Raw genomic sequence first — 55,138 nt, forward strand, 5'->3', positions numbered from 1 at the left:
TGCCTAATTGGTGTGAGGCGGCATGGTCAACCGCTCAGTTCAGGATTCATCCCTTGTCTCGAAAGCTTTGGTCGTTTTTAACAAATTGCTCATGGACGAATGTGGGATCATTTTTTACACTTTCGTCGAAATACAAGAAAGGAAATTTGCGAGCGAAAGAGAAAACAGAAAACAAAGCAAACACGGAGGTGAACACAAGATGATCGTGACCCGCGAACAGGTGAAATCCATGTGGGAAAAGTTCGTATTTCATAACGAGCTCGATCCCGATTTGCCGCCCATGATTCGAGACTCTTGGCTTCGGTCGAAAAAAGCGATGGTTGATCCGTTTCGGCCGTACGGGTGGATTAAAGAAATCGACAATGAAAAGTACCGCTCCTTGATCGATTGGTCATTGCCGTTAATGGAAGGGTTGTATTCGATTGTCAAAGGATCTGGATTTTTGGTGATCCTGTGCAATGAAAACGGACAGTTGCTTTTGTCGATTGGCGATCGCGAGCCTTTAGCGAGGGCGGAAGAAATCGGGTTTATCGCGGGGGCGGACTGGAGCGAGCAAGTGATGGGGACCAACGCCATTGGCACATCGATCGCCATTGATCGTCCGATTCAAGTGTTTGCTGAGGAACATTACACGAAAATATGCCAGTCATGGACGTGTTCCGCTGCCCCCATCCATGATCCCGACGGTCGAATCATTGGTGTATTGAATATGTCAGGACCGTATGAAAAAGTGCACTCTCATACGCTAGGAATGGTTGTATCGGCCGTAAAAGCGATTGAATATCAACTAAAATTACATGAGAATGCGGAAAAAAACGTGATGATGCAACGGTTTTTGGAAGCGACAACGAACAATATGAAAGAAGGCATTTTAATCATCGATCGCGATGGGAAGATCGTAAAGGCGAACAACCAGTTAAAAAAGCTGTTCCGTATACCACAACTGCAACTAGAAGAGAAAAAGCTCGACGATCTTTTCAATGATTCCACTATCTGTTCGAACCACCCGCTTCATTTGCAAAATCAAGAGCTGCATCTAAGCGTCAAGCCTTCAAACGCGGTGCACCATGTGTTAGTTGACAAGATTCCAATTTACGAGAAAAAAGAACGAATCGGATCGATGATCATTGTAAAAGAAATTGAAAAGGTACGCCAGTTTGTCAACCACCTATCGGGAAACCAAGCGAAAATCACGTTTGCGGATATGATCGGGCAACACCCGTGTTTCATTGAGAAAATGAACGAAGCGAGGCTCGCCGCAGCGACAGATTCCAACGTGTTAATATTAGGGGAAAGCGGAACAGGAAAAGAGATGGTGGCTCAGGCGATTCATAATGAGAGCAAGCGGAGAAACAAACCGTTTATTGCCATTAACTGTGGAGGCATACCGCGTGATCTCCTTGGCAGTGAGTTGTTCGGATATGTGGACGGGGCATTCACAGGAGCGAAAAAAGGGGGAAGCGCCGGAAAGTTTGAGCTTGCCAATGGGGGAACGCTTTTTTTGGATGAGATTGGCGAAATGTCCTTGGAAATGCAAGTGTTGCTTTTGCGCGTTATTCAAGAAAAGGAAGTGATGAGAATTGGCGGGCACAAAGTGATCCCTGTTGATGTAAGAATCATCGCAGCGACCAACAAAGACCTTCGCCAGGAAGTGCAAAAAGGCAGCTTTCGCGAAGACTTGTTTTTCCGGTTGAATGTTATGCCGATTGTTCTCCCGCCGCTTCGGAAAAGAAAAGAAGATATTCCGCTTCTCGTCCGTCATTTTATTGAAAAACTGGCTCACAAACGAAATAAACCGTTTCCTGAGATACGGTCCGATTTCTTAGAGGCGCTTATGCAATACGATTGGCCAGGAAATATTCGCGAGTTGCAAAATATGATCGAGCGGGTGCTGAATCAGTGCACAAAACCGGTATTGACAGCGGCTGATTTGCCGGAAGAAATCTTTCAGCCGTCCTGCTCGTCTCAAGTTGAGGAGAACATAGCCATCTCCCGGAATGAGATGAAAAGGCAATCCATCATCGAGGCGTTAAAGCAGTGCAACGGCAACATTTCCAAAGCTGCCCGTTATTTAGGCATATCGAGAAGCACATTTTACCGGCAAATGGATAAATGGAATATTAGGTATTGACTGTCCCATTTTGTATCAAAGTGTAGCGACAAAGTGAAACAAAATGAAACACTTTGTCGCTGTTTTTGTTTAGGTTGGATCAAAAAGACGGCTTTGGATAAACAATTTGGCGGACGAAGAAAAGGAAACAAGCGTTGGAACGATTTTTGCTTTATAGAAATGATGAAAGCGGTACCAATCAAGTGAAGGAGGAGAGGAAGTTGGCCATTTCCAAGGATCATCTTCTTTGGATGTACGAAACGATGTACAAAATTCGCTGCTATGAAGACAAAATGGCGGAGGCGTATGCCGAAGGGAAATCTCCTGTGTTTAATATCGGCGCGGGGCCGGTGCCAGGGGAAATGCATTTGGCCACTGGACAAGAACCGGCTGCAGCTGGGATGTGTGTTCACTTGAAAAAGGAAGATACGGTGACTGCCCCTCACCGTCCGCATCACCATGCGATTGCCAAAGGGGTGGATTTGAACCGGATGACAGCAGAGATTTTCGGAAAAGCCACTGGACTAGGAAAAGGAAAGGGCGGCCATATGCATTTGTTTGATCCTGACGTCAAATTTTCCTGCGGAGGGATCGTTGGGGCTGGGATTCCTCATGCCCTTGGCGCGGCGCTGGCGGCCAAGAAAAGGGGGACGGATTGGGTGGCGGTTGCGTTTATCGGCGAAGGAGCCGCCAATCAAGGGGCATTTCATGAATCGTTAAATATGGCGGCATTATGGAAACTGCCATTAATTGTTGTCATTGAAAACAATCAATATGGAATTTCTGTGCCGAAAACGGCGTCTACAGCGGTTCCCTCGAATGATGTACGGGCAGCCGCCTATGGCATTAAAGGATACTATGTCAAAGACAACGACCCGATTGATATGTACAACGTATCGAAAGAAGCGGTTGAACGTGCACGAACTGGACAAGGGCCGTCGATTATTGAGATTGAAACATACCGTTATTTAGGACATTTCCAAGGCGATCCGGAAGTATACCGGGATAAAAATGAAGTGACGTTGCTTCGCCAAAAAGACCCCATTATTCGCCTTCGCAACTATTTGTTGAATGAATGTGGGGTAACAGAGGAGACGATTGCACAGTTGGAAAACAAAGCGACATTTGAGGTCGATCAGGCGTACGCGTTTGCGAGAGAAAGCGATTATCCCAAGCCGGAAGAGGCATTGGAAGATGTGTTTGTCTAATTTCATAGGAGAAAGGAGTTTTGCCATATGCAACAAACAAAACAGCGGCTGTTAACGGGAAATAAGGCGCTGGCTGAAGCGATTCGCCTTGAGATGGAGAGAGATCCGAACGTCTTTGTGATGGGAGAAGATGTCGGAGTATACGGTGGGATTTTTGGAGCGACAGAGGGATTGTTCCAAAAGTTTGGACCGGAACGGGTCATCGATACGCCGATTTCTGAGACCGCGTTCATCGGTGCTGCCATCGGCGCCGCTGCGGAAGGAATGCGGCCGATCGTGGAGCTGATGTTTGTCGACTTTTTTGGGGTTTGTATGGATCAAATTTACAACCATATGGCGAAAATTCCGTACATGTCCGGCGGCAGGGTGAAACTGCCAATGGTATTGATGACGGCGGTGGGAGGCGGTTACAGTGATGCCGCCCAGCACTCGCAAACGTTGTACGCCACCTTTGCCCATCTTCCCGGGATGAAAGTCGTCGCTCCGTCGACGCCATATGATTTAAAAGGGATGATGATTTCCGCTATTCGCGATGATAACCCTGTTGTCTTTATGTTCCATAAAACCTTGCAAGGGCTCGGTTGGATGGATCAGCTTGATGCTTCGATCGGGCATGTACCGGAAGAGGCGTATACTGTGCCGCTTGGGAAAGCAAATATTGTTCGCGAGGGAACGGATATCACCATTGTCGGTATTCAAATGACGGTGCATCAGGCGCTCGAAGCGGCCAAAAGACTTGAGCAACAAGGCATTCAAGCGGAAGTGATCGATTTGCGCTCTCTTGTCCCGTTGGACAAAGAGACGATCATTCAATCGGTTAAAAAGACACACCGCTTGCTTGTTGTTGATGAAGACTATCTGTCGTACGGGATGACGGCGGAAATTGCCGCGATTGCCGCTGAACATTGTTTGTATGATTTGGAGGCGCCGGTGAAACGGATTGCTGTTCCGGATGTGCCAATTCCTTATAGCCGTCCGCTTGAACAATTTGTATTGCCAAATGCCGATAAAATTTTCCGTGAGGCGATCCAACTCGTCAATGAATAAGGAAAAGTTCGTTCCAAGGGAGGCAGCTTATGGTTGTCGAAGTGACATTGCCCAAACTATCCGATTCCCACGATGAAAGTTTCATTACGTTTTGGCACGTTTCCGAAGGAGATGCGGTGGAAAAAGGAGCCACGCTAGTGGAAGTGCAAACAGAAAAGGCCGTTTCAGAAATTCATGCTCCCGAGTCGGGAACAGTAAAAGAGATCAAAAAGAAACGAGGGGATACGGCCAAGGTCGGCGAAGTACTGGCCGTCATTGCCGTCGAAACGTTTGCTCCGGACGGCGGAGATCCGCAGACAGAGATCAAGATCACCCCACGCGTAAAAAAACTGGCCAAGGAGCTTGGCGTCGATTGGAGTACGGTCACACCGACGGGGGCGAACGGCAAAATCACGGAAGAGGATATTCGTCGTGCGGCGAGCGCGGGAAAACAAAGGACTCCTCAAAAAACATTCGTGGCTGCCCCGTCAGTGCGAAAGTTTGCCCGCGAGCAGAACGTGTCTTTAGAGGAAATCACTCCAAGCGGAAAGAACGGAAGAATATTGAAAAGCGATATTGAAGCAGCATTGTCGGTTCGGCAGCAAAAAGCAACAGATGAGGCTGCTGCCAGTGTTGAGATTGTCAAGAAGCAGGAAAGCCGGGAAAAAGTGCGCCGAGTGCCGCTGACAGGCATCCGCAAGGCTATCGCCCAAGCGATGGTGCGGTCAATGCGGACCATTCCGCAAGTCACCCATTTTGGCGAGGCCGATGCGACCCGTCTTGTTCAACATCGCCGACGGATCCAACCGCTAGCCGAGCAACAAGGGGTGAAACTGACCTATTTAGCCTATGTGGTAAAAGCGCTGGCGGCGGTGTTGAAAAAGTATCCAATGCTCAACGCCTCGCTTGATGAGGAACGAGAAGAAATCGTCATTCACGAATTCATTCACATTGGGTTTGCGGTTGACACTGACCGTGGATTGCTCGTCCCGGTGATTCGTGATGCGGATCAAAAATCGTTGTTCCAAATTGCGAAAGAAATTGAAGAATTGACGGCGAAGGCGAGAGCGGGAACGATTCAAGCGGTGGAGATGAGCGGAGGGACATGCACGGTTTCGAACATCGGCTCGGCCAATGGTTCGTGGTTCACGCCGATTATTCATTATCCACAGTCTTGTCTTTTAGGAATCGGGAAAGTTGAGAAAAAACCGGTGGTCGTCGATGATTCGATTGAGATTGCTTCTGTGATGCCGCTGTCCCTTACTTACGATCACCGTCTTATTGATGGGGTGATGGCTCAACACGCCTTAAATGAATGTCAAACGTACTTGTCTGAACCGGATTGGCTGCTTGTTATGTGACAAAAAACCCCGCCCCATTTCGGGGGGGGGTGAGAGAAGAGGGGCACCTTGTAAAGAAGTAGAGGAACATCGTAGCTTTATCGTACTCGTTTTTTTACAATCACGCCATATTTTTGTGAGAAAAGGTAACGTGATTTTGTTAAAAAGGTTTGGCGCCAGCGGCTGCCGCGGTCAATCGCTGATGAACTTGCCGCCATTTACATGAAGCATTTGCCCGGTCATGTACGACGATTCGTCGCTCGCCAAAAAGACGTAGCACGGGGCGACTTCGCTCGGCTGGCCGGGCCGTTTCATCGGGGTGTTGGCGCCGAACGCGGCGACTTGCTCGCTTTGAAAGGTGGATGGGATGAGCGGCGTCCAAATCGGGCCCGGGGCGACGCCGTTGACACGGATGCCTTGGCCGACGAGCGCTTTGGCGAGCGAGCGGGTGAGGGCGACGATCGCGCCTTTTGTCGCCGAGTAGTCGATGAGTTGCTCGTTTCCTTCGTAGGCGGTGATCGAAGCGGTGTTGATAATGGCGCTTCCGTTTTTTAAGTGCGGGAGCGCCGCTTTCGTTAGGAAAAAGTAGCCGAATACGTTCGTGCGAAACGTTTTTTCCAGCTGCGCTGCGGTAATGTTGAGAAAGTTCGGCTGCGGATGCTGCTCGGCGGCGTTGTTGACGACGATATCGAGCTTGCCGAACGCTTCGATTGTCTGTTTCACCGCCTCTTTGCAAAACGCTTCGTCCCCAATGTCTCCCGCAATCGCCAGACACCGTTTTCCTTCCTGTTCGACAAGCCGTTTTGTTTCCTTTGCGTCCTCATGTTCGTTCAAATACAAAATGGCGACATCGGCCCCTTCTTTGGCGAAATGGACGGCGACCGCCCGGCCGATGCCGCTGTCGCCGCCGCTGATGATGGCGACTCTGTTTTCGAGCTTGCCGCTCCCTTTATAGGTGTCTTTGATGGTGACCGGCTGCGGGTTCATCTCCGTTTGCAGGCCCGGCTGGCGCGTCTGGTGTTGCGGCGGCAGCGTCGTTTGTTGCTTCGTGACCATATTTGCTCCTCCTTGGGCATGTATTGTCATCATTAGTATGGGACGGAGGAGGGGAAATATGTGTCAAGTGGACATCTATGATGAAAAATATGGTGAGCCAAGAGGAGGACTTAGTTTCCTTATTAATCCATTATCAATACAGTAAAAATCAACAAAAAGAGGATGTGCACATGAGTTAAAGGGATTTGAACTCACGATGGCGAATAAAGAGGCAGAAGATTTTACCGTCTATTTAGCTCAAGATCGCAAATTTCGTGGGAATGACGGGCTTCAGCACCTTGTCAGTGAACTGAAACATTATGTTTTCCCTAAGTATGAAGGAGGGGATGATGAATGATCAAAAAGGAAGATCAGTTGATTTCGTTATTTGGGAGTATGCCTCCCAAAGGAGACCATTCTCCGATGGATTGGAAGAGTATTCGTAGACAAGCGAAAGAAGAATGGCTGAAAAAATTGGAGAATCGTGAACAAATAAAAACAAAAAAGTGACTGTATATCGTTCGGGTGGAGCATTCAACGAAAAACGACAAACGAGCCGGCCTATTCGCCAGCTCGTTTCCTGCTTATAACACATTGAAATACCTCGCTTCCGGATGGGCGAAGACGATCGCCGAAACCGATGCTTCGGGCTCCATCATGTAGCCGTCGGTGAGGCGGATGCCGACATCTTCCGGATGAAGCAGGCGAAACAGCTTCTCTTGGTCTTCCAAGTTCGGACAGGCCGGGTAGCCGAACGAATAGCGCTGGCCTTGGTATTTGGCGGCGAAGCGCTCTTCCATCGTGAAATCCGGGTCGTCCGGGAAGCCCCAACGGTCGCGCATAATTTGGTGGATTCGTTCGGCGAATCCTTCGGCAATCTCGAGCGCCAACGCTTGGATGGCATGGCTTTTCAAAAATTCGCCTTCTTCCTTCCAGCGCTGGGCGAGTTCGCGGACGCCATGCCCGGCGGTGACGGCGAACAAGCCGACGTAATCCATTTCGCCGCTTTCTTTCGATTTCAAATAATCGGCGAGGCAAAGATACGGCGCCCGCGGTTGGCGCGGGAAGTCGAACGTCTCGAGCACTGTTTTGCCGTCAGTCGGATCGTAAATGTAAACCCGGTTGCCGTCGCTTTGCGCCGGGAAGAAGCGGTAGACGCCGGCGGGCTGAATCCAGCGGTGCTCTTTCGCTTCGGCGAGCAGTTCGTCGACGACCGCTTTTAACGCCAACGCTTTTTCGTCTTTCTCTTCAAGCAGCCGTTTCACTTTTCCTTTCAAGCCGAGGTGGTGGCCGAGCACCATTTGCCAGTTGACGTACGGCAAAATGTGGTCAAGCGGCACATTTCGCAGCACGTGGCGCTCGAGATCGGCCGGGATGTAGACCGGCACATCGGTCGAGACGGTCGATTTGACCGCTGTGACCACAGTCGTTTGCCGCGTTGGCTCGCTTTCGGCCGTTTCTTTTTTCTTGTAGTCAATCTCGCCCTGCTGGATTTGGTTGGCAAGGGCGAGCCCGTCCATGGCGTCTTTCGCGTACAGAACCACGCCGTCATATTCAGGCGCGATTTTGTTTTCAGTAAATTTGCGCGTCAAGGCGGCGCCGCCGACTAAAATCGGGGTCGAGATGCCGGCTTGGCGCAAGTCTTGGGCGGTGACGACCATCTGTTGGGCCGATTTCACAAGCAAGCCCGACAACCCGATGATGTCCGGCTGATGTTCGCGCACCGCTTCAATAAGTTGCTGCGGAGCGACTTTAATGCCAAGGTCGATTACCTCGTAGCCGTTGTTGCTTAAAATGATGTCGACCAAGTTTTTGCCGATGTCATGCACATCGCCTTTGACGGTGGCGAGAATGACTTTTCCTTTTGTGCTTCCTTCTTTCTTTTCCATATACGGCTCTAAAAAGGCGACCGCTGCTTTCATCACTTCCGCGCTTTGCAATACTTCAGCGACGATGAGCTGGTTGTTGTTGAACAGCCGCCCGACTTCATCCATGCCGGCCATGAGCGGGCCGTTGATGATGGACAGCGGATCGGAGTAGGTCTCAAGCGCCTTTTCCAAATCGGGAATGAGCCCGTCCTTCGACCCTTCAATGACGTAGCGGGCGAGCCGCTCTTCCAAGCTCAAGTTCGTCTGCGCCGGTTTGGCGGCGGTGATTTTGCTTCGGTAAAATTCGATAAAGGCGTTTAATGTTTCGTCGTTTGTGTCAAAAAGAAGCGCCTCAGCCATTCGCACTTCCTCTTCCGGAATCGAGGCGAACCGCTCCAATTTCTCGGTGTTGACGATGGCGTAATCGAGCCCGGCTTGCGTGCAATGGTACAAAAAGACGGAGTTGAGCACCTCGCGTCCGGCCGGCGGCAAGCCGAACGAGACGTTGCTGATTCCAAGCATCGTCAAGCAATGAGGCAGCCGCTCTTTAATGAGGCGGATGCCCTCAATGGTTTCTTTCGCCGCGCCGATGTATTGCTCATCGCCGGTGCCGACCGGGAAGACGAGCGGGTCGAAAATGATGTCGCGCTCGGGGACGCCGTAGCGGTTCACCAGCAAGTCATACGAACGCAAGGCGATCTCAAGTTTCCGCTCCGCGGTGACGGCCATCCCTTGTTCATCGATCGTGCCGACGACGACGGCGGCGCCGTATTTGTGCAAGAGAGGAACGACTTTCGCAAACCGCTCCTCGCCGTCTTCCAAGTTGATCGAGTTAATGATCGCTTTTCCTTGCGAATAGGTGAGGGCGCGTTCAATGACGCGCTCGTCGGTCGAGTCGATGACGAGCGGCACTTTCACTTTTTTCACGACTTCGCGGACGAACTGTTCCATGTCATAGAGTTCGTCGCGGTCCGGGTCGGCCAAGCAAATGTCGATGACATGGGCGCCGTTTTTCACTTGGGCGCGGGCGATTTCCGTCGCTTCTTCGTACTTGCCTTCGGCGATGAGGCGCTTGAATTTGCGCGAACCGATGACGTTTGTCCGCTCGCCGACAAAGAGCGGGCGCATCGTTTCATCATAAATGAGCGCATCGATGCCCGAGACGGCGTGCACATCAAACGAAGACGGGATTGCCCGCGGTGGAAGATCACGCACCGCTTCGGCAATGGCGCGAATATGGTCGGGCGTCGTGCCGCAGCACCCGCCGACGATGTTGATCCATCCCTTTTCGGCAAAGCGGCGGATTTTCTCCGCCAGCATATTCGGCGTTTCATGATAGTGACCTTCCTCATCCGGCAGCCCGGCGTTCGGGTAGCAGCTGACCGCCGTGTCAGCGAGCGAGGCGAGCGTGCGCAAATGGTCGGTCATAAACTCCGGGCCGGTTGCGCAGTTTAAGCCGACGGCGATCGGCTTCATATGGCGCACAGAGATGAAAAACGCATCGATCGCCTGCCCGGCAAGCGTCGTGCCCATCGGTTCGATCGTGCCGGAAATCATGAGCGGCACGCGGCGGCCGACCGCTTCAAACGCCTTAGAAATGCCGAGAAAACCGGCTTTGACATTCAACGTATCTTGGCACGTCTCGAGCAGGAGAAGGTCGACGCCTCCTAAGAGCAGTCCGCGCGCTTGTTCTTCGTAGGCGGCGACGAGTTCATCAAACGTTGCACCGCCTGTAACCGACAACGTTTTCGTCGTCGGGCCCATCGAACCGGCGACAAAGCGCGGCCAGTCCGGGGTGGAGAACGACTCAGCCGCTTGTTTGGCGAGCTTGGCCGCTTCGATGTTCAGTTCAAGCGCCAAATGACCGAGGCCATATTCGTCAAGCACGATGCGTGTCGCCCCGAACGTGTTCGTTTCAATGATATCAGCGCCGGCGTCCAAGTACGCTTCATGAATGCGGTGGATGACATGCGGGGCGGTCAATGTCAAATATTCGTTGCACCCTTCATACGCCTCGCCGCCAAAGTCGGCGGCCGATAAGTCGGCGCTTTGGATCATCGTGCCCATCGCGCCGTCGATGACAAGAATTTTTTTCTTCAGCTGCTGTTCTAAGGTGACCTTAGCCATGAACAACCTTCCTTTCTTTCGCGGCCGCTTCTTTTTCGTGAATGTAGCGGACAAGCTCGACCGTCATGTCATAGCGCAAAAACGGCGTGATCAAATAAATGCCGTTAAACAAATCGAACGCAGCGTCAATGAGCGATTTGGCGATGGCGATCCCTTCGCGCGCTGCTTGCACCGGGTCGTCGCCGCAGGCGGCCATGCGGGCGCGAATCTCATCGGAAAGGGTGATCCCCGGCACTTCATGATGCAAAAACTCGGCGTTGCGCGCGCTCACAAGCGGCATAATGCCGATGTAAATCGGCGTGTCAAGATGCTTTGTCGCTTCGTACACTTCAACGATTTTCTCTTCCGAGTAAATCGGCTGGGTCAAGAAATAATGGGCGCCGCATTGGATTTTTTTCTCCATCCGCTCGACCGCTTTATCCAAATGGCGGACGTTCGGGTTGAACGCTGCGCCGATCGAGAAGTTCGTTTTTTGCCCAAGCGGTTTGCCCGAGTACGACAGCCCTTCGTTAAACTGGCGGATCAAGCGGATCAAATCGAACGATGATAAATCATACACCGACGTCGCCCCTGGGAAGTCGCCGATTTTCGACGGGTCGCCGGTAATGGCGAGCACGTCGGTGATGCCGAGCGTATGCAAGCCCATCAAATGCGACTGCAAGCCGATCAAATTGCGATCGCGGCATGTAATATGCACAAGCGGGCGGATGCCGAGCCGCTCCTTGATGATCGTGGCGACAGCGGCGTTGCTGATGCGCGGCGTGGCGAGCGAGTTGTCGGCCAACGTCAGCGCATCGATGCCGGCGTCATGGAGCGCTTTCGCCCCGGCAAGAAACTTGTCAATCCCCAATTTTTTCGGCGGATCCAGCTCCACAATGACCGAGCGGCGCGTGCGGGCAAGCTCGGGAAGGGGAGATGGGGCGGGCCGCTCCGCTTGCACTGATACAGACACCGCGCGCCGTTTCACCGTTTTTTCCGTCACCGGCGTTCGGTCGGAGAGCGCTTTTGCCATCGCTTCGATATGTTTCGGCGTCGTGCCGCAGCACCCGCCGATCAAGCGCACCCCTTGGTCGCGGAACGCTTTGGCCGTTTCCTCGAAATATTCAGCGTTCGTCTCATAGACAAGCCGCCCATCGCGGTAATCCGGAAGGCTGGCGTTCGGATACGCCGACAAAAAGGCGCGTTCCGGCAATGGCACTTCCTCGAGCGACCGAAGCATATGATACGGACCGAGACGACAGTTCAGTCCGACGACATCGGCCCCGAGCGCCTCTAGGCGGGCAAGGGCGTCCGCGAGCGGCGTGCCATCTTGCAAGACGCCGACTTCATGGAGCGAGACGTGAGCGATAAGCGGCAAGTCGGTCTCTTTGCGGGCGATGGCAAGCACCGTCTCCAACTCTTCCAAATCGTAATACGTCTCCAGCAGCACGCCGTCGACCCCTTCAGCCAGCAGGACAAACAGCTGCTCGCGAAACGTCCGCTTCACTTCTTCGAGCGTGACGACGCTTTTGTTTAACGTGCGCAGCCCTCCGATCGTCCCGAGCACGTATGCCCGTCCGTTTGCCGCTTGCCTGGCGAGCCGCACCGCCGCGCGGTTGATGGCCGGCACCTCATCTTCAAGGCCGTAGCGGGCGAGTTTGACGTAGTTGGCGCCGTATGTATTCGTCTGAATGACGTCGGCGCCTGCGGCGATATACGCCTCGTGAATATGAACGATTTCATCTGGATTGGATAGATTCAATTCTTCAAAACAACGGTCAATGCCGTGCGAATATAGAAGCGTCCCCATCGCTCCGTCAGCGATGAGAATGCGTTCTTTCAACTCATCCAGCAATCCCACGTTCGATTCCCCCGTTTCTCCGTAGTAAAAGAAAAAAGCCTTCTAAGAAGAAGACTTTTCATTCGCTTCTTCTTATCTTCCAGGCTTCCGCCTGTCTGGATTTAGCACCTTGGCCGCGGGCCAGGTTGCTGAGGGTTCACCGGGCCAGTCCCTCCCCCTCTCTTGATAAGAATATCCGTATGCAATTGTGCGGTAGCGTTTTGATGATTACTATATAATTTAATGTATTTTTCGAAATTATTCAATACGGTGAAGCAAGGAAATTTCAAAAAAGAATTTCTCGGATCAAGGGAGAAGCGCTTTCCCACATCGGGGGCAAAATTGGAAATTGTGCTGCACATGCCCGCCGCAATGAGGGCAATGCTTGTTTGGCTGTTTATGGCTTCCAAATCGGACGTTCAGCGGGTCGGGCTCTTCCTCGCTGTCGACAATGTCCAATAAGGACATGCGTTGTTTTCCCGTCGCATTTTTGTAATGGTAAAACGCTTGAAATACGCCGATGGCGATGACGACAAGGCCGAAAAACGGAAAAAAGTGGGCGGCGGGAAACGGCGAGTCCGCGGTGATGGAGAATGCCATCACCATCCAAAAGATGCCGAACAACACAGCGGCGATGCTGCCGAAGAGTCCTTGCATCGACGGGCCGCGGCCGGGTTTAATGCTTTTCAATTTCATTCCTCCCTAACAGAATTCATAGATATATTATAATAGAAAAAATTGGTTTTTGCCATGTTCAATAGAAACGTTTGAGCAGATAGAGGCCAAAATATTAGACTTTTCATTGGATTCATTTTCCGCTCCCTTGATTATGTCTGACAGACAAGCTTCTGTAAGAGAGGAAAACGGGCGGTATGTTGCCTTATCAATTGCATCGTCGACCATTTTTCGCTTCTTAAGCATTGGCATGGGTGGGAAGACCGTTCAACGATCGTTTTGTCATTGCACTTTCATTGTCTCTATGTTCTAATTAGGAATGATGGAGATGAAGAAGACGGGGGGCTGGAAGTGAACGGGGAAGAGATCATCCGCTTCGAGCGAGTGACAAAGGAATACGACGGCATGGTGGTATTGGATGATGTGAGTTTTGCGATGGAGCGCGGGAAGTTTTATACGCTGCTTGGCCCGTCAGGGTGCGGGAAGACGACGATTTTGCGGCTGATTGCGGGGTTTATCGAACCGACGCAAGGAACGATTTATTTCCATGGAAAGCCGATTCATCACGTCCCGCCGAACAAGCGGCAAGTCAATACCGTTTTTCAAGATTACGCCTTGTTCCCGCATTTGGACGTATTTGAAAATGTCGCCTTTGGCTTGCGCATTAAAAAAATGAAAGAAGCGGACATCCGCCAAAAAGTGAGCGAAGCGCTCCGGTTTGTCAACTTGGAAGGCTATGAGCGCCGCCGCATTCAAGAGATGTCCGGCGGTCAGCGCCAGCGCGTCGCGATTGCGCGGGCGATTGTGAATGAGCCAGAAGTTTTGCTCTTGGATGAGCCGCTATCGGCCTTGGATTTGAAGCTGCGCACGGAAATGCAGTACGAATTGCGTGAGCTCCAACGCCGATTGGGCATTACGTTTATTTTTGTCACGCATGATCAAGAAGAAGCGCTGGCGATGTCCGATTACATTTTTGTTCTGAATAAAGGTAAAATTCAGCAATTTGGGACACCAAAAGAGATTTACGATGAACCAATCAACCGGTTTGTCGCCGATTTTATCGGTGAATCGAACATTTTATCGGGGCGCATGATCGAAGATTTTCTGGTCGAGTTCACGGGCAAGCGGTTTGAGTGTGTCGACCGCGGTTTTGCGCCTAACGAACCGGTCGACGTCGTCATCCGCCCGGAAGATTTGGAACTCGTGGCGCCGGGAGACGGCCAGATTGTCATTCGTGTTGATTCGCTCTTATTCCGAGGCGTCCATTACGAAATTTGCGGCTACGATGAAAACGGCAACGAATGGCTTGTCCATTCGACGAAAAAGGCGGAAGTCGGGGAAACGGTCGGCCTTCGTTTTGAACCGGAAGCGATTCACGTCATGCGAGTCGAAAGGGAGGATGAGGGCGCATGACGGAACGGGCGTGGCGGAACTGGTATTTAGTCCCTTATGGCATTTGGTTGGTGTTGTTTGTCATCGCTCCGATCGTCTTTTTATTATATGAATCGTTTTTGGATATAGACGGACATTGGACGGTGGCGAATTATGAAAAAGTGTTGACGCCCATTTATTTGAAAATGATGGCGTATTCGTTTTGGTACGCGTTTTTGATTACCCTTGTGTCGCTGTTGATTGGCTATCCAACCGCCTATTGGCTGACAAAGACGAGGCACAAGCAGTTATGGCTGTTGTTGCTTATTTTGCCGATGTGGGTGAATTTGCTGCTGAAGGTGTATGCGTTTTTAGGGCTGTTCGGCACGTACGGGTTGGCCAACGCTCTGTTGCAGACGCTCGGCGTCGGGCCGCGGCAGCTGTTGTTTACCGATTTCAGCTTTGTGTTTGTATCGGTGTACATTTTTATTCCGTTTATGGTGCTGCCGATTTTTAATGCTCTTGAAGAATTGCCGCCGTCACTCATTGATGCCGCCCGCGATTTGGGCGCTTCGGCTTGGACGACGTTCCGCCGCGTCGTCTTCCCGCTCACGCTTGGCGGGGTGAAGGCCGGCTGCCAAGCGGTGTTCATCCCGGCGCTGTCATTGTTTATGATTACGCGCCTTGTCGCAGGCAACCGCGTCATTACGCTTGGCACCGCTATTGAGCAGCACTTCCTTGTCACGCAAGATTGGGGGATGGGGGCGACGATCGCGGTTGTTTTAATGGCGGCGATGGCCGTCATTGTCGTCCTGACAGGAACCGGAAGGAAAGAGGGAAGCCGATGAAACGGACGCATTGGTGGGGGCGCGTGTATCTTTTGATTGTGTTTGCCGTGATGTATACGCCGATTGTGTATTTGATGTATTATTCGTTCAACAGCGGCGGAGCGATGCACGATTTTCAATCGTTCACCTTGGAATGGTACCGCGATGTATTGTCGGACGATCGATTGTTGATGATCGTGCTGAATACGCTTGTCATCGCCTTATTGTCCGCGGCGATCGCGACGATTTTAGGCGTCATTGGGGCATTGGCCATTTACTATGTCAAGCGGCAGCGGACGAAAAACGCCCTTCTTGCCCTCAACAACGTGCTGATCGTCAGCCCGGATGTCATCATCGGCGCTTCGTTTTTGCTGCTGTTTACGGTGGCCGGCATCAAGCTTGGGTTTACGTCCGTGCTGTTGTCTCATATTGCTTTTAGCGTGCCGATTGTCGTGTTGATGGTGCTGCCGAAACTCGAGGAAATGAGCCCGACGCTGATTGATGCGGCTAGAGATTTAGGAGCAGGGCCTTGGCAAGTGCTGTCAAGCGTCGTGCTGCCGTTTTTGGCGCCAAGCATATGGGCGGGCTTTTTCATGGCGCTTACGTATTCGCTCGATGACTTTGCCGTGACGTTTTTTGTCACGGGAAATGGTTTCTCGACTCTATCGGTGGAAATTTATTCGCGGGCGCGCCAGGGCATTTCCTTATCGATCAATGCGCTGTCGACGCTGCTATTTTTATTTACGATGCTGCTTGTCATCGGTTATTATGTGCTCAGCCAAAAAGGCGGCCGAATGTACGGGATAGGGGGGCGAAAGTAGGTGAAACGGCTTGTCCAAGGGTTTGCGGCCGTGTTCATCGCGGCGTTCGTCCTCATGTTCATCACCCACCGGTTGAACGAAGCGGAAGGGTACGGCGGAGGCAAAACGGTGACCGTTTACAACTGGGGCGATTACATCGACCCTGCGCTCATTCGAGAGTTTGAAAAAGAGACAGGGTGGAAAGTGATTTACCAAACGTTCGATTCCAACGAGGCGATGATGGCGAAAATCGCCCAAGGCGGGGCGACGTTTGATGTCGCCGTTCCATCGGACTACGCCATCAGCAAAATGATCGAGGAAAACCTGCTGTTGCCGCTCGATCACGACAAGCTGCCGAATTTACAATATATCGAACCGCGGTTCCTCAACTTGCCGTTTGACCCGCACAACCGGTATTCAGTGCCGTATTTTTGGGGAACGGTCGGCATCGTCTACAACCGCGAGATGCTTGGCGGCAAGACAATCACAAGCTGGAACGACTTATGGGATCCGGACTTGCGCAATCAAATTTTGCTTGTCGATGGGGCGCGGGAAGTGATGGGGATGGCGTTAAACAGCCTCGGCTATTCGCTTAACGATACGAACAAAGCCCATTTGCAAGAAGCAAAGCGGAAACTCGATCGACTCATGCCGAATGTGAAGGCGATTGTCGGCGATGAAATCAAGCTGCTTCTCGCTAATGAAGAGGCGGCCATTGGCGTCGTTTGGTCGGGTGATGCGGCGGAAATTATTTCCGAAAACGACAAGCTCGACTATGTCGTGCCGAAAGAAGGATCCAACCTATGGTTTGACAACATGGTCATTCCGAAAACAGCGAAAAACATCGAAGGAGCGCACGCGTTTATCAATTTTATGCTCGACCCGAAACACGCGGCGCAAAACGCCGAGTATGTCGGCTATTCGACGCCGAATAAAAAGGCGCTTGCCTATTTGCCAAAAGACATCGCGGGCGATCGGCGCTTTTACCCCGATTTGGATTCAGCAGGGCATCTCGAAGTGTACGAAAACTTAGGAAAGCGAATGCTCGCCTACTACAACGAGCTGTTTTTGGAGTTTAAGATGCAGCAAAAATAAACAAACGAAGCAGCGTTCTATCGGCGAAGCGAGCGTACGCCTTCATTCACGAGGGTTGGCGCTCGCTTTCTCATTTCTCCTTCTCCTGCAGAAAATCAGGAGGATTTCTCATCCGGGATGTCGAATGAGTGCTTAAAACATAAGGTTGTTGAGCAATAAAATGCAGATGGCCAATAAGGGGGCACGAGGATGAACATTCATAAGTTCGTGATGCCCGAAGTGATTTTTGGTAACGGTTCCATTCATCAAGTAGGGGAAAGTTGTCTAAGGCTTGGTGCGACAAATGTGTTGATTGTCAGCGATCCAGGTGTTACGGAAGCTGGTTGGCTCGATGTTGTCATTAAGAGTTGCAGGCAAGTAGGATTAAAATACACGACATTTTGTGATGTAACAATAAATCCAAAGGACGAAGAAGTAAAAAAAGGCTGTGAAGCATATCTTGAGAATGAATGCGATGCTATCATTGGAATCGGTGGAGGCAGTTCTATTGATGCCGCAAAGGCTGTCGCCATTCTTGCTACAAACGGGGGACAAATTCATGAATATGAGGGAGTGGATAAAATTCAATTGCCCCTTCCTCCTCAAGTGATGGTTCCAACAACAGCAGGGTCAGGATCAGAAGTATCCCAATTTTCTGTTATTGTTAATACAAAAGAGAAAAAAAAGATGACGATCATTTCCCGATCTCTTATTCCTGATATTGCAATTATTGATCCAGAAACATTGTCGACAAAAAGCGCTCATTTAACTGCCTCAACAGGATTAGATGTTTTAACGCATGGCATTGAGGCGTATGTAAGTCTAGCAGCTACACCGCTTACAGACGTTCAAGCTCAAAACGCTATTTCTTTAGTAGGAAAATATTTGCGCCCTTCTGTCGCCTCTAAAATCAACCAAGAGGCAAAAACCAATATGGCAATGGCGAGTTTGCAGGCAGGATTGGCTTTTTCTAACGCGATTTTAGGCGCTGTTCATGCAATGTCCCATGCTGTCGGGGGAAGGTATCCTCTTCTTCATGGGGATATAAACTCTATATTGCTTCCGCATGTGATGGAGTTCAATCTGTTGGCGAATCCGAAAAAATTTGCTGATATTGCTTGTTTTCTCGGAATGGATACTCGTGGCATGTCTTATATGGAAGCGGGAAGAAAAACAATTGAATATGTAAAACAATTGGCAGAGGATATTGGGGTGCCACAGCGATTATCTGATATAGGAGTGAAACAAGAAGAAATACGGAAAATGAGTTTGGTTGCCTTTCATGACGCATGTATGATCACCAACCCTCGTGATATCACTGTAGAAGAAATTGAAGGAATATTCAGAAAGGCGTGGTAAACAAAATGAATGACCGGCAACAGCTCATTAGCCTTTTAACAGGAGTTCAATCTTCGAAAAAAAGTTATTACACAGAATTAAAAAAGATGGTGATAGAGTTAAAAAAGAAAAATATGCAGTTGGAGATTATTAATGATATTACCAAAAGTTTTAATATTGATATGTCAATGGATGAAATGTTAAAAAATAGTATAGATAAATTGAAAACAATTTTTCCAGTGGAACGAATCAGCTTATCGTTATGTGAAAATCATAAATTAGTGTTAACAAATGTATATCCCGCTCACTCTTTGTATTTTCCTATTGGTTTTGTTTTGCCAAAAGAGCGATCGCTCTATTGGCAAGTCATACAATCGCTCGAAAAAATTTTTTATCAAATAGAAGAAGACGAAGATTTGTATGTCGAAGTAGCTGTATATAACGCCTTGGGAATTCGCAGCGTGTTATTGATCCCCCTTATTAGCAAAGGGAAGGTGATCGGGGTACTGAGTATAGGAAGCAAGGAAAAAGTGGTGTATGATGAAGATGATCTGTCCTTTTTTCAGCAATTTTGCGACCAACTGGCAGTTTGCATTGAAAATGCCCGTCTTTATAATGAAGTACTTACCAGTAAAAAAGAATGGGAAGAAACGTTCCGTGCTGTTTCAGAAATGATATTCCTCATCGACCTAGAAGGGAATGTTTTGCGATATAACGATGCAGCTAACGAATTTTTTCAAGGTGACTTGTATAAAAAGGATATATGTAAATTGTTATCAATCAATCCGAAGGAAAGCCCGATCGTGGAAATTTTAGAAACAAAAAAACCTGTTCATCGGCGTATTCACATCCAACAGCGGGTATGTGAATTGCGTTCTTATCCCGTCTTAAATGAAAAACAAAATATGTACGCTGTTATTATGTATCTCAATGACATTACTGAAAAATTGCAGATTGAAGCCCAACTTGTTCAATCAGGAAAGTTAGCTGCAATTGGGGAAATGGCTGCTGGAATTGCGCACGAATTGAATAACCCTCTCACCGCCATTCTTGGCAATGCCCAACTGTTGTTGAGGTCTTTTTCAAAAGATGATCGTATATATAAACTGCTATTTGATATTTATTCATGCGGGAAGCGTTGTAAAACTATTATTCAAAATTTATTAACATTTTCAAGGCAAGATGAATATAGATTCGAGGACTGTTCTATAAATGATGCCGTTGAACAAGTATTAGGGTTAATTGGTGATCAAATTTGTAAACAAAATATTATTATTCAAAAAAGATTAGACGTTTCCATTGAATTGATTGAGGGAAACGTACAACAGATAAGCCAAATAGTTTTAAATTTATTAATAAATGCTAAAGATGCGCTTGAAGAGATAGATATTCCAGAGAAAATCATTGTTATAGAAACAAAGTCGATCGTTGAAGCTGGAGAGCATTGGGTTGTTCTATCGGTTCGTGACAACGGAAAAGGAATAGAAGAACAATATTTACAGGAGATTTTTAATCCATTTTTTACAACGAAGAGGCCAGGGAAGGGAACCGGACTTGGGCTGTCTGTCAGTTTAGGGATTGCTGAGGCGCACGGTGGAACGATTGAGGTGGTCAGCGAACTTGGTAAAGGAAGTGAGTTTATATTAAAACTTCCAAAAAAGAAATAAGGGGGGAGATGAGTGGGGAATATTTTAGTTATTGATGATGAAAGGGAAGTTGGGACGTTTTTCCAACATTTATTAGAAGGAAGAGGGAACAAGGTTAAGCTTGGATTTAGTGGGGAAGATTTTTTTCAGTTGATTCAACAATACAAGTTTGATCTTGCTTTCATCGATGTGAAACTTCCAGATGCAAATGGTTTAAATTTATTAAAACAGTTAAAACGCTCATGTCCTTCTTGTAAAGCTGTTGTAATGACAGGCTATAGCACAGTAAAGACAGCGGTTGAAGCGATTAAACATGGAGCAAACGACTATATTGAAAAGCCGTTTGACGATATTGAACAGTTAGAGCGATTAATCGATGAATTATTAAGTGATGGTCCTCTTTCATCCCAAGATGATATGTATAAGCTGGCTGAGACGCTCGGTTTCATTGTTGGAACAAATAAAGAGATGAATGATTTGCTTAAATTGGCTTATAAAATTGCGAAAAAAAATGTGAACGTGTTGATTGAAGGAGAGACGGGGACTGGAAAAGAAGTGCTCGCTCATTTTATCCACAACGCGAGCATGCGCTATGACCAGCCTTTTATTGGGGTGAATTGTGGCGCTGTTTCGGAAACACTGTTAGAAAGCGAATTGTTTGGACATGAAAAAGGAGCGTTCACAGGAGCGGTAAAGGAGAAAAAGGGGATTTTTGAAATTGCTAACCGTGGCACGTTATTTTTAGATGAAATTGGAGAAGCGTCTCTCGCGACGCAAGTAAAACTGTTAAGAGTGCTAGAAACAGGGGAGTATATTCGCGTCGGGGGTGAAACGATCCGCAAAACGAATACACGCATTATTGCTGCTTCGCATGTCAATCTGGCAAAAGCGGTCGAGGAGAAGACGTTTAGAGAGGATTTATTATATAGATTAGATGTTGTGAAACTTACCATTCCTCCGCTTCGAGAGCGGCTCGAAGATCTTCCAATTTTGATTGATTATTTTTTAAAAAAACTAAATACACCTCTATCGTTTTCAGAGGACTGTATTTCCCGTATGAAACAGTATCATTGGCCGGGGAATGTGAGAGAATTGTATAATGTTGTTAAAAGGGCGGTAACTCTAGCGGAAGGAGAAACAGAGGTGATCACCGTTGATTATTTGCCGGAGAAGCTTAAGGTTCCGTTGCATTTAGGGCAAGTATCGAATAACAAGCGAAGTACAAAAGATGAAGTAGAAGACTTAGAAGCTTATTTGCAAAAATGGATGAATGGTGTGCTAGCACTATGGAAAAACAGTGATCGATTAGATCTTGAACAAGTAATATCTTCAGTGAAAGAACTAGAAACTAAAATCGGCCGATCTTTTGTAATGAAAATGTTAAAAGAAACGTTAGGAAATCGTAAAGAAGCAGCAGAGCGATTAAATATCAGCGTACGAACATTGAGATATTTATTAAAAGAAAAAGGAGCTGATCCAAAAGCGTAAACGACTTTCGGATCAGCTTTTTGTTGCTTGATTGATCAGAAAAATCCTAATGGTTTTGGATTGTAGCTAACGAGTAAATTTTTCGTTTGTTGATAGTGCGCTAACATCATATGATGGGTTTCACGGCCGATCCCAGATTGTTTGTATCCTCCAAAAGCAGCATGGGCCGGATAAGCATGGTAGCAATTTGTCCAAACTCTTCCTGCCTGAATGCCTCTTCCGAAACGGTAAGCCAAGTTGATGTTTCTCGTCCATACCCCGGCACCAAGGCCGTACAACGTATCATTAGCGATCTCCAAAGCTTCCTGTTCATCTTTAAATGTTGTCACTGAGACTACTGGACCGAAAATTTCTTCTTGGAAAATACGCATTTTATTATGTCCTTTAAATACGGTTGGCTTGATATAATACCCGTTTTCGAATCCAGGGATTATGTTTTTTTCGCCGCCAATTAGGCATTCGGCGCCCTCTTGTTTTCCAATATCAATGTATGCAAGAATTTTTTCCATTTGTTCTGCTGAAGCTTGTGCTCCCATCATTGTGCTTGTATCAAGTGGATTTCCTGTTCGAATCTTTTTCACGCGTTCAAGAGCGCGCTCCATAAATTCGTCATAAATGGACTCATGGATGAGAGCACGAGAAGGGCACGTACAAACCTCGCCCTGGTTTAAAGCGAACATGACAAATCCTTCAATCGCTTTATCTAAAAAGTCATCGTCTTTTTCCATTACATCGGGAAAGAAGATGTTTGGGGATTTGCCGCCCAATTCCAGTGTAACAGGAATAATATTTTGTGAAGCGTACTGCATAATCAGCCGCCCTGTCGTTGTTTCACCGGTAAATGCGATTTTGGCGATACGTGGACTAGAAGCTAATGGTTTGCCAGCTTCTAATCCGAACCCGTTGACAACATTGAGCACTCCAGGCGGCAACAGATCACCAATCAACTCCATAAGCACCATAATCGATGTTGGAGTTTGTTCAGCTGGTTTTAGCACAATGCAGTTTCCGGCAGCAAGCGCAGGAGCAATTTTCCATGCTGCCATCAATAATGGAAAATTCCATGGGATAATTTGCCCGACAACGCCGAGTGGTTCATAAAAATGGTACGCGATCGTATCGTCGTCAATTTGGCTGATTGTTCCTTCTTGAGCGCGTATGGCTCCAGCGAAATAACGAAAATGATCGATGGCTAAAGGAAGGTCAGCGTTTAATGTTTCACGGATTGGTTTGCCGTTATCCCATGTTTCGGCAACCGCTAACATTTCTAAGTTTTCTTCCATTCGATCAGCGATTTTATTTAAAATCAACGCTCTGTCAGCCGGTGATGTTTTTCCCCAAGCTTCTTTTGCCGCGTGTGCTGCATCTAACGCCAATTCAATATCCTCAGCCTGCGAGCGTGCTACTTCACAAAATACTTCTCCTGTTATGGGTGTAATATTTTGGAAATATCGACCCGAAATAGGCGGTATCCATTCTCCGTTAATATAGTTATCGTATCTTGTTTTGAACTGAACTTTTGCATCTTTTTCGCCTGGTTTGCTGTAAATCATTTGCATCCTCCTTGTGTCATAAAGTTTCAGAAAGATGTTTAAATTAAGCTATTTTCCATTCAGATATACTCTTATGGCCATTGCGTCTTATAAAGTAGCTGCTCTTAGGGGAGGGGGAATCGTCCCCTAAGAGCTTGATATAATAGGCACCGTAATGTTTTCTAGAAAGCAGATGATAGGCGTTGTGGTGGAACAGGTCGATTTCTCAAAATGGGAAACCTTATGATATCAATCCACTCCTAAACCAAAAACAGACAATGCCGAAAAAATCGCTATTTTCCATCGTTCCTCTAGGAAATTTAGGGTTGTTCTTCTGCTGCTTTGTGTTACATTGTTAAAACAACGCGGCCATTGATTTGACCTTTTTCCATCCGTTCAAATACTTCGTTAATTTTTTCTAATGGTACCGCTTCCACAATAGGGCGAACTTTTCCGCGTGCGGCGAAATCTAGAGCTTCTTGCATATCTTTTCGTGTACCGACGATCGAACCTTTTATCGTAACGCCATTTAATACAGTGTCAAAAATAGGAATCGGCAGTTCATCGTGAGGCAGTCCAACTATGACAAGGCAGCCGCCGCGTCGCACGGATTGATAAGCTTGTTCGAACGCTTTTTTCGTTACAGCAACGCTAATAGCCGCTTGTACTCCGCCTACTTTTTCACGAATGGCTGCTACAGGGTCTTCTTGCAATCCATTGATCGTAATATCAGCACCCAACTTTGCCGCAAGTTCTGCCTTTTCATCACTGATATCAACAGCAACAACATTTAATCCCATTGCCTTGGCATATTGAAGAGCAATATGGCCCAATCCCCCGATTCCATAAATAGCGACCCATTCGCCAGGCTTGGCATTTGAAACTTTTAATGCTTTATACGTTGTGACCCCAGCACAAAGAATAGGAGCAACTTGTACGGGATCGAGGTTTTTAGGAATTCGTGCGACATAATTGGCCGGGGCTTTGCAATATTCTGCATAACTGCCATCGACAGAGTATCCACCGTTTAATTGATGTGGACAAAGTGTTTCTTGACCGCTTAAACAATATTCACATTCACCGCATGCTGAGTATAACCATGGAATGCCAACACGGTCGCCAATTTGGATTGATTTCACTCCCTCACCGATCTCAACAACAATTCCTACCCCTTCATGACCAGGAATAAGTGGAAGTTTCGGTTTTACCGGCCAATCCCCATGAGCCGCATGCAAATCGGTATGGCAGACGCCACAAGCTTCAATTTTCACAAGCACTTCGCCATATCCTAGTTTTGGTTTCTCCACTTCTTCAATTTGAAGTTTTTGCTTGAATTTGTGAACAACGGCGGCTTTCATTTCTCACCATCTCCTTATAAAGTTTTTTGGTTTCGCCTACTATGAAACGCAAAAATCGTGCCAAGTAATAATGGTGAAGAAGAGGGGGTGGTGATAAAGTGAAAGAACATTTAAAACAAGCAAGTTCTCAATTTGAAAAGTCGACTTCCTCAGAATTTGCGAATAAACGGTTGGAAGAAATAAACATGCTTCAACAGCTCCTAAAGAAATTTGATAGGGGAAGCGTGCCAAGATTTCGTCCATTTTCTCCAAATGTTCGGCAATTTTGTTCGAAAATTCGAACTTATCAAATGAGTGTCCCAAAAGAGATAGGACACCTTTTCTTATTGCCGAATAACGCATGAACTCTCTGCTCGAAGATGATTGTGATGAATGTTTGAATATTTGGAAAAAGGAAGAGGGGGAATGGAAAGAGAAGTATAAAATATTACCTCACCTTGATGAAAGGGGTCGGAAACATGCATAAACACTTGCCCATGGAAGAAGATGTGATGGATTTGCTCATCGGTGGTTTTTCCGGAGTGATGTTGGTCGCCATCATAACGGTTGTTTTTCTTTGGCGGAAGGACCGGCTGCATCGTTCCGCATGGCATTGGATGTTTGCTCATTTTCTGCTGTTCTCTATTGCTGCCTACTTTGCATTGAGAGCAATCAAGTTTGACCTTACCCATGTGCAGGCATCCGAAGAAATCTCCCTCCTTCTTGGCAAGGCGGGGCTGGCGTGGGGAGCAGGGATGGTTTGTTTGTTGGTCGGTATTGTGAAACTTTCAAGGCGCTGACTGTGATCCCGATAAGCGATATGATTGGGAAGGAACAACAAGCAACAAAAAGAAGCCATCCACCTTTATCGGTTGACGGTTCCAATAGGTGGATGACGTTTGCATGATGATTCGAATAAGGAGTTGCCTATGTTGTTTTTCGATTTCTTGGTATGGTCAGTGTTTTCCAGTTGTTTGCGTTCAGCTGTTTCGCGATATAGACGATTTGCCCGATATGATACGAATAATGGTACATTTGCCGCTCAATGGCTTCGATGACGGAATGGGGTTCGCCGCGGATCGTGACCGTCCGCAACAAATCCGTTTCTTGCAGTTCGTTCAGCGTCTGAAAGAAAGCAGACCACCCCTTTTCCCAGCAAGCCATGACTTCTTTGCGCGTATGGAAGTCGTTGATAAACTCATCATCGCGGTTTCGGTCCGGTTTTTCCCCATCCGACGACAAAAAGTCTGTCCAGCGCGACACCATATTTCCGCTCATATGTTTGACAATGATGGCGATGCTGTTTGCCTCCTCATGAAAGCAATGGAACAGCTGTTCCTCCGAACATTGGTCCATAGCCCGTTCGGCGGTCTTTTTCATGTCAAGAAAGCGTGCGCGCACCACTCGCAAATATTCTTGGCCGATGTTCATTCACATCCCCCCGTCAAAGAAAGGTCATCTCTTTATATTCGCCATCGATGTCGTGATTTCTTGCCATGTGATGGCAAAAATCAAAAAAGGCAACGCTTTGGGCGGACATGACTCCGAGTCATGTTTTCGAAGCGGGCGAGTGAATAATCAGATAATAGCGGCACTCTTCTTTGCCCGTGTTGATAAATTGATGTTCGCAGGCGGCGTTGTAAATAAAGAGAGTCCCCTTCGCGCAAGACGTCCGTGTTATGAAAACTCCTTTGCTTTCCCTGAGTGCGGAGGATTCATTCGGCATGGTCGCGAAAACATCCTCTCGATTTTCGCCGAAAGGGTGCGAAATGTGAGGGATAACGTCCGCTCTTTTATACGTAGCTTCCGATTTTTCCGTTTTTTCTCGCCCAATGCCATTGTTGCTTCAAGACCAATGAGCCCATGGCCAGCCATAATAGCGAGATGCCGAGAGCAGGAAAGAATACGGGCCATCCTTCATTCACTCCTTGCACGGCCCAAGAAAGGGGAGAAAAGTAGTTGAGAATATGAAAAGCTGTCGGCAATAAATTCGAAGATAGAAAAAATCCTGAGAAGATCAATAAATAATAAAGCAGCACCTCGGTAACGGCCCCAACTTGCTTTAAGCGAAGGGACAGTCCTAAAATGAACACACCGATTCCCGTCATCCCGATTAGGCTTACGCCGCCAAATACGACGATCTCCGTTATCATGGATAATATTCCCGAGAGAATTTCGGAAAATCCAATCATCAAAGCCGCACAAACGAAAAAGAGCGCCACCCACATGGACGATAACGCGACTTCAGCGATCACCACGCCGATCAAAATTTTCCATGGAGCAGTCTTGGTGGAAAGCACTTGCTCGGCGGTGCCGAGATACGCTTCTTCGATCACCGTGTTGCCGAGCTTCGAGATCAAATGAGCGCTTAAGTACCAAAGGCTGAAACCGAACAGTTTGACCGTCGCTTCTTTTCCGGTCTGTATCGGGCTTGCGTACAGCGTGCCGAGAAAAAAGACAAATTTAATGATAAGCCCAACGGTAAAATCGAACCAATACCGACGATACTCTGCTCTTTTTTTCAAAAAGGACGCCAATACTACATTCAAAATTTGCGGGGACAACCGACTCACCTCCTTAGGCGGATAGATTGGAACGAATAGCGGCCAAAAAATGAGTTTCAAGGTCGTCTGGAGTTGAAAAATGTTCTTTTGTGCCGCTCCAAACGATTTTTCCGTCTTGGATAAAGACAAACCTATTTCCAACGGCGTGGGCAAAAGGAATGTCGTGGGTGGTGATGAGAACGGCTTTCCACCATTGGTTTTCTTCCGTTAACATTGTTCGGATATGATGCTGCGACTCAACATCAAGGCCAAGAGTTGGCTCATCAAGGAACAAAAACGGCGCTCCTTTCATTAAGGCGATCGCAAATGCCAGTTTTTGTTTCATCCCACGTGAAAGGGTTTGGGTAAGACGCTCAGCGTATGGGGTTAGATTCAACACGGCCATCATTCGTTCGGCTCTTCGTTTTGCTTCAGCACGACTCCATTTGTTCAGCAAGCCGAAGTATAAGAGATTTTCCAAAACAGTTAAATAGGAATAGGAGTTGTCAGCTTCTTCAAATACGACCGCAATCGACTCGCGCGCTTCATCTGGATGGCGGACAACATCCACTCCATTTACATAGATGCTACCGCTGTCTGGTGCAGTAAGCCCGATGATGCACCTTATTAAAGTAGTCTTTCCGGCTCCATTCGGCCCTAAAAGAATAAGTCGATCCCCTTCAACCAGTTCGAGGGAAACATTATGTAATACTTGGCGGTTTGGCGGATAGATTTTGTTTACGTCTTGCACGGCAATCATTTTTTTCTACCCTTTCCATTTAATAAGCTAGGGTGGTCTTGAAAAATCTTGAGGACCACCCCAAAGGTGTTTTTTGCAAAGAAAAAGTGCAGAGTTTTGCAAGGAAAAGTGCAGAGAATTACAACTTGATATGGAGCCTATGGGGGCGTGATGAAAAAGCCAAGAAGCCAGCAATATCAAGGGCTGGCTATGCCTAAAAAGGCTATCACGCCCCCCACTCCATGTCAAGTTGGCCTAAGCCAAATTCTCTGCAGATCTGTGTATTTTTATTTTGCACTAAACACCCAAAGGATTATTACCAACTCGAAGGGACTTGAGACGGAGCATGTTTTACATATTCTCTTTCTTTATTAAAACTTAAGTATATTATACAAAAAATGTAGATATTTAAAATTATCGTGACATTAGAAACCGATAAAAAATACATGCCAAGACAGGGATTCCGTGAGCTTGTGTAAAAAGAGGGTCGTTTTCCGTGAAGTCGTCGTCAACACCATGCTTTTTTGAGCAGTTTTACTCCAAGCTCAATATCCTCGAGCGACAAGCCACTAAAACCGATCTTGATCATGGGTTGGTCTGGCCGTTGGTTCACAAAATAGCGCGAAGTGGGATACACTTTTACCCCACACGATAGGGCGCGTTGAAGTAGCTGTTCTTCTGAACAATCGGAATGAACTTTGATTAACACGTATAAACCGGACTGTTCGCCAATAATGGAGATCATATCCCCAAATGCTTTTCGCAGTAATGATGTTAAATGCTCCATTTTTCGTTTGTACACGAGGCGCATGCGTTTAATATGGCGGCCCCATTCCCCCTCCTCCATAAATTTGGCCATCGCCAATTGGCTGAGGATGGACGCAGTGCTTTCGAAAAGGCGAAACTGCTGCTGATAACGGTACAAAAGCGACGGCGGCAACACCATGTAGCTTAAGCGAATCCCAGGCAGAAACGATTTTGAGAAATTGCCCAGATAAATGACTTTTGCAGAATCAATGGAGGCAAGAGCAGGAAACGGTTTTTGCGTGTAACGGAATTCGCTGTCGTAATCGTCCTCGATAATATAGCCATCGACGTTGTTCACCCATTGAATGAGCCTGTGCCGTTGCTGGATCGGCATGCTTACTCCCATGGGGCTTTGATGTGAAGGGGTGACATAGATGAGCCGCGATCGCCTGTTCTCGAGCGGTGAAAGATCGATGCCGGTTTCGGAAACAGGCACCGTTTCCAGCTGAAAGCGGTGAAACAAAAACGCTTCTCTGGCGCCGTCATAACCAGGGTCTTCGACGATCACGCTGTTGAACTCATCTTTTAGAATATGGCCAAGGGAGAGAAGTATTTGCTGCGTGCTGCTTCCGATGATGATGGCGTTTGGCTCTGTGATCACCCCGCGGGATTCGAGAAGGTAGATGGCGATTTGCTTGCGCAAGCATAATTCCCCAAACGGATCCCCATAGCGGAAACATCCTTTGGCCGTCAATACTTGATTGGAAATTCTTCTCCATGCTTTAACGGGAAAATGATCGGCATCGACGGTATCGGCGCGAAAATCGACAACAACGGACGTTGCTGCTTCCCTTGCCGATTGGCGTGCAGAAATGCGGGCTTTTGGAATGAAAAGAGGTTCCACTTCATTGGCAAAATACCCTTTTCGTTTTTCCGCGCGAATATATCCTTCCGCTACCAGCTGTTCGTAAGCCATTAAAGTTGTGTTCCGGCTGACATTCAATGATTCGGCGAGTTGGCGAATGGAAGGTAGCGGCTCATTGGCTTGAATGTCGCCTTGTTCAATCAATGATTTCAATTTTTCGTAGATTTGCTTGTATTTAGGCGAGCCGTCCTTCAAGTCAAAAATGATCGTCTTCATGTTCATCCTCCTGACATGTTTATTTTTTTGTTATTGTCACTTTTTTTATGTCAGTTTTGATTATATTATACATTGTGAAGAATGGAATGCTGTAATTGAAAAGATGGGGGAGAGGACTGATGTATATTCCGAAGCATTTTGCCATCAACGATATGTCTGTCGTCTATGAGGTGATCGAGGAGAACAGTTTTGCCACCTTGGTGTCGATGCATCAAGGGGAGCTGTTTGCTACCCATTTGCCGCTGTTGCTCGATCGGGAGAAAACGTGTTTGTACGGCCATTTTGCCCGTTCTAATCCGCAATGGAACGACATTCAACGTCAGACGGTCTTGGCGATTTTCCACGGTCCGCATTGTTATATTTCTCCTTCCTGGTATGAAACGAACCAGGCGGTGCCAACATGGAATTATGTGGCTGTCCATGTGTACGGGAACGTGGAGTTGATCGACGATGAAGAAGAAATCATGCAGTCGCTGCACGATATGGTAGAAAAATACGAAGCGCCGGGCAGCCGTTACCAGCTGTCAGAGGTCGATGCCGGGATGCTGTCCGGCATGAACAAAGGAATTCAAGCCTTCAAAATCATCATCAAGCGAATCGAGGGAAAAGCCAAGTTAAGCCAAAATCATCCTGCATACCGACAAGAACGGATCATCAAGCAACTCGAGCAAATGCCATTTGAAAACGAAAAGCGAATCGCTTCCCTGATGAAAAAGCAACAGCAGTGAAATAGAAAATGAAGGAGTGAGATGTGAGGATGGGGCTTTCGACGATCGGTGTGTTTATAGTGGCAGCCGCGGCACTGCTCATCGTCCCCGGACCGGCGGTATTGTACATTGTGGCTAGAAGCATCGGTCAAGGAACGAAAGCAGGAGTTGTAGCGGTGTTTGGCGTGGCATTGGGTGGCGCTGTCCATGTTGTCCTTGGAGCCGTGGGCGTTTCCGCGATTTTGATGACATCGGCGGCTGCCTTTACGATGATCAAATATTTAGGAGCCGTTTATCTTATCTATTTGGGAGGCAAAACGTTATTTTTTGCTTCCACCAAGGATGAGGAAATCCCGAACACGAAGGCCAAGGAGAAAACATTGGCGCAAGTGTTTTACGAATCTCTATTTGTCGAAGTGACCAATCCAAAAACAGCGCTCTTTTTTCTTGCCTTTTTTCCGCAATTTATTTCGCCTTCTGCTGGATTGGTGGCTGGTCAATTTTTGCTTTTAGGGGCGATATTTGTTGTTCTCGCCTTGCTAAATGACAGCTTGTACGCCATGTTGGCCGCGGGCATCCGCAAACGGCTGGCTGCCAAGAAAGGAAGCATGAAGGTGATGAACCGGGTGGCGGGCTGTTGTTATATCTTGTTAGGACTATTCTCCGCATTGGCGAGCCCTTCGAAACCGTAAGAGAATGGAGGAGTGAATGATGACACGTTTTGTTGTTGAAGACGATGTTTGGGCCATATTTCCCCATGCCAAAATCGGTGTGGTCGTTGCCCAAGGGATTGACAACAGCATCAAGAATGCCAGCGTTTACGAACAAATGCTGCAGGAGGCGGAGAAAGAGGCGCGGAAATTCCTAGAGTTTGAAGAGTTGAGCCGCAACCCCGTCATCGGTGTTTGGCGAGAGGCGTTTCGACGATTCAGAACGAAAAAAGGGGCGCGTTGTTCGGTTGAAGCGCTGTTGAAAAGAGTGAAAAACGGTCAGCACATCCGAACGATCAATCCGCTTGTGGATATTTATAATTCTGTTTCATTGCGTTACGGGCTTCCATGCGGAGGAGAGGATATCGACAAGTTTGTCGGCGACATCCGGCTGGCGCTGGCGGATGGTCATGAACCGTTCATCCCGTTGGGAGGAGAGGAAAACGACCCGCCATATGAAGGAGAAATCGTGTATAAAGATGACGTGGGCGCCATATGCCGCTGCTGGAATTGGCGGGAAGCCCAACGAACAATGCTCACCGAACAGACGAAGCATGCCTTTCTTTGCATCGAATCGATTGATGATACGAGGCATGAGGCGCTTCATCAAGCATTAGAGGAACTGGCTTATTCGGTACGACACTATCTTGGTGGCACGGTGAAGATGCACATATTGGATGCCCGCCATTCGGAAATATCGATAACAGATTAAGAATCACTTCTTCAGTCTTGCTTTGGGTGCTGCAGTGATCGGCCGCCCCAGCGGGGAAGGAGAGGCGATGCGCCTTGTCGAACCGATTGTCGGGGCGGCGTTGGTGATCATTGTTGCCGGTGTTCTGATCGGAAGGGTGGTTGGCGTCTGATGATGGTTACCTGTGTGAACTACTCACCACTTAGCTAAAGCTTGAAGTGGGAGCTTCTCAGTTCCACGACGAAAGCCGCCTTTCGTCTCCCTGAGCGTGACTTCGGGTCGTTCCAACCCTAGATGTCCGACAATTCGGAGTTCTTTTGTACCTTGGATATTTTACGCATGGAAGGATCCGCTTGGTTTTCGCATTTTATTTTCTCCATGCAACCTCCTATATCCAGTTATGAAAGAACGGCATAGGTTTATTTTACCACAGGGTCGGACAATTGAACAGGCAAAAGCCTGTCCTTGTCCGAAGTCGATTCATCTCCCACTTTCATCAAGCTTCGCAAGATTTAGAAGTGGGAGACTTCTCGACTGAAGAATGTTAAAACGTCCCGCTTTTTGACATGGACGGCTTCGTGGGCGATGACCCCTGCCAACGCATCGCGCGGAAGTTTCAACGTTTCCGATGTCAAGGCGATCAGCGATCGACCGATGTAAGGGCCTGCCGCAAAGCCGTTGTAGTCGCTTGACTCTGTTGTATAAACTGCAAGACGGGGGAGGCCGGCCCGTGCGCAAATGGTCCGAATGATGTGCTGGATAGGTGGATTCGTGACCGGTTTCATATCGAGAGCGATTTTCAAAACTCGATCAGAAATGAATAGGTTGATTGCCCAAAAAAAGAGAATGGCGGCGATAATGGTGATGGAATCGACTTTCCAATACGCCAGCAAGGCAAGAAGGGCGGCGTAAGCTCCGACCCCTTTGACAATAGCAGAAAAATACGCTTTTCCAAGCATCCGCTTCCAATTGCTTGGATGATAAAACGGCTGGATGCGAATCTCTTTCTGCGAAGACAACGGTTTTGGAAAGATGTTCATTGATGCCAGCGATCCAGGATTGAGATACACTCGTTCCCCGTCAAACGACAGCTTCCACGTTTTTCCCATGTTGACCGTATAGTCGGCATGAGGGGAGAACAAGTGAAACAGATGGAATAGCTGCAAAATATCCGGGGCTGTATACACTTGGATGTCAACGCACTGATCCAATGGATATCGTTTCGCCTCAACGGAAGAGATGAGATAGAGCGCATGGTCGTTTTGGTCATAAAACAGGCGGAGCGAACGAAAAAGCGCCATCCGTTTGAAAAGCCGTGTCGCCATCGATAAAAAGCCGTATAGGAGAAACAGCTCTACAACGGGAGATGGAGAGCCGATCCAAAAGTAAGGAATGGCGATGCCGATGAATAAGGAGGAGAAGCCGATGTCAAGCAACGCTCGCTTTTTTTCGCGTGGAACAAGAATTTCTTTTGCTCCTTTCGATTGCAGTTCGGTAATGATGTCATATGTTGGCACGCGGTTTTGTTTCGGCAGCGGGATGACTTCGTAACTGAGCCAAAACGCGCCGAGCATCGCAACAGACTGCAGCAATCCGCCTTGAACAAAACCGCACCATGCCCAAACAGCTCCAATCAATGCAGCGAATAGGCGGGCGTATAAGGCTGCGTTCCATTTTTCTAACTTTTTGGCTACCCATTGAAAGGAAAAACCGAGAAGAAACGAAACGATCATCCCCCAATCAGACACGCTTGCTTCCTCCCCCATAACGAAAGGTTTCTATTTATGAAAAAACAGGCAGCAGCGCGCTTCTGCCTGTTTCAGCGGTAGTTTACAAACTGCACGTCAATCGGCAAATCGGCTTCGCGAATGGCGGCGATCACCTTTTGCAAGTCGTCTTTGCTTTTGCCGCTGACGCGGATTTGGTCGTCTTGCACTTGGCTTTTCACTTTCAAGCCGGTGTTTTTGATGATCGTGTTGATCTTTTTCGCATTCTCTTTGTCGATCCCTTGGACGAGCTTGGCGCGCTGGCGCACCGTGCCGCCTGCGGCCGGCTCGATTTTGCCGTATTGGATGTTTTTCGTCGCCACCCCGCGCTTAATGAGCTTGCCGATGAGCACATCTTTCAGCTGCTCAAGCTTAAACTCGTCGTCGGAGATGAGAACGAGCTCGTCTTTCTCGAGCGAAATGTCGCTTTTGCTTCCTTTGAAGTCATAGCGCGTCTTGATTTCTTTCATGGCGATGTTGATGGCGTTCGCCACTTCCGCCAAATCGACTTTCGATACGATATCGAACGAACTTTCTTTCGACATATGCGACCTCCCGGGCGTGTGATGTACTTTCATTATAGAAAATGGTGGGGAGGAAGGCAACCATAAGCAAAGGACTAGAAGGTCCATGTCGCCTTTTGGTTGGGAATAGGGAATGGTGTGGAAATGAAGGAAGACAAAACAAAAAAGCGGCGATTGAGCCGCCTTTCGTTTTATGCCCATCATAAATGATCCGTCTTCTTCGAATACGCGAACTTCCCGGCTTCGCGGTTTTTCTCGCGCATCATGTTTTTCTCATGGCGCTTCGCTTGGTTGTCGCGCGCTTTTTTGTCGTTGTCGCTTGTGTTTGGCATCGGTAGCCCTCCTTTTGCTTCGGTCGTTCGCCATTAGTATGGGCAAATGGAAAGGAACGATATTGAAATGCGGTGAGGTAGTTTATGGAAATTACCGCTATTTGAATGATACCCGTTACAAAGGCGACTGGACGCCATGGATTCAGTTTTTCTTGCAATGCGTCCATTTACAAGCAAAACAAAATGTTCGATTGATTCAAAAAGTAAACGATTTGTATGAAGAGGATTTGGAAAAGGCGAGCGCGCTTGTGAACAGCCAGAATATTCGAACCGTTGTCAATGTCATGTTCCAGCATCCGATTTTTACCGCTAAGCAGATGGCGGAGTTGACCGGTTTGCCGGAAGCGACGGTTCGGCGCTATTTGAATCGGTTTGAGGAGCAGAAGCTCATTTTTTCGGATGGGCGGATGCGGTCCAAAACATACTACTACTACAATCTTCTCGATCAACTCCGATGATGAACAAAGGCGCCTAGGCTGTCAGAGGCGCCTTTGTCACGGCGAACCGTGTTATATTTCCATATACTTGTTCAAAAAGAACAACGCAATCGTCCCCGGCCCGGCGTGGGCGCCGATGGCGCTGCCGATGTCGGAGAGGAAAAAGCGCGTGCAGCCGTGTGTTTCTTCGATCATCCGCTTCAGCTCAAGCGCCGTTTCTTCGTCATCCGCGTGGCTGATGCCGATCGTTTGCTTTTGCAGATCGTCGCCGCGTTCACCCATCAACTCGACCATTCGTTTCAACACTTTTTTCCGCCCGCGCAGTTTTTCAAGCGGGACAAGCGCTCCGTCTTCGACATGGAGAAGCGGCTTGATGTTGAGCAGCCCGCCGAACGCCGCGGCGGCTTTGCTGATGCGGCCGCCGCGCGCGAGGTAGTCCAAGTTGTCGACGGTGAAAATGTGCTCCATATGGCGGCAGTACGATTCGATCGTTTCACAAAGCAAGTTGTACGGTGTGTTTCGCTCCGCCAGCTCGACCGCTTTCATGACGGCGAGCCCTTGGCCAAGAGAGGCGCATTTCGAGTCGATGATCGTCAGGCGAAATTCCGGATATTCATCAAGCAGCTCGCTGCGCACGGCCATCGCCGTTTGGTATGTACCGGATAATTTCGATGAAAAGGCGATGTACAAACATGGCCGATTTTCTTTGGCGTATGGCAAAAACAGTTCCTTCATCGCCAGCGGGCTCGGCTGTGCCGTTTTCACCGTATGCCCTTGGCGCATGGCGTCATATACTTGCTTCGGTTCGATCGTAATGCCGTCTTCGTAATCTTGACCGTTCCAATAAACGACAAGCGGCAAAAACGCGATGCGGTGCTCGCGAATGTACGACTGCGGTAAATCCGCTCCGCTGTCGGTGATGATTTGAATGGACATATCCGTTCCCTCCTTGGGCGGGATGAATGACGGTTCATAGGTTTAGTGTATCGGTTTTGGCGTGGAAACACAATATGGAAAGTAAAAGACGATGAATCAGAAAGAAGGCTGCGGATGGCCCGCAGCCTTTCATTGGGTGATTTGATCAAGCTCAGCTTGAAATTGACGCAACTGCGCTTTTTCCGCCGTGTTGGAATGCGCGTACGCGGATGACAAGGCGTTTTTGGCGATGGCAATGGCGCGGTCCACGCTCATGTCAATCTTGCCGCTGGCGGCTTGTTTCGCCTGCGCGACTGCTTTGCGCGCTTCCTGAAATAGACGATTGCCCATCGTTACGCGCCTCCAAGCGACGTTTCGACCGCTTTTTCCGCCTTGCGCGCTTCCGCCTCGGCGTACGTCAAGTGATAAGGGATTCGCTTGTCATGCCGTTCAACCGCATCGACGCTTTGCTGGACGAAACGCTTCGATTTGTTTCGTTTGCCCATGACCGATTCCCCCTTTAAAAAATGAAGACGCACGTTGCGTCACGTATAGTGTAACCGCATGGGGGGAACAGTAGTAAGGAAATTCGTTACAAACAACCGCTCATTCACTCGTTTCGCTCGATGGAGAATCTCATGGGCCGATGGCATCGGAAGGGCGGCAAGACGGCATTCGCGGCGGAGCTTTTTGAATAGGAGGAAAGCTACAGGCCTAGAACGTCTTGCAAGTACAAACCGATACCGTCTTCTTCATTGCTCGCTGTCATGTCATCGGCTACGGTTTTTAGCGGCTCAATGGCATTGCCCATGGCGACGCCAAGACCAGCCCAATCGATCATTTCGAGATCGTTGTCTTCATCGCCAAAAGCGATAACGCGCTCCCGCGGGATGCCGAAGTAGTCCGCCACTTGTTTCAATCCAGCCGCTTTATGGACGCCATGGCGGATGATTTCAATGACATGCCACGGTTCGCTCCAGCGCCGGTGATGCACGACGTTGGCGTAGACGTGCGACAAATGCGATTGGATTTGCTCGATATGGTCGCCATCCGTATACACGAGCACGCTCGTCGGGTCTTTGCCAAGCGAAAGGCGCAAGTCGCCGATTTCCACGGTCGGGTTGCCGAGGCGGACGATGTCGAGCAGGACGTCGTCATGTTCGTGGAAATAGACGTCGTCCATCACTTCCGCCAAAATGTTTTTGATTCGATACGTTTCCCCAAGTTCGACAATGTCTTTCACGATCGCCAACGGTAACGGAAAATGGCGCATCTCCCACGACGGCTGGCGTGGATGGTGGACAAACGCGCCGTTGAAATTGATGATCGGCGTCGTAAGCCCGAGTTCCTCGTAATACATGCGGCTCGCCCGGTACGGCCGGCCTGTGGCGATGACGACGAGATGGCCAGCGTCGATGGCGCGGCCGATGATGTCTTTCGTGAACGGAGAAATCGTTTTGTCCTCTTTCAGCAGCGTTCCGTCTAAATCCAGCGCGATCAAATATCGTTTCATGCTCGACTCCTTTGCTTTGTAATTCTTTCCGCTTTCTAGTGTAACTCTTTTCCAAAATCGCTGTCTATATGATACACTATACAGCGATGGAAAAAGACAGAAGGGGTTTGGACTGCCATGGTCATCGTTGAAAAAGAACGGCTGGCTGATGTGCCGGTGCTTCATGTTGTCAAGCCGGAAAAGCGGGACGAACGGCTGCCGCTTATTTTCTTTATCCACGGCTTTACAAGCGCGAAAGAGCATAATTTGCATTTCGGCTACTTGCTTGCCGAGGCAGGCTATCGCGCTGTGCTTCCCGACGCGCTGTTTCACGGCGAGCGGGACGAAGGCTTGAGCGAACGGAAATTGCAGCTGTCGTTTTGGGACATTGTGGTGCGCACGATCACCGAAATCGAGGAGATGAAAAACGACCTTGTCAGCCGCGGGCTGGCGGATTCCGAACGGATCGGGCTTGCTGGGACATCGATGGGCGGCATCGTTACATTCGGCGCGCTCGCCGTCTATCCGTGGGTGAGGGCGGCGGTGGCGCTCATGGGCTGCCCGAACTACAGCGCCTTTTTTGACGCGATGATGGAAGAAGCGAAGCGGCGCCAAATCGACATCCCGATGCCGCCGACGCTGCTTGCGCTCGAAAAAGAAAAGCTCGCCCGCTACGATTTATCCAAGCAGCCGGAAACACTCGCCGGGCGGCCGCTGTTCATCTGGCACGGGAAAGCCGACCAAGTCGTCCCGTATAGTTATACATATGAATTTTACAAGCAAATTAAGCCATTTTATAAAGGAAACGAAGACCGGCTGCAGTTCATCGCCGACCCGCACGCCGGCCATAAAGTGACGCGTGAAGCGTTTTTGGAGACGGTGCGCTGGTTTCGCGAGCATGTGTAAGCGACGGCGATGACAGTGGACACATGGACAGGGCAAATGGAAGTCAGCTTTCCAAAACGAAATCCGCCTTTCGAAAGATGGCGGATTTTTCGTTTGCGCACATTTCTCATTCAAATGAATATTTGAATATAGGAAGGAAATATGCTATTCTATATTCAAACAAACATTTGAATGTTGGCGAGGAGCGGGAAGAAATGCATCGCGATGATGTTTGCGACATTTACTGTTATGACGAAGAGAAAGTCGAGCGGGTTCAGCGGCGGCTTCGCGATGAAAACATTGCCGCGATTGTCCCTTTTTTTAAGGCGCTTGCCGATGAAAACCGGGCGAAAATCGTGTATGCGCTTTGCGGTGAAGAGGAGCTGTGCGTCTGTGACCTCGCAAACGTGATCGGTGCGACGGTGGCGACGGCATCCCATCATTTGCGCATCTTGTACAAACAAGGAATTGTGAAATATCGAAAAGAGGGGAAACTTGCCTTTTACTCGCTGGATGATGATCATATCCGCGAGCTGCTGCTTGTCGCGCTCGCCCATCAGAAAGAGGGGGACGGCCGTGGGGAATGAACAAACATTGAATCGGCTCGAGGCAAAAACATACCGCGTGCAAGGACTGACGTGCACAAACTGCGCGGCCCAATTTGAGCGGAACGTGAAGTCCCTGCCCGGCGTGAAAGAGGCGAAAGTGAACTTTGGCGCCGCCAAGCTCACCGTTTGGGGCGAAGCAACGATTGATGAACTTGAGCAAGCGGGGGCGTTTGAACAATTGACCATTCGTGAAGAACGTGAACGCCCGGCCAGGCAGGAGCCGTTTTGGAAGAAGAAAGAGAATCGGAACGTCTGCATTGCCGCCGCGTTGCTGGCCATTGGCTGGGCAACGTCGACAACGGACAGCGGCTGGTTGGCGGTGGCTGCCTATGTCGCCGCGATCGTGATCGGCGGCTACTCGCTGTTTCGGACCGGGCTTCGCAATCTGCTCCGCTGGCAGTTTGACATGAAAACGTTAATGACGATCGCCATTCTTGGCGCGGCGGCCATTGGCGAATGGCAAGAAGGGGCGGTTGTTGTCATTTTGTTCGCCATCAGTGAAGCGCTCGAGCGCTATTCGATGGACCGGGCGCGCCGATCGATTGAGTCGCTGATGGAAATGGCGCCGGCGGAGGCGACCATTCGGCGCGGTGCGGAGGAAATGACGGTTCGGGTTGAGGACGTTCGCATCGGGGATGTGATGATCGTCAAACCAGGGGAGAAAATCGCCTTGGACGGCGTTGTGGTGAATGGTGCGTCAACGGTCAATGAGGCGGCGATTACCGGCGAAAGTTTGCCGGCAGAAAAAGCACCCGGCGCTGCGGTGTTTGCCGGGACGCTTAACGGGGAAGGGTTCCTCGAAGTCGAGGTGACGAAGAGGGCGGATGAGACGACATTGGCGAAAATGATTGACCTCGTCGAAGAGGCGCAAGCGGAGCGGGCTCCGTCGCAGGCCTTCATCGACCGGTTCGCTCGCTATTATACGCCGTTTATGATCGTGATCGCGCTTCTGATCGCCATTGTGCCGCCGCTTGTGATGGGCGGTGACTGGCTTGATTGGGTGTACCGCGGTCTTGCCATTCTTGTCATCGGCTGCCCGTGCGCGCTCGTCATCTCGACGCCGGTGGCGATTGTGACGGCCATCGGAAACGCGGCCCGGCGCGGCGTGCTCATCAAAAGCGGCGTGCATCTCGAACAAATCGGCCGGCTGCGAGCCATTGCTTTCGATAAAACCGGGACGTTGACGAAAGGGAAACCGGCCGTGACCGATGTCATCGTATATGAAGGAACACGCGAGCAGCTGTTGGCCATCGCCGCCGCCATCGAAAAACGGTCGCAGCACCCTTTGGCTTCTGCCATCGTCCGCAAAGCGGAAGAGGAGGGAGCGCCGTTTCTTGACGCGCCGGTTGATGCGTTTCAGTCGTTGACCGGAAAGGGAGTCAAGGCCGCCGTCGGAAACGAAACGTATTATATCGGCAGCCCGGCCTTGTTCACCAGCTTGATCGGTGAGCTGCCGGATGAAGCGGAAGAGCGAATCACCGCCTTCCGCAAAGAAGGAAAAACCGTGATGGCCGTCGGCACGGCCGATCGGCTGTTGGGGCTTGTCGCCGCGGCCGATCCACTGCGGCCGTCCGCGCCGGACACCGTCACGGCATTGCGGCGCCTTGGCGTGGCGGAAGTGGCAATGGTGACGGGCGATCACGAGCAAACGGCACAGGCCATTGGCCGCCAAGCGGGCGTATCCGATATTCGCGCCGGGCTGCTTCCGGAACAGAAGCTTTCGGCGATCCGCGAGCTGAAACAGCGCTGCGGCATCACCGCCATGGTCGGCGACGGGGTGAACGACGCCCCTGCCTTAGCCGCTGCTGATATTGGTGTGGCGATGGGCGGGGCGGGGACGGATGCTGCCTTGGAGACAGCGGATGTCGTGCTCATGGCCGATGATTTGCGCCAGCTGCCGTACACCGTCCGCCTCAGCCGCCGAACGCTTGCCGTCATCCGGCAAAACATCGCCGTCGCCTTAGGACTCAAAGCGTTGGCGCTCGCCGCCGCCGTCCCGGGCTGGCTCACCCTTTGGCTCGTAGTGTTCGCCGACATGGGCGCGACGCTGCTCGTGACATTCAACAGCATGCGCCTGCTGCGGGTGAAGGAATGAGCGGAGGCTCCGGGCAGCGAGGAAAGGACCGCTTCGGCGCCTCTCCCAACTTCGAAGGAGTGCATTGGTCTTCCCTCATGAAAGGCGTGGAAAATATGGGTGCTTTCTGACGATGAGAAACGGTATAATGAAGAGGAAAACATCAACCGCTGATTAGGTCGAACGTTTGAGGATGCTGGATGTTAGATGGAAACATCGTTTTGGTCTGTTCATGAAAATCATGGGGAAGAGGGGGCGTCATGAAGGGATCTCGAGAAGAAGAGAGGCATGAAACGCAACGGACAGAAGAGATTCAACGGATGGACGACCGGGTGTTTTCGCCGACCGAACAGTTGGATCGGATCGCCGCGGGAGGGCCGATGAAGCGGGAATCCCTCGATTGGCGGGGATTTCCCCGGTGGATTCGGTGCTTCGGGTACATCGCCTTGGCCTTTTTTGTCATCGTTCCTTTGATGGCATGGTTGTGGAACGTGTTGCTTGAATAGCCGATCAAACGCCAACCGGAGGCGGGCGTCATGGAGGAGAAAAGCAAACGACACGGAAATGCCCGTTGTTCCGTGTCGTTTTGTGTTTGCGCTGTGTTGTCCAGTCCTCCATCCCTAAAGCGTGCAAATGTGGACCGTTTCAGGAAAAATGCCCAAGCTGCCGGAGCGCTTCTTCGCTCATCCGCTCGGGCGTCCATGGCGGGTTCCATGTCACTTGGACGCGCACGTCACGGATGCCGTCAATGTGCTCAAGCGCCCGTTTGACGCTGCCGCCAGGCTTACGGCAAATGCGACAATGCCGGCCGCTGTCACCGCAAATTTTCCGCTTGCAGACCTGCGAGCGAGAAAGCCCACTCCTTTAGGGGAGGGATGAAAGCGAGCCGTTTTCTTATATTGAATGATTATGAAAAAAATGGTATCCTGTCATCGTCGCAAGGAGGTGAATTCATGCCGACGATCACACTAAGGCTGGAATTGCACAAACCAACGAAAGTCAAACAAGACATGTACGAACGGATGACAGAAGTGAATACAGCGTTTGCGAATTGGCTGTTGAATCATCCCGAGCTGAATCAAGCGACGAGCAAACTATTTAAAGAGTTTTCGTCGCAGCAGTTTCCTTCTGCCGTCGCGAATCAGACGATTCGAGAAGTGAAGTCCCAAAAGAAAAACCAGAAAACAAAGAAGTTTCGAACATTATGGTGTTGCTTTAACAATCAAAACGTAAAGGTTGAAAAGAAAGGAGAGTTCTACACCGTTTCATTCCCCACACTGGAGAAGCGAATTGGCGTGCCAGTGGTCACGCGCCCCTATCAAGAAGCATGGCTGAATCGGCTGCTCGATGGAACCGTCAAACAAGGGGCAGCCAAGCTCTACAAAAAGAGAAAGAAATGGTGCTTGGCTGTTGCGATCACAGTTGAAGTCCAACAACGGGAAGAAACCAAGGCAATGGGCGTTGATTTGGGACTTCGYTATATYGCCGTTGCCAGCGTTGGAACGAAATCGTTGTTTTTCAAGGGCAGCCAATGCGCTTTCATTCGCCGACGATATGCGGCTTTGCGKCGAAAGTTRGGCAAAGCCAAGAAGCTCCATATGATTCGCAAAATCGGCCGTAAAGAGTCCCGCTGGATGAAGGATATAAACCATAAAATCAGCCGTCAAATCGTCCGTTTTGCCCTCGCCAACGGTGTTGGCGTGATTCGGATGGAAGAGTTGACAGGGATTCGAAAGCGGGCAACATCGGCCAAAGAAGCAGGACGAAGCCTTCATTCTTGGGCGTTCCATCAATTGCAAACGATGATTGCCTACAAAGCCGAAATGGCAGGCATTCGGGTCGAGTGGGTGAATCCGACCTACACAAGCCAGACCTGTCGATGCGGCTATCGAGATAAAGGAAACCGAAACGGCATCCGCTTCCAATGCCAAGCGTGCGGATACGCCATCCACGCCGACTTAAATGGGGCGATCAACATCGCCAAAGCGATTTCGGGTTTGAGCGCCGAACCTAGCGCACTGGTCACAGGTGCGCCGCCCATTGGGGTACATCTTAACCCGATGGGACGGGGTGATGACACACCCCCGAACTTGGGCGTTGTCCAAACCAGAAATGGATGAGGACGCGAACGACCCAAGAATCCTACGCCTTTAGGCGTGTGGAGTGTCAAAAACAATATCATTTGCAAGATGTGTAGCCGTGTTGAACAAGACTAGCGTCTTTTGCATCGAAACAGAGAACGGTCCTGTCTGAACGCTATTCAAGGACGGCCTTTCTTTGAGAACATCCCACGTCTTCCACCAAAAACTGGCCGCAAAGACCCATGCGGCAGCGGGAAAAAGTATAAAAAGTGCTGTGGCAAATGAGAACGCTGCTTTGTCTCAAAGAAACGGCCCGTCCCCACGCGGTGGCGTCGGAGGCGGGCCTTTTAAAAAGACACAGCCATGAGGCTTAAGCTTCCATACTGATATTCTCGGAACAACACGCGCGGCGCTTGGTCACGACTGCCCGCGCCGTAAGCGATCCAATATGGTGCGAGGTGCTCCGGTGTGGGCACGGCTTGCTTGGCGTAGGGCGCTTTGTTCTCATAATCGAACACCTCTTCACTATGGGCGGCTGATCGGCTGAGGAGCCAATCATCAAACGCAACGGCCCATGCGTCCGCTTCAGCGTGACCTTCCCAACGGAGCGCCATCAAATTGTGCACCGTCCCGCCGCTGCCGATGATCATCACGCCCTCATCCCGCAGCGGGCGCAGCGCTTCCCCGAGCTGGAACAATTGTTTTGGCGTCCACCACGGCACGACCGACGCTTGCACGACCGGGATGTCAGCGTTGGGAAATAGGCGGTGCAACAACACCCAAGAACCGTGATCCAACCCGCGCGTGGGATCAACGGCCACTTCCGCTGCGCCGCCTAGGCGCTCCCGCACGCGTTCCGCCCACTCGACCGACCCGCGCGCCGGATAAACCACTTCATACAACTCGCGCGGAAAACCGGAAAAATCGTAAATCATGTCATACGTTCCCTCAACCGCCGAAACCGTCGGTTGGCGGGTCATCCAGTGCGCTGTAAAGATGACCACCGCCTGCGGACGAATCCCTTCCCCAAGCTTTTTCAAAAACGTCGTATACGTATTGTCCTCGATCGCCAACATCGGCGAACCGTGTGCAAGAAACAGGGCAGGGGCTTTCATTAATGCATTCCTCCTCGTGAGTACGGAAACTTGTCAGCGGCCCGCCGCGCATTTTTGCGTCGATAGCCTTATCCCAATTGTAGCATACTCACTCCTAGTTATACATAGGTGAACGTCTACAATCCATCGTGGCCATTGCCTATGAACGTCTTCGCAAGTGGGCGGCGGGCGCCTGTCAGAAAAGACCCGCCAAAAACGCCAGTCAAATTCCTCGCCGTTTTGCATAAGATTAAGATGATCAATCGAGGAAGAGGTGAAACGATGTACACCATTTCTTTTATGCCCTCCCATCCTTATGTCTACCCGTATGCTTATCCATATCCGCCCTATGTCTATCCGCCCGTGCACTACTACTACTATGGAGGGCCGCCTGTTTACGGGCCGGTTCCTTACAGAGAGAACATAAAGCTGAAAGATTACGGGCCGGAGCCGTTTGTCATTTCGATCAACGAGGCCGCGAAACAAAACGATACGTACCGCACCGCTTTATGGACCGGGCCGCATTTGCAAGTGACGTTGATGAGCCTGAATGTCGGGGAAGATATTGGATTGGAAATTCACCATCACGTCGATCAATTTTTGCGCATTGAACAAGGTGAAGGAATTGTCCGAATGGGCAAGAGGAAAGACGAGTTGACGTTGGAAAGAAACGTGCGCGTCGGTTCCGCGATTATGGTTCCAGCTGGAACATGGCACAATGTCATCAACACCGGAAATGTCCCGCTGAAGCTCTATTCCATCTATGCACCTCCGCAGCATCCGCGCGGCACTGTGCACCGAACAAAGGCCGACGCCCTGGCGGCTGAATAACGAACAAGCGGCTTGAGGGATCGATGCGGCGCCTCAAGCCGTTTTCTTTATAGAAGGTCGGTGAAAAACAGCCGTTTTTCTTGGATCGATATTCTCTGAATAAAGAGAAGCACAGCTTTTACAAAGTTTCTCAATTTGAGAAATTTGGTGATTGAACGACATTCCTTGTTAAATCATTACCTTCACTGGTCATACATAAGTAAACTTTTGCAATGAATCGTGGTTATTAACAATTTTTGTAAAAAAAGTTGTCTGTTTTCAAACGGATGCAATATTATACATGGTTTGGAAGCAACGAAAAGTTAATCGTTGATGCGCGCGGTATGTCTGACGGGACGCTTCGCTTCATCGCGATTTTAGTGGCTTTATTGACGCGTCCGTCTAAAAGTTTGATATCGTTATTGAAGAAATTGATAACGGTTTGCATCCTTCCCGAGCAGGTCTCCTTATCGATATGTTAAATGAGATCGGCACAGATCGTCAGATTGATATTCTGATGATGACCCATAATCCCGCTTTACTTGACGAGTTAGGGCCAGAGATGATTCCACTTATCATCTCTAACCGAGAAGTTCCCCACTTCAACGCGACTAGCGTAAGTGGGGATGAATCGGCGCCTTGAATCTCCCACCTCTAAGCATTTGCGTAGGTGGGAGAGCGTTCAATATTGTTGCTCACCGTTCCAGAAAAGATGGAACAAGTGAACTGATTCCTCTTGAAGATATTCAAGCACTGCCTAAGCTTTTAGCTGGCGGATCGATTGGAAAACTAACGGCAGAAGGAGAGATCGAAGCGATGGGAGGTTGAGATTTTTACCGGAGATGAAGGGCTCAAAGCACATGAACCAGCAAAGCTATCAAGGGTTCCTAGAAGGTGAAAAAAGTAAGATAACGATAAAATGGACGGTAAAGCATGACAAAAGATGCTAACTTCTGACGGAACAAGCGGCTTTCCCACTGGTGGGGACGGCCGCTTTTTTAGTAGAATAGAAGAAAAATAGAAACGAAGAATAAAATTTCTACACGAAGGAGCCGTTCTCAATGTCATTGCATCATCTTTTCCGTGAAGTGATGACGATTTACGAGCAAGAAAAACGCGAAAAATTTTCAAAAGAGCGGCGGTCGTTTCAGTTGGTGACGCGAGCAATTCCAGAGGCGTTGAAAGCGTTGCCTTTCCTGCTGCCTGACCGGTATGTGGTGAAAGGCTCCGTCGGTCAAGGGGTATGGACCGACGTGCCGTGGGTGGCGGTGATGGACCAAGAAGTGACGGATTCCACGCAGCGGGGGTATTATATCGCCTACTTGTTCAGTGAGGATATGCGCCGGCTCTATTTGACGCTCGCCCAAGGAGTGACGGAGACGCCGAGAGACGAAATGGAGCGAGTGAAGCGGGACATCCGCCAACTCATTCCCGCTGAAGAACGCGTGCGGACGGATGATGACATCCGTCTTGGCGAAAGCAAACGGGCGAAAGACTACGAACGGTCGGTGGCGGCGTATATCGCCTATTCGTTTGACGATATGCCATCCGATGAACAACTCGCGCGCGACCTCGAAACGATGATCGGTTATTACCAACAATATGTGGAGCGAACAGAAACGATGGCGCCGCCTGGGGCTCGGCTTTCCTATCAAACGGTTGTGGAGCATATTCATTCGTACATAGCGTCCAAAGGGTTCTATTATACGAAAGAGGAAGTGACAAATCTCTTTCTATCGTTAAAAACAAAACCGTTTGTCATCCTATCCGGCATTTCTGGAACCGGGAAAACGAAAATCGTTCAATGGCTCGCCGAGAGCGTCGGCGCGACGGAAGACAACGGCCGCTTCACCTTAATTCCCGTCCGCCCGGACTGGAACGACAGCTCTGATTTGCTTGGCTATGTCGATATTAAAGGCGATTTCAAGCCCGGGCCGCTCACCAACGTCATCATCGAAGCGAAGAAGCATCCGGACAAACCGTATTTCGTCGTGTTGGATGAGATGAACCTCGCCCGTGTGGAACATTACTTCAGCGATGTCTTAAGCGTCATGGAAAGCCGCCGCTGGGAAAACGGGCTCATCACCTCGTCGCGGTTGCTGCCGAGAGAAACAGCAGGGTGCGATCTCGTTCTCCCGCCGAACGTCTACATCATCGGCACGGTCAACATGGACGAGACGACCTACCCCTTCAGCAAAAAAGTGCTCGACCGGGCGAACACGATCGAGTTCAACCGCGTCCAGCTCGACCATCTCGACTTTTTGCGCGATTTGCCAACCGTCGCGCCCCTGCCCGTCGGACAGGAGCTGTTCGCGCCGCGGTATTTGCATTTGAAAGATGTGTATGCACACTGCCCAGAGCTTGTTGAAACCGTGACGAAAAAGCTCGTGGAGATCAACCGCATCCTCGAGCCGCTCGGCGCTCATATCGGCTACCGCGTCCGCGATGAAATTTGCTTCTACCTTGCTTATAACGAAGAAGGAAAGCTGATGGAATTTGCCAAGGCGTTCGACTATTGCCTGATGCAAAAAATATTGCCGCGCCTCTCAGGAAGCGACGCGCGGTTGGAAACAGCGCTCAAGCGACTGTTTGTCCTGTGCGCCGGCTTTGAACCGGACGGCGAATACGGCGGCGTGCTTGATGTTTCGTATGCCAACTATCCAAAAAGTGCGGAGAAAATTTGGCAGATGCTGCGGAGGTTAGAGGACGATGGCTTCACTTCGTTCTGGCTCGGGGCGTGACGACCGCGAGCTTGTCCATATCGAAACGAAACAGCTCACGCTCGTGATCAAAGGAAAGCCGTACCACGAACAATACGAAGGGCTTCAGCAGTACCGCCGCCTCGATTTCCACGAGACGATGGAATTTTTCGTCAGCGGCGAAGACATCTTGGACGTCAAACTGTTTGACGTTGACGCCGGGGAGCTTGTCGACTGGTCGGGCGGCCACCGTCCGATTTTCTTTGAAAACGGCGTCTATCAGCTGCTCGTCGTTCCGAAAACCGAGCGGGTGCTTACCTTTTATCATGAATCGCCAGCCATTCGGAACGTTGTCAGCCGCGTTGACATCGGCGGACAGGCGGTGTTGATGGGCAACCTCTATTTCCCGAATGAAGTCGGGCTGTCGACGTTGGAAATCCGCGACGGCAGCCGTTCCATTTTGGACGTGACGATCGAAATTTTTCCGACGAAGCTGACATATAAACAAGACTACCAAATCCTTCTTGACGAAGTAAGCGAAGAAATCTACAACTTGGCGTTTCACTTCATCAAGCGCACGTACCAGCGGACAAAAGCGAGACGCGACGGCGCTCCGTCAAGAAGTGAATTTTTCCGGCTCATGGAAGCGCATATTGGCGACTTTTTGCATGCCATTCGGCATATTGAGCGGCAGCCGCACCATCAACTGTCGACCGTCCATGTGAGGGTGCGCGGCGACCAGCTCGGCCGTTTGGATGCGGCAGGAAGAAACGATTTGCGCAAGCGGCCGCAAGTGTTCCGTGACGTCAAGCGCGGCATCGACATCGGAGAGCGCTCCGTCATGCCGCGATCGGGGCTCAAAGCGAAAAAAGAACTGACGTACGACACGCTCGAAAACCGGTTCGTCAAATGGATGATGACGCGCCTTGTCGAGAAGCTGCTCGATTTGTTCGAACACGTGCAGATGAAACAACATCGGTATGAAACAGAACCGGATCCGGATTTGCTTAAGCGCATCCAATCGATGATCCGCGCGCTCGAAACTCGGCTTCGTCACTCTTTTTGGCGGCCGATCGGGCGGCTTGACCGCTCCGTCATGAGCCTCGTCCTGCAAATGGCGCCCGGGTACCGCGACGCCTATCAGCTGTTTCTCATCATCACCCGCGGCCTCGCCTTGCAAGGGAAGCTGTACCGAATGTCCGTAAAAGACGTCGCCACGTTGTACGAGTATTGGACGTTTTTGAAGCTCGGGCAGCTCCTCGGGAAAAAATACAAACTCATCAGCCAAAATGTCATCCAAGTGAACCGCTTAGGGCTGTTCGTCAATCTCGAAAAAAACCGCTCCGCCAAGCGGGTGTACGAACATCCGTACACCGGCGAGCGAATCACGCTGACCTATCAGCCGTACGAAGGAAGGCTGCCAACCGTCCCGCAAATGCCTGACACGGTTTTGGCGATCGAAAAGAAGGGAAAAGACTATACATTCAACTACATTTTTGACGCCAAATACCGCCTGGACTTCGCCGTTTCGGGCAGCTCATACGAAAAACGGTACGGAATGCCGGGACCGATGGAAGACGACATCAACACGATGCACCGCTACCGCGATTCGCTTGTCGCCCGCCGCGGCGGCCCATACGAGCGCACCGCCTTTGGCGCCTACGTGCTGTTCCCGTGGCATGACGAGGACAGCTACCAAGAGCACCCGCTGTACAAAAGCATCAACGACGTCAACATCGGCGGCCTGCCGTTTTTGCCGAACGCCACCCGCCTGGTCGAGCAGTTCATCGAGCGGCTGATCGAAAAAAATCCCGAAGAACTGCAACACGAAGGCATCCTGCCGCAAGGGATCATCGAAGAATGGCGGTCGGCGTTCGATGAGCATGTGCTCGTCGGCATGGTGCCAAGCGCGCGGCATTACGAAGCCTACTTGAAGCATCGCTTCTACCATATCCCGGTCAAGCAGCTGAAAAAAGGTTGGCAAACGGCGCGCTACATCGCCCTTTACCCGAAACAAGGAGCCGCCCCGCAAAACGGGGTCACGTGCTTTGGCAAAATCACCGCCGTGAACATCGTCAAACGCTCGGCCATCGCCGAACTGCCAAAACGAAGCGATGACGAATACGTTCGCTTCGAAGTCGAAAGCTGGAACTTTCTCCAAAACGTCATCCGTCCCGTCGGCTACGGCATCGCCGTCTATGCGATGACGACGCTCAACACGCTCAAACAAGCGAAAGAACTGCCCGAGCTGTTCATGAAATCGAAGGACGAAATCGCCCTTTGGCGCATACTGCGGCGGCTGTCCGACCGCATTCGCTTCGACCTTGACGCCCGCTACTTGGATCAGGCGTCCAAAATCACCGCATACCGCGTCAAAAACGTGTCCATCCGCCTGGAAAGCGGCCGTCTCATCATCACAAACGGCGCAAAGCACAAAACAATCCCCGCCGAACTGCTCCGCAGGCAGCCGTCGGCCGTGTTTCGCGAAGTGGTGGGGATGATGGGGGAGTGAATGATGCATGACCATGCGCTTATGACCGAGAAACGAGGCCGCGCCTCCATGAACAAGTCGTGTGTATGATGATCAATTTTTGTTTCGACAAATTTCGATATTGTTTTCCGGAATGTTTTAGTAAAATAGATCTGAGCCCATGGTCAAACATGCTTGGATTATTTCAACTGCGTTGAAAGAACGGTTCTTTCTATATTTTGAAACTAACAGGGGTGAACATAATATGACTGTAAAAGCAGACATCGATTTTCAGAAGGAGTTGTTTGAGGCAGCAAATAAAATGCGCGGGAGTGTGGCTCCTGCTGATTATAAGCACTATGTACTTCCATTAATCTTTTTGCGCTACCTTTCTAACAAGTACGAAAAGCGCCGAAAAGAATTAGAGCAAATCGTAAAAGATCCAAGCAGCGATTGGTATACGGAAGATGATGAAATGCGGCAAATCATCATCACCGACCCGGACCAATATAAGGCAGAAAACGTCTTTGTAGTGCCTGAAGAAGCAAGTTGGTCTTATATTATGAAAAACGCCAAGCAGCCGAATATTAAAGAGATTCTTGATAATGCGATGAAGCGTCTTGAAGAGGAAAACCCAGAACTGGAAGGCATATTGCCGCGAATTTACCAAGGTTCGAACTTGCCACCTGAAAACGTGGCAGGATTAATCGAAATTTTTTCTCGTGATGTATTTAGCGCCAATACGGATGACAGTGTAGATATATTGGGCCGTACATATGAGTATTTTATTAGTTCTTTTGCCGCTTCTGAAGGCAACAGAGGTGGAGAATTCTTTACGCCATCCAGTATCGTTAAGTTGCTTGTTGCTATGCTGGAGCCGAAAAGCGGGATTGTGTTTGATCCTGCGTGCGGTAGCGGCGGGATGTTTATACAAAGTGAAGAATATGCGCCAAACAAACACGCCCTTTCGTTTTACGGACAAGAAAATGTGGTAACGACCGTACGTCTTGGAAAAATGAACGTTTTATTGCATGGCATCAATGCGGAAATTCGTTTAGGAGACTCGCTATTAAACGATCAGTTCCCTGATTTAAAGGCCGATTACGTGATTGCCAATCCGCCGTTTAACCAAAAAGACTGGGGAGCAGACCGTTTATCAAAAAATGACCCGCGCTTAATCGGGCCAGTTACAAACAGCAATGCAAACTATATGTGGATGCAGCACTTTCTATACCATTTAAACGATGCAGGCACCGCAGGATTTGTCATGGCAAACGGAGCGATGACGACGAATGTGAAAGAGGAGAAAGAGGTTCGTCAAAAATTAGTGGACGAAGGATATATTGACTGCATTGTTCAATTGCCTGAAAAACTGTTCTTTACCACAGGCATTCCATGCTGCTTATTCTTTTTAAGCAAAAACCGTGACGGCAAAAACGGTTACCGAGCTAGAAAAAATGAAATTTTGTTTATCGATGCTCGTAAAATGGGAACTCTCGTCAGCCGTAAGCAAAAAGCGCTATCTAAAGAAGAAATTGATAAAATCGCAGCTGTTTATCGTGCCTACAAATACGAAGGTGCTGAAGGATACGAAGATATTGTCGGGTTCTGTAAAGTTGCAACAATTGATGAAGTACGAGCCAATGACTACAAATTAACACCGGGGATTTATGTTGGAACGGAAGTATCTAATGAAGACGATGTACCGTTTGAAGAAAAAATGGCTGAGTTAACTCAGCGTCTTTTAGAACAGTTTGAAGAGTCTAATCGCCTTCAAGAGAAGATTAAGAAAGACTTGGAGGAATTGATGTGAGTAAATGGATTGAAGGAAAATTAAAGGACTTAGTCGAGGTAAACCCTACCGTAAAACTTATAAAGGGTGAAATATATCCGTTTGTAAGTATGGATGTTATTCAATCTTCTTATAAACCAGTAGAAGCAAAGGAAGAAAGAGAATTTAAGTCTGGCGGAGCAAAATTTGAGAATGGTGATACACTTTTTGCGCGAATAACCCCCTGCCTTGAGAATGGCAAGATTGCACAGGTGAAAAACCTCAAAAATGGGAAAGGTTTTGGTTCAACCGAGTTTATCGTATTACGTGGTAAAGAGGGTATCACAGATACAGATTTTGTGTATTATCTTGTGACTAACAAGGCATTTCGTGAAAATGCTGAAAGGTTGATGGTAGGTACATCGGGGCGACAGAGGGTAGATAAACAACAATTTGAGGACCAAATAATTTCGATACCTGACCTTGAAACGCAAAAAAGAATTTCATCTATTCTAGGTAGTATTGATAGGAAAATTGAACTCAATGTAGAGATGAACAAAACCCTCGAAGAAATGGCAATGACGCTTTACAAACATTGGTTTGTTGATTTTGGACCGTTTCAAGATGGAGAGTTTAGGGAGTCGGAATTAGGGATGATTCCAAAGGGATGGAAGGTTATCCGTTTGGAAGAAATTATTACTTTAAAGCATGGATACGCATTCAAAAGTAAACAGTTTAGTGATGAAGAAAATGAAAAAGTAGTCGTAAGAATGGGGAACTTTAAAGAAGGTCCCGGTCTTCAGTTTCTCGATAACACAAAATTTCTAATTGATGACTCTGTTGATGAAAAATATAAACTAAAACCTAATGATTTAGTAATTGTTTTATCAGATGTTACCCGAGAAGGTAGAATTATCGGAAGGGCGGGATTTATCCCAGAAGATCATAGAGAATATTGGTTAAATCAACGTGTAGCAAAGATTGAAACAGAGAAAATGTATAAGTATTTATTATATTGTCTCTTTAATTCTGATTTATTTCGACACCACTGTATTACCTCTGCAAACAGTACAACTGTATTGAACTTAAAAAATGAACACTTGTATAATTACAAGATTGCTCTACCTGATGATAAGGTTATTTTCGAATTTAATAAAAAAATGGAAACTATTATACGACTAATTCTTGAAAATGAACAGCAAAATATTAGTTTAATGCATACTAGAGACTATCTCCTCCCTCGCCTTTTATCTGGTGAAATTGATGTATCTCAAGCAGAAAAACAAGTAGAAGAAGTGCTTTAATAGACTTACATTCGACTAGGAGGTGCAAGCAACATGGCAACGAGACCTCTAGGTGAAACGGAATTTGAAGAAACGACGATTGAACGTTTAAAGCGGTTAGGCTATGACTATCTTCATGCGCAGGAATTGTTTCAGCGTGGAGAGCGGGACAGTCTTCACGAGGTAGTTCTTTATGGTCGGTTGGAAGCCTTCTTAAAGAAGGCTTATCCGGCCATACCTGAACATGAAATAAAAAGACTTGCTCAAATACTAACAGCGCCAGATGGTGTAAAATTGATTAACCGAAATATGCATTTTCACCAAATGCTGACGAAAGGACTTGAGTTTTCTTATGAGGTAAACGATGAAACGTACACACCTCATGTTTTCCCGATTGACTGGGAACATCCAGAGAACAATGACTTTTTAGTGGTCAATCAATTACCGATTGAAGGACGCATGTCCCGCCGGCCAGATATCGTTATATACATTAATGGTTTGCCGCTGATTGTGTTTGAGTTGAAAAATCCGAACAACGAGCAAGCGACTGTTTATGATGCATATACCCAAATTCAAAACTATACGTATGATATCTCGCAATTATTTAACTACAACGCTTTTGTTGTCATTTCCGATAACGTGGAAACGAAGCATGGGATGCCGTTTGCCGATTACGATTTCTTTGCTTCATGGAAATCGATTGATGGACGAAGTGTCGATAACAACCGTGCTAATACGATGCGCACGCTGATTGAAGGATTATTCCCAAAAGACCGTCTGCTAAATTATATTCGTAATTTCATTGTCTTTTTGGAGGAAGGAAGCAAAATTACAAAAATTGGCGCGAAATATCACCAATTTTTTGGTGTAAACTTCGCTGTCAATGAAGCGATCCGTGCAACGCGTCCGGATGGAGATCGGAAAATCGGAGTTATGTATCATACAACGGGTTCGGGCAAATCGCTAAGCATGTTATTTTTCGCAGGAATTTTATCGCGCCATCCTCAAATGGAAAATCCATCTATTGTCATTCAAGTGGATCGCAATGACTTGGACGAACAGTTGCATGATACGTTTGTGCAAGGGAAATCATACATCGGCCATGTGCATCGCGCGGAGAATACCGAACAGTTGCGGACATTACTGAGAGGGGAAGCGGGACAAATTATTTTCTCCACTATTGAAAAATTCCGTAAAAAAGAAGGAGAAACCCGACACCCTGTTTTATCGGAAAGACGAAACATTGTTGTGATTGCCGATGAAGCACATCGTACCCAAGCCGGTTTTGCGGGCGGATTTGCCGCTCAGTTGCGTTATGCGTTGCCGAACGCTTCCTATATTGGGTTTACAGGAACCCCGGTCGATTTTGTTGATAACAATACAGAAGAAATTTTTGGACATATTATCCACCGCTACGATATGGCTCAGGCGGTCGAAGACAAAGCGACATTGCCCATTTACTATGAGAGCCGCCTAATTCCGCTTGATTTATCCGCTGACGACATTGATGAAAAATACAGAAAAGTTCCATGAGCAATTTTTGCTCTCCACCCGGGCATGAAAATCCCCCTTTTCTTCCCATAATGAAGAATAGGCGCAAACAGTTCAACAGGACGTTATGCTTAATGGTGGCTTAGACCCTGTACGGAAAAGTGTTTGAATCCACTGGGTGCACCACCCATTGTCCGCCCTTTCCTGTGATAGAGGAAAGGTGACGACGAACGGAAAACTGCCGCATTTCTCCCGTGGATTCGCTGTTTGCGCACTCGATCATCGAAAAGGAGGATTTTCATCATGGATGTCATCTATCCTCGCTGCGCAGGATTGGATGTTCATGCCGAAACCATCGTCGCCTGCGCGCTATGGGAAGAAGATGGACACATTCAAAAGGACATTCAAACCTTCTCCACGTTCTCGAAGGGACTTGGTGACCTGCTTGAGKGGCTCGAAGAACATGGCGTTACCCATGTCGCCATGGAATCCACCGGCGTGTATTGG

At 49.0% G+C, this 55,138-nt stretch carries 51 protein-coding genes, 2 pseudogenes and 1 riboswitch; of the genes and pseudogenes, 34 read left to right on the top strand and 19 right to left on the bottom strand.

Translation table 11 applies throughout. The features are described 5' to 3' along the window. Nucleotides 1-199: 199 nt before the first annotated feature. The 4 genes from B1A75_RS03970 (at nucleotide 200) to B1A75_RS03985 (ending at nucleotide 5,705) form a co-directional block, all read left to right on the top strand. A complete protein-coding gene (locus B1A75_RS03970) occupies nucleotides 200-2,131 on the top strand; it encodes a sigma-54-dependent Fis family transcriptional regulator (protein WP_074043071.1) in 1,932 nt (643 codons plus the stop codon). A 200-nt stretch (nucleotides 2,132-2,331) separates the two neighbouring features. Beyond that, nucleotides 2,332-3,318: a thiamine pyrophosphate-dependent dehydrogenase E1 component subunit alpha gene (locus tag B1A75_RS03975; RefSeq protein WP_074043046.1), complete on the top strand. Its 987-nt coding sequence runs from the start codon at nucleotides 2,332-2,334 to the stop codon at nucleotides 3,316-3,318. 27 nt (nucleotides 3,319-3,345) lie between these two features. Further along, nucleotides 3,346-4,365 (top strand): alpha-ketoacid dehydrogenase subunit beta, encoded by a 1,020-nt coding sequence (locus B1A75_RS03980; RefSeq protein ID WP_011230214.1) that lies wholly within the window; start codon nucleotides 3,346-3,348, stop codon nucleotides 4,363-4,365. A 29-nt stretch (nucleotides 4,366-4,394) separates the two neighbouring features. Further along, nucleotides 4,395-5,705, top strand: a complete 1,311-nt coding sequence (locus tag B1A75_RS03985) for a dihydrolipoamide acetyltransferase family protein (RefSeq protein WP_079935797.1) — start codon at nucleotides 4,395-4,397, stop codon at nucleotides 5,703-5,705. 171 nt (nucleotides 5,706-5,876) lie between these two features. Here B1A75_RS03985 and B1A75_RS03990 read toward each other — a convergent pair whose 3' ends face one another. Continuing rightward, nucleotides 5,877-6,740: an SDR family oxidoreductase gene (locus B1A75_RS03990; RefSeq protein WP_074043045.1), complete on the bottom strand. Its 864-nt coding sequence runs from the start codon at nucleotides 6,738-6,740 to the stop codon at nucleotides 5,877-5,879. Nucleotides 6,741-6,936: 196 nt separating this feature from the next. On the opposite strand from B1A75_RS03990, the gene B1A75_RS19775 reads away from it, so the two are divergent. After that, the gene (locus tag B1A75_RS19775) at nucleotides 6,937-7,077 is read left to right on the top strand and encodes a hypothetical protein (protein WP_161496640.1); all 141 of its coding nucleotides are present in this window, start codon (nucleotides 6,937-6,939) and stop codon (nucleotides 7,075-7,077) included. Then, nucleotides 7,074-7,229 (top strand): hypothetical protein, encoded by a 156-nt coding sequence (locus tag B1A75_RS19780; protein ID WP_167367366.1) that lies wholly within the window; start codon nucleotides 7,074-7,076, stop codon nucleotides 7,227-7,229. Before B1A75_RS19775 ends, B1A75_RS19780 begins: the two co-directional genes overlap by 4 nt. A gap of 74 nt (nucleotides 7,230-7,303) precedes the next feature. On the opposite strand, the gene metH is transcribed toward B1A75_RS19780, so the two are convergent. The 3 genes from metH to B1A75_RS04005 all read right to left on the bottom strand — a co-directional run bounded on the left by metH (nucleotide 7,304) and on the right by B1A75_RS04005 (nucleotide 13,223). Further along, a complete protein-coding gene (gene metH, locus B1A75_RS03995; protein ID WP_074043044.1) occupies nucleotides 7,304-10,714 on the bottom strand; it encodes a methionine synthase in 3,411 nt (1,136 codons plus the stop codon). Continuing rightward, complete coding sequence (locus B1A75_RS04000) at nucleotides 10,707-12,554, bottom strand: bifunctional homocysteine S-methyltransferase/methylenetetrahydrofolate reductase (protein ID WP_074043043.1); 1,848 nt, start codon at nucleotides 12,552-12,554, stop codon at nucleotides 10,707-10,709. The genes metH and B1A75_RS04000 overlap by 8 nt, the downstream gene beginning before the upstream one ends. A 69-nt stretch (nucleotides 12,555-12,623) precedes the next feature. Then, nucleotides 12,624-12,726, bottom strand: a riboswitch (SAM riboswitch). A 113-nt stretch (nucleotides 12,727-12,839) separates the two neighbouring features. Further along, nucleotides 12,840-13,223 (bottom strand): zinc ribbon domain-containing protein, encoded by a 384-nt coding sequence (locus tag B1A75_RS04005; protein ID WP_074043070.1) that lies wholly within the window; start codon nucleotides 13,221-13,223, stop codon nucleotides 12,840-12,842. A gap of 336 nt (nucleotides 13,224-13,559) precedes the next feature. On the opposite strand from B1A75_RS04005, the gene B1A75_RS04010 reads away from it, so the two are divergent. The 7 genes from B1A75_RS04010 (at nucleotide 13,560) to B1A75_RS04040 (ending at nucleotide 21,752) form a co-directional block, all read left to right on the top strand. Continuing rightward, entirely contained in the window at nucleotides 13,560-14,621 is a 1,062-nt protein-coding gene (locus B1A75_RS04010) for an ABC transporter ATP-binding protein (protein WP_074043042.1), read from the top strand. Further along, nucleotides 14,618-15,427, top strand: coding sequence for an ABC transporter permease (locus B1A75_RS04015; RefSeq protein WP_074043041.1), 810 nt, complete (start codon nucleotides 14,618-14,620; stop codon nucleotides 15,425-15,427). The genes B1A75_RS04010 and B1A75_RS04015 overlap by 4 nt, the downstream gene beginning before the upstream one ends. Then, nucleotides 15,424-16,227: an ABC transporter permease gene (locus B1A75_RS04020; RefSeq protein ID WP_014195060.1), complete on the top strand. Its 804-nt coding sequence runs from the start codon at nucleotides 15,424-15,426 to the stop codon at nucleotides 16,225-16,227. The genes B1A75_RS04015 and B1A75_RS04020 overlap by 4 nt, the downstream gene beginning before the upstream one ends. After that, on the top strand, nucleotides 16,228-17,301 hold the full coding sequence (locus B1A75_RS04025) for an ABC transporter substrate-binding protein (RefSeq protein ID WP_074043040.1): 1,074 nt from the start codon (nucleotides 16,228-16,230) through the stop codon (nucleotides 17,299-17,301). 189 nt (nucleotides 17,302-17,490) lie between these two features. Next, nucleotides 17,491-18,639: an iron-containing alcohol dehydrogenase gene (locus B1A75_RS04030; protein WP_011230230.1), complete on the top strand. Its 1,149-nt coding sequence runs from the start codon at nucleotides 17,491-17,493 to the stop codon at nucleotides 18,637-18,639. A 5-nt stretch (nucleotides 18,640-18,644) separates the two neighbouring features. Continuing rightward, nucleotides 18,645-20,285, top strand: a complete 1,641-nt coding sequence (locus tag B1A75_RS04035; RefSeq protein WP_011230231.1) for a GAF domain-containing sensor histidine kinase — start codon at nucleotides 18,645-18,647, stop codon at nucleotides 20,283-20,285. A 12-nt stretch (nucleotides 20,286-20,297) separates the two neighbouring features. Then, complete coding sequence (locus B1A75_RS04040; protein ID WP_014195062.1) at nucleotides 20,298-21,752, top strand: sigma-54-dependent transcriptional regulator; 1,455 nt, start codon at nucleotides 20,298-20,300, stop codon at nucleotides 21,750-21,752. Between the two features lie 35 nt (nucleotides 21,753-21,787). On the opposite strand, the gene adh is transcribed toward B1A75_RS04040, so the two are convergent. Beyond that, complete coding sequence (gene adh / locus B1A75_RS04045) at nucleotides 21,788-23,305, bottom strand: aldehyde dehydrogenase (protein ID WP_014195063.1); 1,518 nt, start codon at nucleotides 23,303-23,305, stop codon at nucleotides 21,788-21,790. A 326-nt stretch (nucleotides 23,306-23,631) separates the two neighbouring features. Beyond that, nucleotides 23,632-24,642 carry an alcohol dehydrogenase AdhP gene (gene adhP / locus B1A75_RS04050; protein ID WP_011230234.1) on the bottom strand — a complete coding sequence of 337 codons (1,011 nt, stop codon included), beginning with the start codon at nucleotides 24,640-24,642 and terminating at the stop codon, nucleotides 23,632-23,634. Between the two features lie 98 nt (nucleotides 24,643-24,740). Between adhP and B1A75_RS19245 the strand changes: the two genes are divergently transcribed. Both B1A75_RS19245 and B1A75_RS04060 read left to right on the top strand, forming a co-directional pair. Beyond that, the gene (locus tag B1A75_RS19245; RefSeq protein ID WP_137088699.1) at nucleotides 24,741-24,986 is read left to right on the top strand and encodes a phospholipase D-like domain-containing protein; all 246 of its coding nucleotides are present in this window, start codon (nucleotides 24,741-24,743) and stop codon (nucleotides 24,984-24,986) included. A 114-nt stretch (nucleotides 24,987-25,100) separates the two neighbouring features. Beyond that, complete coding sequence (locus tag B1A75_RS04060) at nucleotides 25,101-25,421, top strand: hypothetical protein (RefSeq protein WP_014195066.1); 321 nt, start codon at nucleotides 25,101-25,103, stop codon at nucleotides 25,419-25,421. A 127-nt stretch (nucleotides 25,422-25,548) separates the two neighbouring features. On the opposite strand, the gene B1A75_RS04065 is transcribed toward B1A75_RS04060, so the two are convergent. The 4 genes from B1A75_RS04065 to pdxR form a co-directional block, all read right to left on the bottom strand. Further along, complete coding sequence (locus B1A75_RS04065; protein ID WP_042381677.1) at nucleotides 25,549-26,052, bottom strand: DUF1572 domain-containing protein; 504 nt, start codon at nucleotides 26,050-26,052, stop codon at nucleotides 25,549-25,551. A 362-nt stretch (nucleotides 26,053-26,414) separates the two neighbouring features. Continuing rightward, nucleotides 26,415-27,194 (bottom strand): ABC transporter permease, encoded by a 780-nt coding sequence (locus tag B1A75_RS04070; protein ID WP_239691186.1) that lies wholly within the window; start codon nucleotides 27,192-27,194, stop codon nucleotides 26,415-26,417. 4 nt (nucleotides 27,195-27,198) lie between these two features. Beyond that, complete coding sequence (locus tag B1A75_RS04075; protein ID WP_042381672.1) at nucleotides 27,199-27,924, bottom strand: ABC transporter ATP-binding protein; 726 nt, start codon at nucleotides 27,922-27,924, stop codon at nucleotides 27,199-27,201. Nucleotides 27,925-28,411: 487 nt separating this feature from the next. Continuing rightward, nucleotides 28,412-29,791 (bottom strand): MocR-like pyridoxine biosynthesis transcription factor PdxR, encoded by a 1,380-nt coding sequence (gene pdxR, locus B1A75_RS04080; RefSeq protein ID WP_042381671.1) that lies wholly within the window; start codon nucleotides 29,789-29,791, stop codon nucleotides 28,412-28,414. A gap of 119 nt (nucleotides 29,792-29,910) precedes the next feature. On the opposite strand from pdxR, the gene B1A75_RS04085 reads away from it, so the two are divergent. From B1A75_RS04085 to B1A75_RS04095, 3 genes are read left to right on the top strand one after another with little or no spacing between them, the layout of a single operon-like run. After that, complete coding sequence (locus B1A75_RS04085) at nucleotides 29,911-30,519, top strand: FMN-binding negative transcriptional regulator (protein ID WP_042381670.1); 609 nt, start codon at nucleotides 29,911-29,913, stop codon at nucleotides 30,517-30,519. Between the two features lie 29 nt (nucleotides 30,520-30,548). Then, nucleotides 30,549-31,190 carry a LysE family translocator gene (locus B1A75_RS04090; protein ID WP_042381669.1) on the top strand — a complete coding sequence of 214 codons (642 nt, stop codon included), beginning with the start codon at nucleotides 30,549-30,551 and terminating at the stop codon, nucleotides 31,188-31,190. Between the two features lie 19 nt (nucleotides 31,191-31,209). Next, the gene (locus B1A75_RS04095; protein WP_074043038.1) at nucleotides 31,210-31,920 is read left to right on the top strand and encodes a B3/B4 domain-containing protein; all 711 of its coding nucleotides are present in this window, start codon (nucleotides 31,210-31,212) and stop codon (nucleotides 31,918-31,920) included. A gap of 491 nt (nucleotides 31,921-32,411) precedes the next feature. Here the strand turns inward: B1A75_RS04095 and B1A75_RS04100 are convergent, their stop codons facing one another. The 3 genes from B1A75_RS04100 to B1A75_RS04110 all read right to left on the bottom strand — a co-directional run bounded on the left by B1A75_RS04100 (nucleotide 32,412) and on the right by B1A75_RS04110 (nucleotide 34,521). Further along, nucleotides 32,412-33,647 (bottom strand): M48 family metalloprotease, encoded by a 1,236-nt coding sequence (locus B1A75_RS04100; protein WP_254866598.1) that lies wholly within the window; start codon nucleotides 33,645-33,647, stop codon nucleotides 32,412-32,414. A 71-nt stretch (nucleotides 33,648-33,718) separates the two neighbouring features. Next, entirely contained in the window at nucleotides 33,719-34,210 is a 492-nt protein-coding gene (locus tag B1A75_RS04105) for a YajQ family cyclic di-GMP-binding protein (RefSeq protein WP_015374092.1), read from the bottom strand. Between the two features lie 179 nt (nucleotides 34,211-34,389). Continuing rightward, on the bottom strand, nucleotides 34,390-34,521 hold the full coding sequence (locus B1A75_RS04110; protein ID WP_008879040.1) for a DUF3941 domain-containing protein: 132 nt from the start codon (nucleotides 34,519-34,521) through the stop codon (nucleotides 34,390-34,392). A 14-nt stretch (nucleotides 34,522-34,535) separates the two neighbouring features. Here B1A75_RS04110 and B1A75_RS04115 point away from each other — a divergent pair, with 14 nt between their 5' ends. After that, nucleotides 34,536-34,979, top strand: a complete 444-nt coding sequence (locus B1A75_RS04115) for a Fic family protein (protein WP_239691184.1) — start codon at nucleotides 34,536-34,538, stop codon at nucleotides 34,977-34,979. Between the two features lie 51 nt (nucleotides 34,980-35,030). Here B1A75_RS04115 and B1A75_RS04120 read toward each other — a convergent pair whose 3' ends face one another. The 4 genes from B1A75_RS04120 to B1A75_RS04130 form a co-directional block, all read right to left on the bottom strand. Beyond that, nucleotides 35,031-35,894: a DegV family protein gene (locus B1A75_RS04120; protein WP_074043037.1), complete on the bottom strand. Its 864-nt coding sequence runs from the start codon at nucleotides 35,892-35,894 to the stop codon at nucleotides 35,031-35,033. 129 nt (nucleotides 35,895-36,023) lie between these two features. Next, nucleotides 36,024-36,224: a DUF3813 domain-containing protein gene (locus tag B1A75_RS04125; RefSeq protein ID WP_074043036.1), complete on the bottom strand. Its 201-nt coding sequence runs from the start codon at nucleotides 36,222-36,224 to the stop codon at nucleotides 36,024-36,026. A 2-nt stretch (nucleotides 36,225-36,226) separates the two neighbouring features. Further along, nucleotides 36,227-36,379 carry a hypothetical protein gene (locus B1A75_RS19785; RefSeq protein ID WP_015374103.1) on the bottom strand — a complete coding sequence of 51 codons (153 nt, stop codon included), beginning with the start codon at nucleotides 36,377-36,379 and terminating at the stop codon, nucleotides 36,227-36,229. A gap of 200 nt (nucleotides 36,380-36,579) precedes the next feature. Further along, complete coding sequence (locus tag B1A75_RS04130) at nucleotides 36,580-37,386, bottom strand: Cof-type HAD-IIB family hydrolase (RefSeq protein WP_074043035.1); 807 nt, start codon at nucleotides 37,384-37,386, stop codon at nucleotides 36,580-36,582. A gap of 117 nt (nucleotides 37,387-37,503) precedes the next feature. Here B1A75_RS04130 and B1A75_RS04135 point away from each other — a divergent pair, with 117 nt between their 5' ends. The 4 genes from B1A75_RS04135 (at nucleotide 37,504) to B1A75_RS04150 (ending at nucleotide 41,438) form a co-directional block, all read left to right on the top strand. Next, the gene (locus B1A75_RS04135; RefSeq protein ID WP_074043034.1) at nucleotides 37,504-38,271 is read left to right on the top strand and encodes an alpha/beta fold hydrolase; all 768 of its coding nucleotides are present in this window, start codon (nucleotides 37,504-37,506) and stop codon (nucleotides 38,269-38,271) included. 194 nt (nucleotides 38,272-38,465) lie between these two features. Beyond that, a complete protein-coding gene (locus tag B1A75_RS04140) occupies nucleotides 38,466-38,837 on the top strand; it encodes an ArsR/SmtB family transcription factor (RefSeq protein WP_074043033.1) in 372 nt (123 codons plus the stop codon). Next, a complete protein-coding gene (locus tag B1A75_RS04145; RefSeq protein WP_079935798.1) occupies nucleotides 38,827-40,953 on the top strand; it encodes a heavy metal translocating P-type ATPase in 2,127 nt (708 codons plus the stop codon). Before B1A75_RS04140 ends, B1A75_RS04145 begins: the two co-directional genes overlap by 11 nt. A 239-nt stretch (nucleotides 40,954-41,192) precedes the next feature. Continuing rightward, complete coding sequence (locus B1A75_RS04150; protein WP_079935799.1) at nucleotides 41,193-41,438, top strand: hypothetical protein; 246 nt, start codon at nucleotides 41,193-41,195, stop codon at nucleotides 41,436-41,438. A 139-nt stretch (nucleotides 41,439-41,577) separates the two neighbouring features. Here B1A75_RS04150 and B1A75_RS20190 read toward each other — a convergent pair. After that, nucleotides 41,578-41,709 (bottom strand): annotated as a pseudogene (locus B1A75_RS20190) (metal-sulfur cluster assembly factor); the annotation flags it as partial. A gap of 176 nt (nucleotides 41,710-41,885) precedes the next feature. Between B1A75_RS20190 and B1A75_RS04160 the strand changes: the two are divergent. Both B1A75_RS04160 and B1A75_RS20620 read left to right on the top strand, forming a co-directional pair. Next, complete coding sequence (locus B1A75_RS04160) at nucleotides 41,886-43,052, top strand: transposase (protein ID WP_254866599.1); 1,167 nt, start codon at nucleotides 41,886-41,888, stop codon at nucleotides 43,050-43,052. Nucleotides 43,053-43,154: 102 nt separating this feature from the next. Beyond that, nucleotides 43,155-43,298 (top strand): SEC-C metal-binding domain-containing protein, encoded by a 144-nt coding sequence (locus B1A75_RS20620; RefSeq protein ID WP_079935800.1) that lies wholly within the window; start codon nucleotides 43,155-43,157, stop codon nucleotides 43,296-43,298. Between the two features lie 62 nt (nucleotides 43,299-43,360). Here B1A75_RS20620 and B1A75_RS04170 read toward each other — a convergent pair whose 3' ends face one another. Then, nucleotides 43,361-44,128 (bottom strand): DODA-type extradiol aromatic ring-opening family dioxygenase, encoded by a 768-nt coding sequence (locus tag B1A75_RS04170; protein WP_074044403.1) that lies wholly within the window; start codon nucleotides 44,126-44,128, stop codon nucleotides 43,361-43,363. Between the two features lie 261 nt (nucleotides 44,129-44,389). Here B1A75_RS04170 and B1A75_RS04175 point away from each other — a divergent pair, with 261 nt between their 5' ends. From B1A75_RS04175 to B1A75_RS04210, 9 genes and pseudogenes are all read left to right on the top strand, one after another. Further along, nucleotides 44,390-44,938: a cupin domain-containing protein gene (locus B1A75_RS04175; RefSeq protein ID WP_074044404.1), complete on the top strand. Its 549-nt coding sequence runs from the start codon at nucleotides 44,390-44,392 to the stop codon at nucleotides 44,936-44,938. Between the two features lie 323 nt (nucleotides 44,939-45,261). Further along, nucleotides 45,262-45,399: a hypothetical protein gene (locus B1A75_RS20730; RefSeq protein WP_476701671.1), complete on the top strand. Its 138-nt coding sequence runs from the start codon at nucleotides 45,262-45,264 to the stop codon at nucleotides 45,397-45,399. Beyond that, on the top strand, nucleotides 45,393-45,560 hold the full coding sequence (locus B1A75_RS20625) for a hypothetical protein (protein WP_371878454.1): 168 nt from the start codon (nucleotides 45,393-45,395) through the stop codon (nucleotides 45,558-45,560). The genes B1A75_RS20730 and B1A75_RS20625 overlap by 7 nt, the downstream gene beginning before the upstream one ends. A gap of 418 nt (nucleotides 45,561-45,978) precedes the next feature. Further along, nucleotides 45,979-47,658, top strand: coding sequence for an MrcB family domain-containing protein (locus B1A75_RS04185; protein WP_079935801.1), 1,680 nt, complete (start codon nucleotides 45,979-45,981; stop codon nucleotides 47,656-47,658). After that, nucleotides 47,627-50,128, top strand: coding sequence for a restriction endonuclease-like protein (locus B1A75_RS04190; RefSeq protein WP_079935802.1), 2,502 nt, complete (start codon nucleotides 47,627-47,629; stop codon nucleotides 50,126-50,128). The genes B1A75_RS04185 and B1A75_RS04190 overlap by 32 nt, the downstream gene beginning before the upstream one ends. Before the next feature lie 223 nt (nucleotides 50,129-50,351). After that, complete coding sequence (locus tag B1A75_RS04195; protein ID WP_079935803.1) at nucleotides 50,352-51,899, top strand: type I restriction-modification system subunit M; 1,548 nt, start codon at nucleotides 50,352-50,354, stop codon at nucleotides 51,897-51,899. Beyond that, nucleotides 51,896-53,161, top strand: a complete 1,266-nt coding sequence (locus tag B1A75_RS04200; protein ID WP_079935804.1) for a restriction endonuclease subunit S — start codon at nucleotides 51,896-51,898, stop codon at nucleotides 53,159-53,161. The genes B1A75_RS04195 and B1A75_RS04200 overlap by 4 nt, the downstream gene beginning before the upstream one ends. A 33-nt stretch (nucleotides 53,162-53,194) precedes the next feature. Further along, a pseudogene (locus B1A75_RS04205) lies at nucleotides 53,195-54,667 on the top strand (type I restriction endonuclease subunit R); the annotation flags it as partial. A 267-nt stretch (nucleotides 54,668-54,934) separates the two neighbouring features. After that, nucleotides 54,935-55,138, top strand: a 204-nt coding sequence (locus B1A75_RS04210; RefSeq protein ID WP_139761703.1) for an IS110 family transposase, incomplete at its 3' end; no start/stop codon positions are given.

The organism is Geobacillus sp. LEMMY01 (genome assembly GCF_002042905.1).
Lineage (GTDB): Bacteria > Bacillota > Bacilli > Bacillales > Anoxybacillaceae > Geobacillus > Geobacillus proteiniphilus.

Excerpts from the sequence above, each read along its gene's own strand:
- pdxR (WP_042381671.1), bottom strand. The coding sequence starts at position 29,791 with ATGAAGACGATCATTTTTGACTTGAAGGACGGCTCGCCTAAATACAAG.
- B1A75_RS04015 (WP_074043041.1), top strand. The coding sequence starts at position 14,618 with ATGACGGAACGGGCGTGGCGGAACTGGTATTTAGTCCCTTATGGCATT.
- B1A75_RS04060 (WP_014195066.1), top strand. The coding sequence starts at position 25,101 with ATGCATAAACACTTGCCCATGGAAGAAGATGTGATGGATTTGCTCATC.
- B1A75_RS04175 (WP_074044404.1), top strand. The coding sequence starts at position 44,390 with ATGTACACCATTTCTTTTATGCCCTCCCATCCTTATGTCTACCCGTAT.
- B1A75_RS20730 (WP_476701671.1), top strand. The coding sequence starts at position 45,262 with ATGTCTGACGGGACGCTTCGCTTCATCGCGATTTTAGTGGCTTTATTG.
- B1A75_RS20625 (WP_371878454.1), top strand. The coding sequence starts at position 45,393 with ATGTTAAATGAGATCGGCACAGATCGTCAGATTGATATTCTGATGATG.
- B1A75_RS04140 (WP_074043033.1), top strand. The coding sequence starts at position 38,466 with ATGCATCGCGATGATGTTTGCGACATTTACTGTTATGACGAAGAGAAA.
- B1A75_RS04095 (WP_074043038.1), top strand. The coding sequence starts at position 31,210 with ATGACACGTTTTGTTGTTGAAGACGATGTTTGGGCCATATTTCCCCAT.
- B1A75_RS03990 (WP_074043045.1), bottom strand. The coding sequence starts at position 6,740 with ATGGTCACGAAGCAACAAACGACGCTGCCGCCGCAACACCAGACGCGC.
- B1A75_RS19785 (WP_015374103.1), bottom strand. The coding sequence starts at position 36,379 with ATGGGCAAACGAAACAAATCGAAGCGTTTCGTCCAGCAAAGCGTCGAT.
- B1A75_RS03970 (WP_074043071.1), top strand. The coding sequence starts at position 200 with ATGATCGTGACCCGCGAACAGGTGAAATCCATGTGGGAAAAGTTCGTA.
- B1A75_RS03980 (WP_011230214.1), top strand. The coding sequence starts at position 3,346 with ATGCAACAAACAAAACAGCGGCTGTTAACGGGAAATAAGGCGCTGGCT.
- B1A75_RS04125 (WP_074043036.1), bottom strand. The coding sequence starts at position 36,224 with ATGGGCAATCGTCTATTTCAGGAAGCGCGCAAAGCAGTCGCGCAGGCG.
- B1A75_RS04030 (WP_011230230.1), top strand. The coding sequence starts at position 17,491 with ATGAACATTCATAAGTTCGTGATGCCCGAAGTGATTTTTGGTAACGGT.
- B1A75_RS04020 (WP_014195060.1), top strand. The coding sequence starts at position 15,424 with ATGAAACGGACGCATTGGTGGGGGCGCGTGTATCTTTTGATTGTGTTT.
- metH (WP_074043044.1), bottom strand. The coding sequence starts at position 10,714 with ATGGCTAAGGTCACCTTAGAACAGCAGCTGAAGAAAAAAATTCTTGTC.
- B1A75_RS04120 (WP_074043037.1), bottom strand. The coding sequence starts at position 35,894 with ATGTCCATTCAAATCATCACCGACAGCGGAGCGGATTTACCGCAGTCG.
- B1A75_RS19775 (WP_161496640.1), top strand. The coding sequence starts at position 6,937 with ATGGCGAATAAAGAGGCAGAAGATTTTACCGTCTATTTAGCTCAAGAT.
- B1A75_RS04065 (WP_042381677.1), bottom strand. The coding sequence starts at position 26,052 with ATGAACATCGGCCAAGAATATTTGCGAGTGGTGCGCGCACGCTTTCTT.
- B1A75_RS04085 (WP_042381670.1), top strand. The coding sequence starts at position 29,911 with ATGTATATTCCGAAGCATTTTGCCATCAACGATATGTCTGTCGTCTAT.
- B1A75_RS19780 (WP_167367366.1), top strand. The coding sequence starts at position 7,074 with ATGATCAAAAAGGAAGATCAGTTGATTTCGTTATTTGGGAGTATGCCT.
- B1A75_RS04110 (WP_008879040.1), bottom strand. The coding sequence starts at position 34,521 with ATGCCAAACACAAGCGACAACGACAAAAAAGCGCGCGACAACCAAGCG.
- B1A75_RS03985 (WP_079935797.1), top strand. The coding sequence starts at position 4,395 with ATGGTTGTCGAAGTGACATTGCCCAAACTATCCGATTCCCACGATGAA.
- B1A75_RS04090 (WP_042381669.1), top strand. The coding sequence starts at position 30,549 with ATGGGGCTTTCGACGATCGGTGTGTTTATAGTGGCAGCCGCGGCACTG.
- adhP (WP_011230234.1), bottom strand. The coding sequence starts at position 24,642 with ATGAAAGCCGCCGTTGTTCACAAATTCAAGCAAAAACTTCAAATTGAA.
- B1A75_RS04170 (WP_074044403.1), bottom strand. The coding sequence starts at position 44,128 with ATGAAAGCCCCTGCCCTGTTTCTTGCACACGGTTCGCCGATGTTGGCG.
- B1A75_RS04105 (WP_015374092.1), bottom strand. The coding sequence starts at position 34,210 with ATGTCGAAAGAAAGTTCGTTCGATATCGTATCGAAAGTCGATTTGGCG.
- B1A75_RS04130 (WP_074043035.1), bottom strand. The coding sequence starts at position 37,386 with ATGAAACGATATTTGATCGCGCTGGATTTAGACGGAACGCTGCTGAAA.
- B1A75_RS04035 (WP_011230231.1), top strand. The coding sequence starts at position 18,645 with ATGAATGACCGGCAACAGCTCATTAGCCTTTTAACAGGAGTTCAATCT.
- B1A75_RS04195 (WP_079935803.1), top strand. The coding sequence starts at position 50,352 with ATGACTGTAAAAGCAGACATCGATTTTCAGAAGGAGTTGTTTGAGGCA.
- B1A75_RS04190 (WP_079935802.1), top strand. The coding sequence starts at position 47,627 with ATGGCTTCACTTCGTTCTGGCTCGGGGCGTGACGACCGCGAGCTTGTC.
- B1A75_RS04075 (WP_042381672.1), bottom strand. The coding sequence starts at position 27,924 with ATGATTGCCGTGCAAGACGTAAACAAAATCTATCCGCCAAACCGCCAA.
- B1A75_RS04185 (WP_079935801.1), top strand. The coding sequence starts at position 45,979 with ATGTCATTGCATCATCTTTTCCGTGAAGTGATGACGATTTACGAGCAA.
- B1A75_RS04135 (WP_074043034.1), top strand. The coding sequence starts at position 37,504 with ATGGTCATCGTTGAAAAAGAACGGCTGGCTGATGTGCCGGTGCTTCAT.
- B1A75_RS04150 (WP_079935799.1), top strand. The coding sequence starts at position 41,193 with ATGAAGGGATCTCGAGAAGAAGAGAGGCATGAAACGCAACGGACAGAA.
- adh (WP_014195063.1), bottom strand. The coding sequence starts at position 23,305 with ATGATTTACAGCAAACCAGGCGAAAAAGATGCAAAAGTTCAGTTCAAA.